The 41,911-nt window shown below is 69.4% G+C and carries 33 protein-coding genes and 9 pseudogenes; 25 read left to right on the top strand and 17 right to left on the bottom strand.

Annotated elements, in window-relative coordinates:
* Positions 1–180 precede the first annotated feature (180 nt).
* Together ACGFS9_RS31620 and ACGFS9_RS31615 are read right to left on the bottom strand one after the other, a co-directional pair.
* Positions 181–471, bottom strand: a complete 291-nt coding sequence (locus ACGFS9_RS31620) for a transposase (protein WP_393258145.1) — start codon at positions 469–471, stop codon at positions 181–183.
* Between the two features lie 189 nt (positions 472–660).
* Entirely contained in the window at positions 661–1,704 is a 1,044-nt protein-coding gene (locus ACGFS9_RS31615) for a 2-dehydropantoate 2-reductase N-terminal domain-containing protein (RefSeq protein ID WP_360616057.1), read from the bottom strand.
* Positions 1,705–2,095: 391 nt separating this feature from the next.
* On the opposite strand from ACGFS9_RS31615, the pseudogene ACGFS9_RS31610 reads away from it, so the two are divergent.
* The 3 genes and pseudogenes from ACGFS9_RS31610 to ACGFS9_RS31600 all read left to right on the top strand — a co-directional run.
* Positions 2,096–2,620: pseudogene (locus ACGFS9_RS31610) on the top strand (transposase); the annotation flags it as partial.
* A gap of 82 nt (positions 2,621–2,702) precedes the next feature.
* Positions 2,703–3,299, top strand: a complete 597-nt coding sequence (locus ACGFS9_RS31605) for a transposase family protein (protein WP_393258142.1) — start codon at positions 2,703–2,705, stop codon at positions 3,297–3,299.
* Positions 3,199–3,744 (top strand): annotated as a pseudogene (locus tag ACGFS9_RS31600) (transposase); the annotation flags it as partial. The gene ACGFS9_RS31605 and the pseudogene ACGFS9_RS31600, both read left to right, overlap by 101 nt.
* On the opposite strand, the pseudogene ACGFS9_RS31595 reads toward ACGFS9_RS31600, so the two are convergent.
* Positions 3,656–3,961 (bottom strand): annotated as a pseudogene (locus tag ACGFS9_RS31595) (transposase); the annotation flags it as partial. The pseudogenes ACGFS9_RS31600 and ACGFS9_RS31595 sit on opposite strands and share 89 nt — an antisense overlap.
* Positions 3,962–4,239: 278 nt before the next feature.
* Here ACGFS9_RS31595 and ACGFS9_RS31590 point away from each other — a divergent pair.
* The 6 genes and pseudogenes from ACGFS9_RS31590 to ACGFS9_RS31565 all read left to right on the top strand — a co-directional run bounded on the left by ACGFS9_RS31590 (position 4,240) and on the right by ACGFS9_RS31565 (position 10,152).
* The gene (locus tag ACGFS9_RS31590) at positions 4,240–5,736 is read left to right on the top strand and encodes an MFS transporter (protein ID WP_393258140.1); all 1,497 of its coding nucleotides are present in this window, start codon (positions 4,240–4,242) and stop codon (positions 5,734–5,736) included.
* A 99-nt stretch (positions 5,737–5,835) separates the two neighbouring features.
* Positions 5,836–6,276 carry an SRPBCC family protein gene (locus ACGFS9_RS31585; RefSeq protein WP_393258138.1) on the top strand — a complete coding sequence of 147 codons (441 nt, stop codon included), beginning with the start codon at positions 5,836–5,838 and terminating at the stop codon, positions 6,274–6,276.
* 70 nt (positions 6,277–6,346) lie between these two features.
* Positions 6,347–7,711, top strand: a complete 1,365-nt coding sequence (locus tag ACGFS9_RS31580) for a carotenoid oxygenase family protein (protein ID WP_393258135.1) — start codon at positions 6,347–6,349, stop codon at positions 7,709–7,711.
* A 59-nt stretch (positions 7,712–7,770) separates the two neighbouring features.
* Positions 7,771–7,959 (top strand): annotated as a pseudogene (locus ACGFS9_RS31575) (zinc-binding dehydrogenase); the annotation flags it as partial.
* Between the two features lie 73 nt (positions 7,960–8,032).
* Complete coding sequence (locus ACGFS9_RS31570) at positions 8,033–8,539, top strand: nuclear transport factor 2 family protein (protein WP_393258133.1); 507 nt, start codon at positions 8,033–8,035, stop codon at positions 8,537–8,539.
* Between the two features lie 131 nt (positions 8,540–8,670).
* Complete coding sequence (locus ACGFS9_RS31565; RefSeq protein ID WP_393258130.1) at positions 8,671–10,152, top strand: alpha/beta hydrolase; 1,482 nt, start codon at positions 8,671–8,673, stop codon at positions 10,150–10,152.
* Between the two features lie 258 nt (positions 10,153–10,410).
* Here the strand turns inward: ACGFS9_RS31565 and ACGFS9_RS31560 are convergent, their stop codons facing one another.
* Positions 10,411–10,731: a hypothetical protein gene (locus ACGFS9_RS31560; protein WP_327372513.1), complete on the bottom strand. Its 321-nt coding sequence runs from the start codon at positions 10,729–10,731 to the stop codon at positions 10,411–10,413.
* A 658-nt stretch (positions 10,732–11,389) separates the two neighbouring features.
* Here ACGFS9_RS31560 and ACGFS9_RS31555 point away from each other — a divergent pair.
* Together ACGFS9_RS31555 and ACGFS9_RS31550 are read left to right on the top strand one after the other, a co-directional pair.
* On the top strand, positions 11,390–12,250 hold the full coding sequence (locus ACGFS9_RS31555; RefSeq protein WP_393258127.1) for a DUF3152 domain-containing protein: 861 nt from the start codon (positions 11,390–11,392) through the stop codon (positions 12,248–12,250).
* Positions 12,222–12,380 (top strand): hypothetical protein, encoded by a 159-nt coding sequence (locus ACGFS9_RS31550; RefSeq protein ID WP_393258148.1) that lies wholly within the window; start codon positions 12,222–12,224, stop codon positions 12,378–12,380. The genes ACGFS9_RS31555 and ACGFS9_RS31550 overlap by 29 nt, the downstream gene beginning before the upstream one ends.
* A 661-nt stretch (positions 12,381–13,041) precedes the next feature.
* Here the strand turns inward: ACGFS9_RS31550 and ACGFS9_RS31545 are convergent.
* The 5 genes from ACGFS9_RS31545 to ACGFS9_RS31525 all read right to left on the bottom strand — a co-directional run bounded on the left by ACGFS9_RS31545 (position 13,042) and on the right by ACGFS9_RS31525 (position 19,367).
* Entirely contained in the window at positions 13,042–14,406 is a 1,365-nt protein-coding gene (locus tag ACGFS9_RS31545; protein ID WP_393258124.1) for a carotenoid oxygenase family protein, read from the bottom strand.
* Positions 14,407–14,757: 351 nt separating this feature from the next.
* Positions 14,758–15,225, bottom strand: a complete 468-nt coding sequence (locus ACGFS9_RS31540; protein ID WP_393258121.1) for an MFS transporter — start codon at positions 15,223–15,225, stop codon at positions 14,758–14,760.
* Positions 15,226–15,350: 125 nt separating this feature from the next.
* On the bottom strand, positions 15,351–17,354 hold the full coding sequence (locus tag ACGFS9_RS31535) for an ATP-binding protein (protein WP_393258118.1): 2,004 nt from the start codon (positions 17,352–17,354) through the stop codon (positions 15,351–15,353).
* A gap of 298 nt (positions 17,355–17,652) precedes the next feature.
* The gene (locus ACGFS9_RS31530; RefSeq protein ID WP_393258115.1) at positions 17,653–18,045 is read right to left on the bottom strand and encodes a nuclear transport factor 2 family protein; all 393 of its coding nucleotides are present in this window, start codon (positions 18,043–18,045) and stop codon (positions 17,653–17,655) included.
* Positions 18,046–18,131: 86 nt separating this feature from the next.
* A complete protein-coding gene (locus ACGFS9_RS31525; protein ID WP_393258112.1) occupies positions 18,132–19,367 on the bottom strand; it encodes a cytochrome P450, cyclodipeptide synthase-associated in 1,236 nt (411 codons plus the stop codon).
* 126 nt (positions 19,368–19,493) lie between these two features.
* Here ACGFS9_RS31525 and ACGFS9_RS31520 point away from each other — a divergent pair.
* Positions 19,494–20,213: pseudogene (locus ACGFS9_RS31520) on the top strand (IS630 family transposase); the annotation flags it as partial.
* A gap of 18 nt (positions 20,214–20,231) precedes the next feature.
* Here the strand turns inward: ACGFS9_RS31520 and ACGFS9_RS31515 are convergent.
* The gene (locus ACGFS9_RS31515) at positions 20,232–20,681 is read right to left on the bottom strand and encodes a DUF5707 domain-containing protein (RefSeq protein ID WP_393258110.1); all 450 of its coding nucleotides are present in this window, start codon (positions 20,679–20,681) and stop codon (positions 20,232–20,234) included.
* A gap of 343 nt (positions 20,682–21,024) precedes the next feature.
* Between ACGFS9_RS31515 and ACGFS9_RS31510 the strand changes: the two genes are divergently transcribed.
* Genes ACGFS9_RS31510 through ACGFS9_RS31500 form a run of 3 tightly spaced genes read left to right on the top strand, consistent with a single transcriptional unit; the run spans position 21,025 to position 24,532 of the window.
* A complete protein-coding gene (locus ACGFS9_RS31510) occupies positions 21,025–23,454 on the top strand; it encodes a sensor histidine kinase (RefSeq protein WP_393258107.1) in 2,430 nt (809 codons plus the stop codon).
* Positions 23,454–24,137: a response regulator gene (locus ACGFS9_RS31505; protein ID WP_393258104.1), complete on the top strand. Its 684-nt coding sequence runs from the start codon at positions 23,454–23,456 to the stop codon at positions 24,135–24,137. Before ACGFS9_RS31510 ends, ACGFS9_RS31505 begins: the two co-directional genes overlap by 1 nt.
* A 59-nt stretch (positions 24,138–24,196) precedes the next feature.
* Entirely contained in the window at positions 24,197–24,532 is a 336-nt protein-coding gene (locus ACGFS9_RS31500) for an SCO4225 family membrane protein (RefSeq protein WP_393258101.1), read from the top strand.
* Between the two features lie 221 nt (positions 24,533–24,753).
* On the opposite strand, the pseudogene ACGFS9_RS31495 reads toward ACGFS9_RS31500, so the two are convergent.
* Positions 24,754–25,476: pseudogene (locus ACGFS9_RS31495) on the bottom strand (acyl-CoA dehydrogenase family protein); the annotation flags it as partial.
* Positions 25,477–25,527: 51 nt separating this feature from the next.
* Between ACGFS9_RS31495 and ACGFS9_RS31490 the strand changes: the two are divergent.
* The 3 genes from ACGFS9_RS31490 (at position 25,528) to ACGFS9_RS31480 (ending at position 27,680) form a co-directional block, all read left to right on the top strand.
* Positions 25,528–25,893 carry an ATP-binding protein gene (locus ACGFS9_RS31490; RefSeq protein ID WP_393258098.1) on the top strand — a complete coding sequence of 122 codons (366 nt, stop codon included), beginning with the start codon at positions 25,528–25,530 and terminating at the stop codon, positions 25,891–25,893.
* Between the two features lie 94 nt (positions 25,894–25,987).
* The gene (locus ACGFS9_RS31485; protein WP_393258096.1) at positions 25,988–26,152 is read left to right on the top strand and encodes a hypothetical protein; all 165 of its coding nucleotides are present in this window, start codon (positions 25,988–25,990) and stop codon (positions 26,150–26,152) included.
* Positions 26,153–26,771: 619 nt separating this feature from the next.
* On the top strand, positions 26,772–27,680 hold the full coding sequence (locus ACGFS9_RS31480; RefSeq protein WP_393258093.1) for an endo-beta-N-acetylglucosaminidase H: 909 nt from the start codon (positions 26,772–26,774) through the stop codon (positions 27,678–27,680).
* Positions 27,681–28,309: 629 nt separating this feature from the next.
* On the opposite strand, the gene ACGFS9_RS31475 is transcribed toward ACGFS9_RS31480, so the two are convergent.
* Both ACGFS9_RS31475 and ACGFS9_RS31470 read right to left on the bottom strand, forming a co-directional pair.
* Positions 28,310–28,507, bottom strand: coding sequence for a hypothetical protein (locus ACGFS9_RS31475; RefSeq protein WP_393258091.1), 198 nt, complete (start codon positions 28,505–28,507; stop codon positions 28,310–28,312).
* Positions 28,508–29,003: 496 nt separating this feature from the next.
* On the bottom strand, positions 29,004–29,729 hold the full coding sequence (locus tag ACGFS9_RS31470) for a transposase family protein (RefSeq protein WP_393258088.1): 726 nt from the start codon (positions 29,727–29,729) through the stop codon (positions 29,004–29,006).
* A gap of 303 nt (positions 29,730–30,032) precedes the next feature.
* Between ACGFS9_RS31470 and ACGFS9_RS31465 the strand changes: the two genes are divergently transcribed.
* On the top strand, positions 30,033–30,209 hold the full coding sequence (locus ACGFS9_RS31465; RefSeq protein ID WP_393258086.1) for a hypothetical protein: 177 nt from the start codon (positions 30,033–30,035) through the stop codon (positions 30,207–30,209).
* Positions 30,210–30,800: 591 nt separating this feature from the next.
* Here the strand turns inward: ACGFS9_RS31465 and ACGFS9_RS31460 are convergent.
* A pseudogene (locus ACGFS9_RS31460) lies at positions 30,801–31,696 on the bottom strand (transposase family protein); the annotation flags it as partial.
* Between the two features lie 132 nt (positions 31,697–31,828).
* Between ACGFS9_RS31460 and ACGFS9_RS31455 the strand changes: the two are divergent.
* From ACGFS9_RS31455 to ACGFS9_RS31445, 3 genes and pseudogenes are all read left to right on the top strand, one after another.
* Positions 31,829–31,996: pseudogene (locus ACGFS9_RS31455) on the top strand (IS110 family transposase); the annotation flags it as partial.
* 364 nt (positions 31,997–32,360) lie between these two features.
* Positions 32,361–34,283, top strand: coding sequence for an alpha/beta fold hydrolase (locus ACGFS9_RS31450; RefSeq protein ID WP_393258084.1), 1,923 nt, complete (start codon positions 32,361–32,363; stop codon positions 34,281–34,283).
* Between the two features lie 4 nt (positions 34,284–34,287).
* Complete coding sequence (locus ACGFS9_RS31445) at positions 34,288–34,881, top strand: hypothetical protein (RefSeq protein WP_393258082.1); 594 nt, start codon at positions 34,288–34,290, stop codon at positions 34,879–34,881.
* A gap of 502 nt (positions 34,882–35,383) precedes the next feature.
* Here ACGFS9_RS31445 and ACGFS9_RS31440 read toward each other — a convergent pair.
* Positions 35,384–36,247 carry a hypothetical protein gene (locus ACGFS9_RS31440; protein WP_393258080.1) on the bottom strand — a complete coding sequence of 288 codons (864 nt, stop codon included), beginning with the start codon at positions 36,245–36,247 and terminating at the stop codon, positions 35,384–35,386.
* Between the two features lie 345 nt (positions 36,248–36,592).
* Here ACGFS9_RS31440 and ACGFS9_RS31435 point away from each other — a divergent pair.
* Positions 36,593–36,885, top strand: a pseudogene (locus ACGFS9_RS31435) (transposase family protein); the annotation flags it as partial.
* A gap of 644 nt (positions 36,886–37,529) precedes the next feature.
* On the opposite strand, the gene ACGFS9_RS31430 reads toward ACGFS9_RS31435, so the two are convergent.
* The gene (locus ACGFS9_RS31430) at positions 37,530–37,904 is read right to left on the bottom strand and encodes a hypothetical protein (RefSeq protein WP_393258078.1); all 375 of its coding nucleotides are present in this window, start codon (positions 37,902–37,904) and stop codon (positions 37,530–37,532) included.
* A gap of 308 nt (positions 37,905–38,212) precedes the next feature.
* On the opposite strand from ACGFS9_RS31430, the gene ACGFS9_RS31425 reads away from it, so the two are divergent.
* The gene (locus tag ACGFS9_RS31425) at positions 38,213–40,666 is read left to right on the top strand and encodes a GDSL-type esterase/lipase family protein (RefSeq protein WP_393258075.1); all 2,454 of its coding nucleotides are present in this window, start codon (positions 38,213–38,215) and stop codon (positions 40,664–40,666) included.
* A gap of 324 nt (positions 40,667–40,990) precedes the next feature.
* Here ACGFS9_RS31425 and ACGFS9_RS31420 read toward each other — a convergent pair whose 3' ends face one another.
* Entirely contained in the window at positions 40,991–41,365 is a 375-nt protein-coding gene (locus ACGFS9_RS31420; protein WP_393258073.1) for a hypothetical protein, read from the bottom strand.
* A 296-nt stretch (positions 41,366–41,661) separates the two neighbouring features.
* Between ACGFS9_RS31420 and ACGFS9_RS31415 the strand changes: the two genes are divergently transcribed.
* Positions 41,662–41,911, top strand: a 250-nt coding sequence (locus tag ACGFS9_RS31415) for a transposase family protein (protein ID WP_393258070.1), incomplete at its 3' end; no start/stop codon positions are given.

Genomic DNA, 41,911 nt, shown 5'->3' with positions numbered 1-41,911 from the left:
CACAATGATCACGAAGCCCGTGCCTGTTCTGCTATGCACCCCAACCGGTCGCTACCCGACCAGCCGCACTACCCCGGAACTTGCAACCGCCCTGGCCGAGTCGGCCGCACATGAACTCGACGCTGTATGCGTACTTCTCGGTGTCGAGCCGCATCTCGTCGATGAACTCGTACTTGCTTGCTACCGGGGATCCTTCGCGAAGTACGCTGCGGCTTTTTTCAGGAAGGTAACTTCCATCTCCAGCTCGCGGTTGCGTCGTTCGAGTTCCTTCAGGCGCGCCCGCTCGTTCACCGTCAGTTCCGCATCGTGGGCCGGTTCCTGCTGCTTCTGGTACTTCTTCACCCAGCCGCGCAGAGTCTCCGAGTTCAGCTCAAGTTCCCGGGCGACTTCGGAGATCGTCTTGCTTGACCTCAACGCGATCTGGACGGCTTCCTCGCGGAACTCCGGCGAGTACCTACTGGGTGGCGCCACTTCTTCCTCGTTTCCTTGTTCAGGACAACCCTATTGGGTGCCTGTCCGGAAACTTCGTGGCCCCTCAAGCGTTTCGGATCAATAGGAAGCAGCACAGGTCAGAGGCTTGCTGCCCCGAGGCGCCCGGGTTGCTGGCACGCGCTACCGTGTGGGAACGGTGCACCCGCTTCCTGAGGCGTGTCTCTGCGATCAGGCCGTCAGGGCCGGTTGCGTGTGCAGGTCGAGGCGCGCGCCGACAGAGCCTTCCAGACGCCTTAGCAAGTGCACGGCGTCGAGGGAACCAGGCGCGCGGCATGATCGGGCGAGCTCGTCGACGACCTGCCGGAGCAGATCGTTGGTCGGCGTCGGCACATCGTACAGCCGGCCCAGCAGCGAGATCTCGCCGTTGAGATAGTCGACTTCGGTTGTGCCCGAGTTCCGGATGAGGCTCTGCCACGTCGAACTACCGAGCCGGGTGGCCCAGGCGCCTTGGACGCCTTCGATGGTGGTTCCGCGAGCAGCCATGGTCGACGGGAGGTCGATGTGCGCGATGCCCGCTGCCCGGTAGCACGCCAGAGCTTCGTCACGGGCGAGCTTGCACAGCGTCGCCACCGGCTCCGAGTGCGTACGGCCGCAGGCGGCCTGTACTGCATTGCCGAGATTGCACAGCAGCTTCCCGTACTTCCACGGCGCCGCCTGTTGGTGTTCGAAGGCGAAGAAGCCGCCTTCGCGGAGGTCGGCGACGGTCGTCGCGCTCACCTCGTCGGTTCCACGGGGATAGCGTCCCAGGTCAAAAACGCCGAAGGTCTGGCTGGCCGCCACGTCCACGTGACCCGGCGCCGTCACGCTGGCCAGCAGCCAGGCGCACACTCCATACACACGGGAAAAATGGCGCAGTGCCGTCCGCTCGTTCTCGACGCCGTTCTGCACACAGAAGACCGGCAGGATGTCACCGGCCAGGCCGCCCCCCTGTACCGGGCGGGAGGCCCACTGCTCCAGGAGCTGCGTGGAGTCCTGGCTCTTGGTGGTGAGGAGCAACCTGTCCTCGGGGTCGAGCGTCAGATCCTGCGGGCCCGCGACCGATTGGATCCACTGATGTGATTCGGTCGTCGGCGTCGTCAGTCTGAGTCCCTTCGCCCGCAGGGTCCGCAGGTGTTCGCCTCTGGCGACGAGGACGACATCGAGGCCCGCGGAAGCGAGACACGCGCCGATGGTGCAGCCGACACTGCCGGCACCCACAATGATGTAACGCATAACTTTTCCTCACTCGCTTATGCCGTGGCGACGTTCTGATCGGCCGCGGACACGCAGCACGTCGTCCGTTCTCTGACTCTCCGCGTGGCCCTCCGCTACTCGGGACGACCACCCATCCAGGGTGGCCGTCGGCGGCTGCCGCCGGGCACCGCCGACCGTCCCCTCCGTCGGTGGAAGACCGTTCCTCCGATCGGGGGAACGGGAGGCCAAGCACGGCGCCGGTGTAGCCCAGCTCTCGGATCTCCCGCAGCAGGTGGGTGACGGGGACTGCGGGGGCGGGACTGTAAAACGTTCGGTGTAACTCCGGATCATGGAAGATGCATCGATGACCAGCAACAACGTGACCGAGGCTGAGACCGTCGAGCCGCCTGAGGCTGTGGTGCCGACGTCCATGGACGACCGGCTGATCGACGAGCTCGTGAGTCGGGCTCAGGCCGAGGGCCTGCAGTTGACCGGCGAGGGCGGGCTGCTCCAGTAGCTGACCAAGCGGCTTCTGGAGTCCGCTCTCGAGGGCGAGATCACCGACCACCTCGGCTACGACAAGCACGATCCCGCCGGGAAGAACGGCGGCAACTCGGGCAACGGCACCCGGGCCAAGACCGTGCTGACCGATGTCGGCCCGGTGGAGATATCCGTGCCCCGCGACCGCGAGGGCTCCTTCGAGCCGAAGATCGTCAAGAAGCGGCAGAAACGCCTTTCCGGCGTCGACGAGATGGTCATCTCGCTCGCCGCGAAGGGCCTGACGACCGGTGAGGTCCAGGCCCACCTGTCCGAGGTCTATGGCGCCGAGGTGTCGCGTCAGACGATCTCCACGATCACGGACAAGGTCCTCGACGGCATGGCCGAGTGGCAGAACCGGCCCCTGGACGCGGTCTATCCGGTGGTCTTCATCGACGCGATCCACGTGAAGATCCGGGTTCTGTCGACGATCTTGTGATCTGGACGATTGAGCGGGTCGTGTCGTCTGTTCGCGATCATGCATCGCGTGCTCTCGTGATGTGCTCTTGAAGCTGTTTCCGTACCTGTCCGCGCTGGTGATCGAGGAGGTTGAGCGGCGGCCGGACAAGGTGGTGCTGCGAACGCGGGTGCGGGCAGCAACCGCGGCTTGTCGGTGCGGCCGGAGCTCGGTACGGGTGCGCGGCCGGTATGTACGCAAGCTGGGCGACCTGGCCGTGGGCGGGCTCGGTGTCGTGATCGAGTTATGCATACGCCGCTTCCGCTGCGAGAACTCTGCCTGCCCGGCGGTGACGTTTGCCGAACAGGTCGCGGGACTGACGACCCCGCACAGTCGGCCGACCCCATTGCCGCGTGGGGTGTTGACGCAAATCGGGCTGGCCCTGGCCGGCCGGGCGGGAGCCCGCCTGGCCTCCGTGGTCGGCACCACCGTGGGCAAGGACATGCTGCTGCGACTGGTCAGGGCCCTGCCCGAGCCGGACGTCGGGGAGGTGGAAGTCCTCGGCGTCGACGACTTCGCCTTCCGCAAGGGCCCGCCACTACGGCACGGTGCTGATCGACATGGCCACCCACCGTCCGCTGCATCTCTACGACGGCCGCGAAGGCGAGGACCTGGCTGCCTGGCTCCGCGACCACCCTGAGGTGAAGGTGATTTGCCGGGACCGCTCCAGCGGCTACTTGGAGGGGGCACGGATCGGGGCGCCGCGGGCCGAGCAGGTCGCTGATCGCTATCACCTGTGGGCCAACCTCGGCCAGGCGGTCGAGAAGACGGTGAACGCTCATCGTTCCCGCCTGGCCGAACCGTCTGCCGGACCTGCAGGCATGCCCGACGGACCGGAGGCGGAGCCCGAGGTGGTCCAGCCACCGGGAGAGTTGAAGATCGTGACCCGACTGCGTGAACAGCACGCCGCTGCCCACGCGCTCTGGGAACAGGGGATGTCGAAGGCTGCGATCGGACGGAAACTCGGGCTGCACCAGGCCACCGTCCGCAAACTGGTACCATCTCGTCCACTCCGGACAGGCGCCGCTGCCTCTTCTTCACGATGGCCGGCTCGAACGTGCCCGCCACATCCCGGGGGATCCTGACCTCGACCGGGCCGACATCCGTCAGCACCGTCTTCGCCCGCGCTCCGTTGCGGGAGTTGCCGCTGCCCCGGCCCTCGGCGTCGTGCTTGCCGTATCCGAGGTGATCGGTGATCTCGCCTTCCAGGGCGGACTCCAGCACCCGCTTCGTCAGCTGCTGAAGCATCCCGCCCTCCCCGGTCAGCTGCAGACCCTCGCTGCGGGCCCGGTCCACGGGCATCGCGACCAACTGCTCGTCACTCGCCGGCACGGCCTCCGCCGCCTCACTGCCCGGTATCTGCTCGATGGTCGTGTCGCTCATCTGGCGTCTCCTTGATCATCGGATCCGCCGATCATTGAACACTCCCCACCGAGGAACTCCAAGATCCCCGGCAGAGTCAAGCTCAGTGAGGGGCCTGGCTCCGGCAGGGCCGGGTGGACAGGTGCGGACAGGAGTGGGCAGTGTCCGCGCCTGCCGGGCCTGGAAAGTGGGCGGCGCTCGGCACGAAGCTCTGCGTCATGAACCTCCGACGCATACAAAAGGGCCGGACGCCCCCGACACCTCGGCCGGCGGCCGTGCTCGCGGCACTCGCCGCGGCCCAGTTCACCGTCATGCTCGCCACCTCGATCGTGAACGTGGCACTGCCCCAGATTCGTGCCGGTGTGGGCCTGTCGGACGGCGGCACCACGTGGGTGGTCAACGCCTACGGCCTCGCGTTCGGTGCGCTGCTCCTGGCGGGTGGACGGACGGCCGACCTGCTCGGGCGCCGCCGGGTGCTGATGGCCGGCCTCGCGCTGTTCGCGGTGTCCTCGCTGGCGGCCGGCGTGGCCGCCTCCCCGGGCGTGCTGATCGCGGCCCGCGCCGTACAGGGCCTCGGAGCCGCCGCCATCGCCCCAGCCGCGCTCGCTCTGACGATGGACCTGTATCCGTCCGGCCCCGGGCGTGGCCGGGCCTTGGGCGTGTGGGGCGCGGTCTCCGGCGCGGGAGGGGCGGGCGGCGTCCTGCTGGGCGGTCTGCTCACCCAGGCATGGGGCTGGCCCTGGATCTTCCACGCCGTCGCGCTCGGGGCGGCGCTGATCCTGGTCGCCGTGGCGACCCTCGTGCCACGGGCGACGGCCGGCCGGAACGCCGGGCGGTTCGACCTGCTGGGGACTGCCACCGTCACACTCGCCCTGACCTGCCTGGTCTGGGGATTGACCACCGCACGTGGGGCCGGCTGGGCGGACGCCCGGGTCCTCGGGGCCCTCCTCGGTGCCGTCGCGTTGCTCGGTGCCTTCGTGGTGATCGAGCTTCGCCGACCGGACGCGCTGATGCCACCGCGGCTGTTCACCACCGGCCGGGTCGCGGCGGGCAACCTGCTCATGGCGCTGCTCGGGTCTGTTTGGATCGCCCTGTTCTTCTTCCTGCCGCTTTATCAGCAACTGGTACTCGGATCGAATCCCTTGGTCACCGGTGCAGGCCAACTCCCCCTCGCCGGAGCCAATATGCTCGGCGCCGCCCTGGCGCCTCGCATCTCCCGGCGCATCGGCGGCCCCGCGACCGTGACGACGGCCCTGCTCACCGAGGCGGCCGGGCTGCTGTGGCTGTCGCGGATCAGCGCCGACGGGAGCTACCTCGCCGACGTCCTCGGCCCGAGCATCCTGATCGGCCTCGGTCTGAGCATCGCCTTCGTGCAGCTCACCGCATTCGCCGTGGAGGGCGTTCCGCGACAGGACGCGGGGCTGGCCGGCGGGCTGGTGAACACCGCCCGCCAGGTCGGAGGCGCGATCGGCCTCGCCGCCCTCACCACCCTGGCCGGCTCCGTCACCGCCCACGCGGCCACCCGCCAACCCCATCCGGAGGCCCTCACCGCCGGCTACCGCGCGGCCTTCACCGTCGCCGCCGGGGTCCTGGCCTTGACAGCCCTTCTCGCACAGTTCCTCACCCGCCGCATCAGCCAGCGGACCACAACCACCATCACCGCCACGGCCGGTGCTTCCACACCCGGCCCTGCTTCCGGCCCGCGACCCGCCTGAACCGCCGGAAATCCGGATCAGGCTGAATCGATGGACCAGCCGCGCCATGGATCAGCCGCTTCACCGAAACGTGTCATCCAGAGAGAGGAACCCGCAGTCATGTTCACCATCGACGAGACCGCCCCCGTCCGTGTCCGTCTGAGCATCGTGATCAACGCCCCGCTCGCGACGGTGTGGGACCTGCACACCGACATCGCCGCCTGGCCCACCTGGAACACGGACATCGACCAGGCCGAACTCAACGGTCTGCTGGTGCCAGGCGACTCCTTCCGCTGGCGCACCCACGGCCTGGAGATCATCTCCACCGTGCACGAACTGGTCCCCGGCGAGCGGATCGTCTGGGGCGGTCCCGCCAACGGCATCACCGGCGTCCACGTGTGGACATTCGAACAGGTCGGCGATCACGTCATCGTCCGCACCGAGGAGTCCTGGAGCGGCGCACCGGTCGACGCCGCGACCGACCACCTCGGCAGGGCCCTTCACGACTCCCTGGAGAACTGGCTCACCCACCTCAAGACCCGTTCGGAACAACTTGCCTGACGAACATCACACCGTGCACCACACACCTCGCACGTCTCGCACCTCGCATCCACTGAGGGAGTTCTCTGCCATGGCTGCTACGAAGCCTTACCTGACCGGCCACTACACCCCCGTCACCGATGAGATCACCGCGACCAATCTGTCCGTCGAAGGCAGCCTGCCCCCGGAGCTGACCGGCCGCCTGATCCGCAACAGCCACAACCCCAAGCCCGGCGTCACCCCGACACACTGGTTCAAGGGCAGCGGCATGGTCCACGGGATCCGGCTCCGCGAGGGCCGTGCCGAGTGGTATCGCAACCGGTGGGTCCACACTCCCGCCCTGGACGGCGCCCCCTACATGACCGACAGGGGGCCCGACCTGACCGCGAGCACCGCCGGCACCCATGTCATCGAGCACGCCGGCCGCCTGTTGGCGCTCTGTGAGGCCAACCTGCCCTTCGAGCTCACCCGGAGCCTGGAGACGGTCGGCGCCCATGACTTCAACGGCCGGGTGAACACCGCCATGACCGCGCACCCCAAAGTCGATCCGGTGACCGGAGAGCTCCACTTCTTCGGCTCCTCACCGTTCCCGCCGTTCCTGACGTACTACGTCGCGGACGCCAAGGGCGAGGTCGTCCACAGCGCCGAGGTCCCAGGAGCGACCGCCTCTCTCAAGCACGACTTCGCCATCACCCGCCGCCACGTGGTCTTCATCGAAGGCAACGTCACCTTCGACCCCGCCGAGCACTCCGGCATTCCGTACGGCTGGAGCGACGAGTGGCCGCCCCGCATCGGCGTCATGCCCCGGGGAGGCGAAGGTGCCCAGCACATCCGCTGGTACTCCGTCGAACCCGGCAACATGCTGCACGCGGCCAACGCCTATGAGGACGGCCAGGGACGCATCGTCCTGGAAGGCCCCACCGTGGACCGCGAGGGGTTCCGGCTCTCGTGGAACTGGTGGGTCGGCGCGCCCGGCCGCGGCACCGAGCCCAACACCCGCTCCTACATGCGCCGCTGGGTGATCGACGCGGTGGCCGGCACGGTCGACGAGCAGATCATCGATGACCTCGCGGTGGAGTTCCCGACCCTCAACGAGGACCGTCTCGGTGTCGAGCACCGCTACCAGTACGCGGTGTCCTTTCCGGACCAGGAAGGCTTCGGCGGCTACGGCGTCGTCAAGTACGACCGCGCCACCGGCGCCCGCCGCATCCACCAGATCGGCGATGCCCGGCTGCCCAGTGAAGCGGTGTTCGTTCCCGCCGCCGGTGCCACCAACGAGGACGACGGCTATCTCCTCACCGTCGTCTCCGACCTCAAGCAGGACGCCTCACAGCTGCTGGTCCTGGACGCCGTAGGCCTCGACCGGATCGCCACCGTTCACCTGCCCCGCCGTGTGACCGCCGGCATTCACGGGTCCTGGATCCCCGACACCGCCTTGGAGGCCGCCGAGGGCTGATCGACAGCGACGACGCACCGCCGGGGCAGCTGCCCGGCCCGTGAGTCGATCTCCGCCCCGGCCGGGTGCTGGGTGGGGATCGTTTCCGGGCTCGGTCGGGCGCCGATCTCGCCGAGGTTTTCGCGGCCGTGCGCCGTGGTGAGGTCACGGCCCGTATCGCCGCCCGACTGCCGCTCGTCGAGGCTGCCGAGGCGCTGCGGCTGGCCGAGTCCGGCACCGTCTCCGGCAAGGTCGTCCTGGTCCCCTGACACGTACTCATCGAACGTTCCCCTGTCCCGACCGGCCACCTCAACCACAGGCGCCACTCGAAGGAGCCCCATCATGAAGTCCAGCCCGCGCCGTATCCTGACCGTGCTGATCAGCGCCACGGCCGTCTGCGCCGTACTCGGCACCACCGCCGCCGTCGCGTGGCCCGACCAGGAGCGCCCGCCGAAGGCCGTCACCGCGTGGGCCGCCGCCTGGAACGGCGCCGACCCCCAAGCGCTCGGCGACCTGTTCACCGCGGACAGCACCTACACCGACCAGGGCCTGGGCGTCACCTTCCACGGCCGCCAGGACGTCTCCGGCTGGAAGGCCCGCACCGACAGCCTCATCGACGACGTCCACGTCACAGTGAAGGCCACCCACCGCGACGGTGACCACATCACCGTCGAATCGGTCTACTCCGGCCACCTGAAAGGTGCGCCCAAGCCGTTCGCCGTGCCGATGGCAACCCTCCTCGACCTCGACGCCCACCACCGGATCGCCTCCGACCAGGACTACTACAGCCTCAACTCCGTCCTCTCCCAGTCCGGCCTGCCGGCCGACTGGACCCCGCCCACCCCTTGAGACGACGCTCCCGAACACTCACCGGTTCAGCTCGCCCGTGTCCTCCCCGAGCACCCGGAACAACGCCCCACAGCACCCGGAACAACGCCTTGAATCCGCACAGGACGAGGCCCCGACCAAGGAAAGTCGCCATGACAAGAACCCGTAAGACCGCAGCCTGGATCGTCGCGGTCCTCTCCGCGCTCACAGCCACCATCGCCGCACCGGCGCTCGCGACGACGGAGAACGCCGACTACCGGCAATCCGCGAGCGCTATCAGCTGGCGTCCTTGCGCGGACACTGATTTCGCGGGCATGCAGTGCGGATCGCTTCAGGTTCCGGTGGACTGGTCCCGCCCCCGCGCCGGGAGCACCACCCTTGCCATGGTCCGCCGTCCGGCGGATGACCAGGCGCACCGTCAGGGCACCCTGCTTCTCAACGACGGAGCCGGCGGTTCCTCCATCGAGCAGTTGCGACTGGCGATGCACATCCACTTCCCGTCTTTCGCCGGTGCCATGACCCAGAACTTCGACGTGGTCGCGGTGGACCCGCGTGGAGTGGGGCACAGCACGCCGATCCTCTGCGCGAAACCGCTCAAGCCCGCCTCAGTGAGCCACTTCCCGAAGGACAAGGCGGCGTTCAAGGCGCTGGTGAACCACAACCGGGCCTTCGCCGAGGACTGTGGGCGCCGGAACGGCCGGCTCACCGCCCACGTCGACCAGACCAGCACCGCACGGGACTTCGAGGCGGTGCGGATCGGGCTGGGCGAAAAGCAGCTGAACTGGTACGGCATCCACTACAGCACGCTGCTCGGGCGCACCTACGCCAAGCTGTTCCCCGGCAGGCTGCGCACCATGGTCCTCGACACCGCTCTGGACGACACCGTCTCGCCTCTCACCCGGGTCACCCAGGAGGCGGCCACCGCCGAGACGGCTTTCAACCGCTTCACCGCGTGGTGCGCCACGTCGAAGGACTGCGCGCTGCACGGCAAGGACGCCGCGGCCGAGTACGACGCCCTCGTCGCCCGTGCGGACCGCGCCCCGATCCCGACCGGGGGCAGGGCCCACCAGCCGCTGAGCGGTGAGGACATCCGTGAGGCCACCCAGGACTACCTGACCCTGTCCGGACGGACCTGGCCGGACTTCGCGAACGCCATCGTCAAGGCTCAGTCGGGTGACTCGACCGACTTCACCATCAACCCGGACGACACCCTCGACCCGGTCCAGGTACAGGTGCCCGCCTGTCTCGACACCGCCCGCCCTGTGCGCACTTTCGCCCAGCTGGCCCGTCTGGGGAAGGCTCTCGCCCGGGTATCCCCGCACCTCGGCGGTGCCGTGCGCTCCTACAAGGCCATCGCCGGCTGCCTCGGCTGGCCCACCCCGGCCCAGACCGTCACAGCGGGCGCCCCGATCCACGGCGCTCCGCCCGCACTGGTCCTCCAGTCCACCCACCAGGCCCTCGCACCGTTCCAGGCGGGTGCGGCCATGGCCGCCCAGCTGCCCGGCAGCGTCGTCCTCGCCCACGAAGGAGACGACTACAGCATGTTCCTGGCATCCGAGTGCGTCCAGAAAGCCACCAACCACTACCTGACCACCGGGGAACTCCCCGCCCCCGGCACCGTATGCACCACCTGAACCAGGCCCGCACCGCCGGTCGCCGTCACCACCTCGCCTGGAGGGAGTGACGGCGGCCGACACGGCACACCAACCGGCTCCGGCAGCTCCGCCGCTCCCTCCATCATGAGAGCTGCTTGCACAGGCCAGGGGTCACAAGCGGCGTCCTGGCCGCTCGGCAGGCAGAGGCCCTCTCCCGGGTCGAGGTACCGCTCGAACCAGCGCGGTGCGGCCCCGTCGATGGGGCCGCCCGGCCCTGGCGGACGTCACTTCGACCAGTCACAGACCGGCGACGTCCCCGGCCTTCTTGAGTGCGGAGCCGAGCGCCTCCACCACGGCGTCCTGCCGCCTCGTGCGCGCCGCCCTGTCCGCCGGTACCAGCCGCGCGGCGGCCTGTACGGCGTAGGCGTCCGGGTCGCCGAAGGCCCTCTGCGGGTGCTCTCCCGTGTCCCCGCAGTGGGCCGTGACCTCCTTGACCGCCTGGAGCACGACGGCCCGGTCCACGCCCGGCTGCATGGCCAGCCGTACCTGGAATCGCGCCATCCACTTCTCGCGGTCCCTCTCCTCCGCCGCGTCCGCCGTCAGGTTCTTCTTCGCCACGTGCCCTCCCTGGTGATCGCACTCGTCCGTCATGCAGTTGGACGCCGGGGCATCGAAACGGGTTGCGAAGGCCGACGTTCCAGCTCCTCGGGACCGGGCCGGACTGGTCGCACATCCGGCGCCGCAGTCAGCCCAAGCCCGCCGCTGCCACCACCAACGACGGGGCCACGACCCCACCTGCGGTTACGGCATCAGTACTCCAGCAGAGGCTGGGCCCGCTGCCGCGTGAGTTCACCGCGGGCGGGCTGAACACCGAGTTCGTCGGCGACATCACGTATCTGCTCGTCGGAGGGAGACCCCGCAAGGAAAGGAACGCTGGTCAGGGGTGGGTGCGGCCCGTCTCGTCGTGTTCCGGTGGTCACCCGCCACAACTCCTGACGGAGCGAAAGGCTTGGCCGCCTCAGCCCGATCGCCTTTGAACGGCGATCAGTTACGCCGGCCGGTGCCGCGTGGCGAACAGTGTCCACGCTTCCGGGGAAGGCCCCTACCTCTCAGCACCCGAATTCGAACAACAACAGCGGAGAGCACGTACGCTCACGCGCGCGGCACGAGTCCCCGTGTCCACACTCCGGGGGACGCCTCACCGAGCTGGGCTCGCCAGAAGGTCGACAGCAACACCGCCTCCCACCGGAACCGCACGACGGATAACACCCTCCACATGTACACGGAACCAGTTTCACGGGCGGCCGCGGGTACATCCCGGCGGGCTCCCGCGGAAACGGCTCCGCGGCCTTCAAGAACACGATCTTGTCCGTGGACACCCCCTTCGACATCGCCGAACGGCACCATGAACCGACGCGCTTCTCGCACCACCCGTACAGCCGCAAGGCGCCAGCGCAGACACAACAGAAGGGTTCTGCTGACCACGGTGGCCGCGCTGCTCCTCGGTGCGGGCGGTGTGGCCGTGTCGCAACGACAGGAGGACGGGGCGGCGCGGTCCGCACCGTCTGCGGAACCGCCCGGCACGACCCCCTCCCGCACCCCGCCGGTGACTCCGGGCCGGACGGTTCCGACAGTTCCGACGGCCGCACCGGAAACGACTCCGCCGGCGGAGAGCTCCGGGCCCGCGCCCTCCGTGCCCGTGCCGCGGAACGGACCGGGCACCTTCTCCGCCTCGCGCGTCGCCGGCGAACGGCAGGGGTGCGGGCGCGCCCGCACCTACCGGGTGGAGGTGGAGGACGGCGTCGCGCTCGATCCGGACGAGGCCGCCCGGACGGTTGCCGCGGTCCTCGGGGACCGGCGGGGATGGACCAGGAACCCCGCGTACGGGTTCCGGCTCGTCGCGTCCGGGCCCGTGGACTTCACCGTGCGCGTCGCCACCCCCGGCACCACCGACCGGCTCTGTCACGTGACCACGCCGAGCAGCAAGGGAAACGTCAACTGCCGTATCGATCACTCGGTGGTGGTCAACCTGAAGCTATGGGTGCGGGGTTCACCCCGGTTCGACGGCCCCATAGAGGTAATACCGGGCGTTGATCATCAACCACGAGGTGGGGCACGAGATCGGCCGGGGCCATGAGACCTGTCCCGGTCCGAACCAGCCGGCACCGGCCATGATGCAGCAGATCAGGGGATTGCGGGGCTGTCATCCCAACGCCTGGCCCTACGACGAGAGGGGGGACTACCTGCACGGACCACCGGTCCCGTAGAGAAAGAAGCAACAGCGCGGGAACGCTCGGACACGGACAACGGTCACCAGATCGAAAGAGCTGACGGCGTGTCGGTCGCGGAGCCTGCGGTCTCCCGCCGGAGTACGCGCGCCGCACCGGCGATCTGGAGAGCGACTTGCGGACCGTCCGAACCCCGTCCCTGCACTTCCGCACCGACTGGTGACCTGGCCTCACCCTGCCCTGCCTTCCGCGGCATCCGGCACCCTGCCGTCCGGCCTCCGGGTCTGCTGCCGTGTACCGGGTGGTGGGCACGCCGCCGGGTACACAGCGGCCGCGGTCTCGGCGTACCGGGAGTGCGGGCGGTGTACCGGCCGCGCTCCCCGGTGCCGCACTCCTGCTGGCCCTCGGGCCTTCCTGTTGCTGACCGGCCGACGCAAGCACGCCCGGCGCTGACGCCGGCGGCGGCCGGTCCGGCCTCGTCCCGCGCGAGGACTGGACACAGAGCCGTGCCGGTTGAGCCGCGACCGCCCACGACGGATCCCGCGCGACGGCCACCGTGGGGGTATGTCCGAGTAGACGGCTGATTCAGCCGCGGGCCCTCGGGGTGCTCTCCACGGGAGATATCTCGTGCGTCATCGGACTGTGCCCGGGGGATCGGGGCGAGTGGGGTCGTGCCGGAGGCGCTCGGACCGGCGGTGGGTCAGTTCTGATCGTCGGTCGTGCCGTCGTCGGGGATCCACGAGCCGTGGACCCCCGCGGGGACGCGGCGGGGGAGATGAACGGTGGCGATGCGATCGAGGCCGGAGGCGTCGAGGACGAGGAGTTGCGAGGCGTCCTGTTTGAGGTCGGAGACGACGGTGAGCAGATAGCCGTCGTCCTCCCGTGTGGCTCCGGCGGCGGGGACGTAGACGGCTTCGCCGGGCATGCGGGCGTCGCCGGCCTGGTGGATGCGGCGGGCGCCCGTGGTCCGGTCGTACTTCACCACGCCGTAGCCGCCGTAGCCCTCCTCGTCCGGGAAGGAGACGGCGTACTGGTAGCGGTGCTCGGAGCCCAGGCGGTTCCCGTTGAGGGTGGGGAACTCCACGGGCAGGTCGTCGATGATCTGTTCGTCCACGCTGCCGGCCACCGGGTTCACGATCCAGCGGCGGGTGTAGGAGCGGGAGGCGGGCTCGGCCCCGCGGCCGGGTGCGCCGGTCCACCAGTTCCACGAGAGCCGGAAACCCTCTCGGTCCACGGCGGGGCCTTCCAGGACGACGCGGCCCTGGCCGTCCTCGTAGGCGTTGGCGATGTGTGGCATGTTTCCCGGCTCGATGGAGAACCAGCGGACGAGCCGGGCGCCGTCGGCGCCGCGAGGCAGGATGCCGATGCGCGCCTGCTGCCGGTCGCTCCAGCGGTAGGGGATGCCGGACCGATCGGTCGGGTCGAAGGTGACGTTGCCCTCGACGAAGACCACGTGGTGCCGGGTGACGGCGAAGTCGTGCTTGAGGGCTGCGGTGGCGCCAGGCACCTCCGCGCTGTGGACGATCTCGCCCTTGGCGTCCGCGACGTGGTAGGTGAGGAACGGAGGGAATGGCGAGGAGGCGAAGAAGTGGAGTTCGCCGGTCACCGGGTCCTCTTTGGGATGAGCGGTCATCGCGGTGCGCAGCTTTCCGTGGAAGTCATAGGCGCCGACGGTGTCCAGTGTCCGGGTGAGTTCGAAGGGCAGGTTCGCTTCGCACAGGGCGAGCAGCCGTCCGGCGTGCTCGATGACGTGGGTGCCGGCCGTGCTGACGGTCAGGTCCGGCCCGTGTGGGGTCATGTAGGGGGCGCCGTCCAGGGCGGGAGTGTGGACCCACCGGTTGCGGTACCACTCGGCCCGCCCGTCACGCAGGCGGATGCCGTGGACCATGCCGCTGCCCTTGAACCAGTGCGCGGGGGTCACACCCGGCTGGGGGTTGTGGCCGTTGCGTAGCAGGCGGCCGGACAGTTCCGGCGGCAGGCTGCCGTCGACGGTCAGACCGGTGACAGTGATCTCATCGGCGACCGGAGTGTAGTGGCCGGTCAGGTACGGCTGGGAGGAGGTCATGGTGGGAACCTTTCGGTGCACGGGCGACCGCGGGGTGGCGACAGGGAGTCAGACACCCTGCTCGGCACGGGTCCTGAGCCGACCGATCCAGCTCCCCAGCGAGTAGTGGATGCCTTGCCCGGAGCGGCGGGAGCGGCGACGACCGGGGCACCGCTCCAGGACTCCTCGATGCGGACGATGGCGTGGTCGCCGGTCTGTTCGAACGGCCAGCACGTGGATGCCGGTGACGCCGCCGCTGGGACCGTCCCTCCGGCGGCCACCGGCCGGTGGTGAGCAGCCGCGGCGACACCAGGGCATCCCGCCGGTGGACCTCGATCACGGCGAAGGCCGCCAGGAGGACGGCGGCGGAGCTCACGGCGCCCAGCACTCTGCCTCCGTCCAGCCGGATTCCCGCGCGGTGGCCAGGCACCCCACCAGGCACGTCGGGGCGAGAGTGACGGTGCTGGTGCCCGTCAGATCGAACCGCCGGACCGTTCGCCCGGCAGCGCGTCCCGCTCCTCGCCCGGCCCCAGGCGGGACCGCGGCCGACACCGAGGCCAGGACGAGCACCGATCCGATGGCGACCGAGTGGAAGATCCAGGGCCACCCCCACGTCTGGGTGAGGGCCCCTCCCAGCAGGACGCCGCCCGCTCCGCCGGCCCCGGTGACCGCACCCCATATACCCAGCGCCTCGCCGCGCCCGGGTTCGGAGGGGAACCGGGCCAAGGCCGGGGCGAGCGCCGATGCGGCGAGTCCCTGGACGGCACGCGCGGCGATCAGCACGCCCGGCCGGTGACTCGCTGCGGCTGCCGAATCCCTCGGCGTGCGTCCGACGTTCATGGCACACAGACTCGGCTCGACCGCTGTCCACCTGCCAGGCCGGGAGCGGGCGGGCACTGTCCATCACTGTCCACCCCTGCTCACTCGTTCCAAGGGCGATACGACCGGCTCCCGGTTCCTCGCGGTCACCGGGACCCATGCAACTCCTGCTGCCACAGCGCCTCGCTGAGCAGGTCCAGACCCTGGCGCAGGTGGCGCCGGTAGGTGCCGTACGGCAGGCCCAGGCGGCGGGCGGCCGCCTCCTGGGTGGGCGCACCGGACAAATAGCCGGCCGTCAGAGCGTCGCGGGCACGCACCCCGCGCGGGTCGTGCGCGAGGTCGTCCACGGCCTGGCGGAGCAGGGTGCGCAGTTCCTCGGCGGGTTCGCCGAGATCGGCCGCCAGACGGGTGCGCGTCAGGGCGCAGGCGGCGAAGGCGCCCTTGTCGCGCCAGTGCGCCAGGGCCTCGCGTACGGCTTGGTCGAACATGTCGCGCGAGACGCCGGACGGCCCGGCCTGGGTGGGGATGGAGGTGTCCGCGATGAAGTGACGCAGCCAGGTCTCCACGGGCACCCGGCGCCAGTCGACGGCGAACACGCCGTACGTATGCGCGCCGACCCGAGGCCGCGCACCGGTATCGGTGAGACTGCCCCGGACGCGCGCGGACCACGTCTCGGCGTCCTGCCAGACGGCGAAGCCGTAGGCGCGTCCGACGGCGCGGGCGGATTCCGCCTGCGCGCGGGAACTGCTCAGGTCGATGACGCGTGACGGAACCTGGTAGCGCTCGGGGTAGACCGAGAAGCGGCTGATGCCGATGTGCTCGCCGGGACGCACCGGTGCGGTGGCGTCGGCGTACGACCAGGCGGCCGCCACCACGGGATCGGTGGCCAGGTCCTCGGGGTCGGCGGGAGCGGGCAGGGCGAGGCGGGCGGTGAACGCCACGATCCTGCCGGTGCTCACCAGCCGGTACACGCTGAACGCCTGTGGCTGGCGTCGTGCCCAGTAGCGCACCAGCGCGGCGGACTCCGGTCCCTCGGTCTGCTCGGCCATGCGCAGCACCACGTCCAGGTCGTCCGGGTGGAGGGGCCGGTCGTGCACCTCGTCCTCACGGGACCAGGTGCGCAGGCGCGCCACGATCTCTCCTTCACGGAAGAGGTAGAAGAGTTCGTCGGTGACGGTCCACACCCGTTCTTCGTCGGGTGCCTCGCGCAGCAGACGCAGGTACTCGTCAGCGAGTCGTTGGCGCATCGTAAGGAATGCGTGGGGGGCACGCCAGCGCAGGTCGGCGGAGAGCGTCTCGCGTGCGGCGTCGTGCGGGTGCAGCCCGCGGTGGGTGGGCTCCATGAAGGGCAGGTTCCTGAGCCAGTCGAAGAGCCGGTGGGCGTCCTCGTCGGGGAGCACCGCGGCGAGCAGCTCCTCGGAGGTCGAGTAGGACTGGGCCGCCACCTCCAGGGCACGGCGGTGGGCCGGGCTCGGTACCTCCCCGATCAGGCCTGACAGCAGGGTGCGCAGGACGTCGGCGGAGGGCGACCAGACCTCCTCCCGGTTCCAGTCCGCCGCCTTGGCGGCGGTCGCGAGGGACAGGGCCAGGGGGTTGCCCCCCGCGAACCGCCGTATCCGCTCCCGCAAGGGGGGCGGCACCTGCGCGGTGGCCAGCATGTTCCGGGCCTGCTCCGCGGAGAACGGTTCGAGTTCACGGACGTGCAGCAGCCCGGCCCAGGCCGGGTCGGCGGTCCACTGGGGCTGCGGTGCGTGGCGGCCGGCCAGGACCACCAGGGTGTCGTCGGCGGCGCGGGGCAGGAACCGCTGCCACAGCCAGCTCTCCAGCCACTGGCAGTGCTCGAAGGAGTCGATGAACAGGACGGTGCCGGGTACCGCCAGGAAAGGACGGGCGAGACGTTCGAAATCGGCGGGGTCGCGGCTCACGAAGCGGCCGTCGATCTCCAGGAGCGGCCGGTCCTCGGCACGCGTGTCGTCGGCCAGGCGGCGCAGCAGTGTCGACTTGCCGATGCCACCCGGTCCGAAGAGCCAGAAGGCGAACGGCGCCTGCGCGTCACCGGCCAAGGCCTTGGCGAAGCGGTCGAGTTCCTCCTCCCGGGCGATGAAGAACCGGACACGTGCGCTGCTCAGTCTCTTCTCGACGGACGCCATGACGGTCCTTCCTCTGTGCGGTGACGGGGCCGGGTGCGAGCCGCCTCGGCGGCCTGGCCTCGCGTCAGGCCCTCGGGCCTGGCGCGATCGCCGCGGCGTCGGTCCGCGCGGGCGGCCACCGAGGCGCGGCCTCTGACCGGGGCGCCGGGTGTACCCGGCATGCCGGCGGCCGGTGGAACCGCCGGGCGGTCGTGGACGCGGTGGGGGCCTGCACCGCGGTGTCCAGAGGCGTGGGGACCCGGACCGCCCGGAGGGGCGGACGGAGCGGCCCGATTCAGCCTGAACGTTTCTTTCGGTGTCATCTGACCGATCCCAGTTTCCTGTCCTCGGTGTTGCCGGACAGCAGGAGGGTGGTCTCCTCGACGCTCTCGAAGCGTCCGTCGGGAGCGAAGCGGCCGAAGAGGTACACCTCGGTGCGGGAGGTACGGCCGTCGCGGAGCGTGAGGGTGACGGTGTGACGGTCGGCGTAGCGTGGACCGTCGCGGAACTCGTCGTGCACCTCGACGTGTCCGCTGTGGATCAGGGACCGGAGGCGGTCGATGTGCTGGGCGAAGGCGGACCGGTCGCTCCACACGCCGTCGGTGCGCTGGCGGTAGTCGGTGCTGAAATGGCGCTCGAGGGCCGTGTCGAGATCGAGGCCCGGAGTGAACAGCAGGTCGTTGATCGCGCGGGTGATGTCGGTCGGCGTCATCGCGTGCTCCTCCCGGAGGTACGGGTGGTCGTGGCTGTGGTGGTCAAGGGCGAGGCCCGGCCCGGGGAGCCGGGTGAGGGTAGCGGTCAGGGACGGGCCGCGAGCGCTCTCGTGGAAGCGGTGAAGTCCAGCCGAAGGGCGGCGGGGCCGCGCGTGTAGATGCCTGTCTCCCGGTAGCGGAAACCCGGGCTGTAGCGGACCTGGTCGAGCAGGGGGATCAGTAACGCGGCCACCGTCTCGATCTCCGCCCGCGCGAAGGCCGTGCCGACGCACTGGTGGAGTCCGCTACCGAAGGACAGGTGCTGGGCGGCGGCGGTGAAGGAGCGGGCGGTGCCCAGGTCCGAGCGATGGATGTCGAAGGTGTCCGGGGCGCTGAACGCGTCGGGGTCACGGTTGGCGGCGCCGATCATGCAGAAGACGGTGGCGCCGGCCGGGATGGGGGTGCCGGCGAGCACGACCTCGTTCTCCGCATGCCGGGGTATGAGCTGCACCGGCGGCGTGTAGCGCAGCGTCTCAGCGATCGCGGCGGGCAGCAGGGCGGGATCCCTGCGGACCTCCGCCAGCTGACCGGGATGCTCGATCAGGTGTCGGAAGAGGAGGCCGAGGGTCTTGTCGGCGGGTTCCACGGCGGCCACCAGAACATTGGTGATCAGCGCGGTGACGTCCCGGTTGCTCATGACGACATCGTCGAACTCGACCGCGCAGAGGGCCGATATCAGATCCTCGCCGGGGCGGCGGCGACGCTCCTCGATGATCGGGACGATGTAGCCTTCCAGCGCGGAGGCGCGCTCCAGACAGTGTCGGTGCCGCTCGGCTGTGAGGGCGACACTGGTGATGAACTCGGTGACCCCGTCGAGCCACCCGGAGACCCGCCGCCAGTCCCGCTTGTCCAGGCCGAGGACCTCCAGCGTCACCTGAACGGCCAGGGGCTTGCCGAAGTCGTTGACGAGGTCCATCTCCCCGCGGGTCAGGAAGGGCGCGACGAGCTCGGCGGCGTTGGCCCGGATCGCGCGTACCTGATGCCGCAGCGCTTCCCCGGTGAAGAACCGGACGACTGCCTTCCGTTTGGCGGTGTGCTCCGCCCCGGTCATCTGGGCGAGGACCGGCCCGCGCATCACCGGCTCGGCGCGCGTCTGCAACGTCTCGGTGGTGAACGCCTCATGATCGGTCAGCACCCGCTTCACATCGCGGTAGCGGGAGAGGAAGTAGCTGTCGATCGACGGCTCGTAGTGCACCGGCGACTGCTCCCTCAGCCGGCTGAAGTACCGATCGGGTGCGGCGCCGAAGCTCTCGGACAGGATGCTGAAGGGGGACTCGGCCATGGACGCGGGTACCTCTCGGGGAGAACGGGCCGACGGGGGACGCCGCGCGAAGAAGGGGCTACGCCGACGCTCGGAGGCCGTACCCCCGTGTACGGCGTCTCCGGCCGATGAGGATACGCCGCGGCCGTCTCGCGGATCTGGCGGGCGTTCGGTCTCAAACCGCACATCGTGGAGACGTGGAAGCTGTCGACCGACCCGCAGTTCGTGACCAAGGTCCTTGATGTAGTGGGCATTTACCTGTCACCGCCGGAGAACGCCCTGGTCCTGGCGGTGGACGAGAAGTCGCAGATCCAGGCCCTGGACCGGACCCAGCCGGTGTTGCCGATGGCACCGACCACGCCGGCGAGAATGACGCACGACTACGTCCGGCACGGCACGACCAGCCTGTTCGCCGCCCTGGACATCGTCTCCGGCTCGGTCATAGCCCAGCACTACCGGCGCCACCGTCACCAGGAGTTCCTCTGCTTCCTGAAGGTCATCGACGCCGCCGTCCCCAAAGACCTGGACCTGCACCTGGTCCTGGTCCTGGTCCTGGGCAACTACGCCACCCACAAGACCGAACCGGTCAAGAAGTGGCTGCTGCGGCACCCTCGCTTCCATTTGCACTTCACCCCCACCTCGGCGTCCTGGCTCAACCTCGTCGAGCGCTGGTTTCGCCGAGCTGACCTCCCGCAAACTCCGCCGCTCGGCCCACCGCAGCGTCGTCGAACTCGAGCGCGACATCCGCGGCTGGATCAACGAGTGGAACAAGGACCCCAAGCCGTTCGTGTGGACGAAGACCGCCGACGACATCCTCGACACACCCTCGCCGGATACTGCACACGAATTAGCGACTCAGGACACTAGAGGCCTGGCGGTGGCGGGTCAGCGGGTGGGGTCGAAGGTGGCGGCGCGGGGCACGAACGTCGTGTCGCCGTCCTTGGCCGTCGCCAGCACGGAGACGCGCCAGGTGCCCTCGTCCAGCTCGGCCGCCTCCTCCTGCGTGACCTTCAGCGTGTAGGTGCAGCGGGACGTCTCGTCCGAGGTGCTGCGGCACTCGGCGCTGTCCACCGACCGCAGCTCCGCCTCGGTCGGGTCGAGCTTCGAACTCGCGGGCCACACGATGACCTTGAGGCCCCGGATGCCCGAGTTGTCACGCACGTCCGCGGTGAAGGTCAGCGAACCCGCGCCGCTGCCGGTCGGAGCGACGTACCGGACCGAGCTGTCGCTCAGGACCGGCTTCGAGGGGGACGCGGCCACGGCGAGTCCACCGGCGGTGATACCGCCGACGACGGCGACACCGATGAGCGACGAGACGAGAATGCGCTTGGACATGGGATATCCCCTTGAATTCGTATGGAAGCAGATGCGCTCTCGCACCCACGGAGAATCTGAATGGAGAGGTGATATGCGAATTACTTCTGGACTACGGCTTGTTCACACGGTGAACCGGTGGTCGGCCGCATTTCGATGTTCTCGCTGTGTTCGAGACTAGGTCCCGGCGCACTGCGTGGTCGTCGCGCTGCCGGATGATTGCCGCCTTGAACCAGAGGTGGAGAGCACCGACCGGCCGTCCACCCGCCGCCGGCCCGGTCCCGTCTCCAACCCGGGTAAGAGACGGGAATCCACCTTCAGCCGGAGCCGGGCCGCCCACCCTGGGCCGTAGCCTTGAGCCGCCATGAGACCCACCAGACCCGCCTTGAAATTCGCCGTGCACCGGGCCGACGACCGGCTGCTCCCGGTTCTGCTGATCTGCGCGCAGGCCGTGGTGTGGCCCGGTGTGGTCCTGCTTCGCGGGGCCGTACCGACCGCGTCTGCGGTTCTCGTGGCGGTCCTGGTCGCCGGATCGGTGACGGCCGCACTCGCCCTTCGCCGTACCCGCCCGGTGGTCACCCTCGTCCTGGTCGCAGCCGCCTGCGCGCTGGGCGCCGGGCCACTGCCCACCGGGGCGACGGCGGTGCTCGGGACCGCGGGTGTCGGGCTGGCCCTGTTCACCGTGGCGACCGAACGCGACACCTTCACCGCCGTGCTGTGCGGGGTGACGCTCGCCGCCTGGCAACTACTGCAGAGCCTCAGCCTGCACGGACTCAGCGAGCCCGACGGACTCGACCTCGTCCTGACCGCCCTGCTGTACGCCACGACGTGCGGTGCCGGCCTGATGGTGCGGCGCACCCGTCGTGTCCGGCGGGCGGCCGAACAACTGCTGAAGCGGGCCGAGACCGAGCGCCACCGGCTTCCGGCCGTCGAACGACGCAGGATGGAGAGGGAGCTGCACGACGTCAGCGCCCACCATCTGACAGCCGTGGTGGTCACGGCGGGAGCGGCCATCGGGCTGCGCGAACGCCGTCCCGAACTGGGCCAGGAGGCACTCGGGTTCGCGATCGAGACTGGCCGCGAGGTCACGCGGGCGCTCGGCGCCGTGCGGGCGCCCGCGCCCTCGCGCGAGGAACTGCCCTCGCCGGAGGAACGGCTGCGGGAACTGGCCGCCGGGTTCCGCCGCCTCGATCAGACCGTGGACTGCGAGATCGGCCCGCTGCCGGACGGAGCCGTCGCGGACGCGGCCTTCGGCATCGTGCGCGAGGCGCTGACCAACGTGGCCCGGCACGCACCCGGTGCCCGTACGACGGTGCGGTGCCACTACGGAGACACCCGCACGGATGTCGTGGTCACCAGCGCGGCGCCGCCCTCCGGTGCGACGGTCGCGGCGGCACACGGTGAGGGCCTGGGCGGGGGACGCGGTCAGGGGTTCCTGCGGTCCCGCGCCCAGGAGGCGGGCGGCACCCTGACCAGCGGCCCGACGGCGGAGGGCGGCTGGGAGGTGCGCGCGGTCCTGCCCGGCCAGACCGCCGCCCCGGTGGAGCGGTCCGTGCCACGGAGCTACCGGGTGGCGCAGGTGACGGCCGCCGCGGGCCTTGTCCTGCAGCCGCTGCTCCCGGTGCTGGTCATTCGGGCGGAGACCGTGACGAGTGGTGGACGGGTATCCGCGGGGCTGCTCTTCGCACTGCTGGCCGCGGCCCAGGTGGTCGCGCTGCTGTGGCTGCGCCGGTCACCTCGCGCCGCCTTGAGCGCACTGCTCGGTCTGGGCCTGCTCTGGCCGGTGGCGATGGTCGCGGGCGCGTACGGCGGGCCGGTGCTTCTGCCGCCGGCGTTGAGCCTGTTCGCGACGTGTGCGGCGCTTGCCGCGGAGGCGACCCGAACGGCTGCGTCATCCTCGTGCCGCGGCCCGGCGGGGGCTGGGCGCGCAGTTCCCCGCGCCCCCGGAAAGGGCCGCGCCGTCTTTCGCGCCCCTGCGGGGCTCGGGGTGGTGGTCCTGGGTGTGCTGGTGCATGCCCTGGGTGTCGTCGTCGTCGTTCTGGAGCGGGGTACGGGGCTTCCGGTGTGGGTGGTGGGTGCGTGTGCGACCGTCGGGGTGGGGGCCGTGGTCGGTGCGGCCCGGTGGGGGGGGACTCTGCGTGGGCGGGTTGAACGGGTTGCCCGGAGTGCGCGGGACGAACGTCTTGCCGTCTGGACGGGGGAAGCCGTTCGGGACGCGTGGGCCGAGCGTCGCCGGATCGCCGCCGGGCTGGAGACCACCGTGCTGGCGCGCACGGCCGACATGGTCGCCCAGGCGGAGGCGGGCCGCCTGGACACGACCGCCGAGCGCGCCCGCGAGGCCCTGGCCGCGATGCGCTCCCTGCTCGACACCGTCCGCGACGGCGAGACGGGACCCGAACTGCGCCCGCAGCCCACCCTCCAGGCTCTCGACCTGCTCGCCCACCAGTGCCGGGCGACCGGTCGCGACGTCGAGATACGGCTGACCGACCGGGTACCGGAACGGCTGCCCACCGCGGTGGACCTGGCCGCCTATCACGCCGCCGAGACGATCCTCGCGGCCGGCGGCGAGGAGCCCGCGATGCTCGAGCTGGACGCCGAAGAGGGTACGTTGACGCTCACGGCCACCGGGGTACCCCGCGCCGCCCGCCCTGCCGTACGGGAGCTGCTGGCGGCGCGCGCCGCCGCGCTCGGCGGCACCGTAGACACCGGCCGGCCTGGTACGGTCGGGCTCCGGTTGCCATGCGCACCGGTTCAGCGGCAGGGCGATGTTATGTCGACCGAAGAGAGGAAGTGATGAGCCTCAAGGTGCTGGTCGTCGACGATCAGGGCCTCGTGCGGGCGGGGTTCGCCATCGTGATCGACGCCGAGGAGGACATGACGGTCGTCGGTGAGGCCGCCGACGGAACCGCCGCAGTACGTCTCGCCGCGGAACTGGCCCCCGACGTGGTCGTCATGGACGTCCGGATGCCCGTGCTCGACGGCATCGCGGCCACCCGCATCATCACCGGGCGCCAGGACGCGCCCCGAGTCCTGGTGCTGACCACCTTCGACCTCGACTCGTACGTCTTGGACGCGCTGCGCGCCGGAGCCTCCGGCTTCCTGCTCAAGGACGTGCACGCCGCCGAACTGCTCCAGGGCATCCGGGTGGTGGCCACCGGGGAGAGCGTGCTCGCCCCGTCCGCGACGCGTCGGCTCATCGCCCACTACGCGTCGGGAGCGGGCTCCGGGATACGCGCCGGGAACGGTCCGAGCGCGCTGGACAGCCTCACCGCCAGCCAACGCAATGTCCTCGGCCTGGTCGCGTCCGGACTCAACAACGCGGAGATCGCCGACGAACTCGGTATCACCGTCGGCACCGTCAAGTCCCATGTGAACGCGCTGCTGCGCAAGCTCGGCCTGCGCGACCGTGTACAGGCGACGATCCTGGCGTACGACCTCGGTCTCGCCCGCCCGAATCCGCCGGGCACCCACATCTGACCCCCGACATCCGACCGACGCTGTCGGCCATTGACCGCCACGACCGAGGAGAGCACCACGTGACCGGTAGAAGCCCCAGCCGAACCGCCTGTCCTCGACGTCTGGGACACGCACTCGGGGACGTCTTCGCCCGTGTCTACCTGGTGGCCTGTGCCGTCCTGCTCGTGTGGGCGCTCTGGGTGAGCGCCGTTGACAGCTCGGACGAGTCCATGGCGGGCGTCATCCCGCTGCTCGCCACCGCCCCGTCCAGTTTCATACCGATAGCCCTGCTGCCGGACAGCGCCGCGGTGTTCGCCGTCGCCGTCGTGTTCGGGGCGCTGGTCAACGCCGCGGTCATCGGCTGGTGCGCCCGCGCGCTGCGCCGCGGCAGGAGTGGTCACGACCCGGTGTCTTGAATCCGCCTCGCCCGACCCGCCGGGCGGTGCTCGCCGATGGGTCCGCCCCCGGTCCACCGCCCACATTCCGGGCGGCGGACCGCCATCGGGGACAGGACGTTCCGGGCGTACGCCGACGCGGCCCCCGCCAGAGCCCCCAGGCCCGGACAGGGCCGCCGCAGTCGATCCGCCGGTCCCGGTATCGAGCATCCAAGCCACTTGCTCGTTGCCGACCCAGGCTCCTAGCAGACGCTTCCCGCCGGGCCGGCGGGCTCCGGCAGGTCCACGAGTGAGGCGAGCGCCGCCCGGTGGAGGCCGGCCGAACCGTACGCCAGCTCGTCCGCCTTCGCCCGCTTGAGGGCGATGTGCGCGGGGTGCTCCCAGGTCATTCCGAGCCCGCCGTGCAGCTGGACGCACTCCTCGGCCGCGTGGACGGCGACCCGGCCGCAGTACGCCTGCGCGAGGGCCACGGCGAGCGGCGCCTCAGGGCTGTCGGTGGCGAGCGCGTCGGCGGCGTTGCGGGCGGCCGCACGGGCCGACACGACCTCCAGCCACAGCTGCGCCATGCGGTGCTTGAGCGCCTGGAAGGAGCCGACGGGCCGGTTGAACTGATGGCGTTCACGGGTGTGCCGGACGGTCTCCTCCAGGCACCACTCGGCGAGACCGAGCTGCTCGGAGGCGAGGAGGCCGCGGCGGACGGCGGCCGCTGCGGTGGCCGGGTCGGCGAACCGGGTGCCTGCCTCACCGGTGACGGTGACGGCGGCGAGCGGGCGGGTCAGGTCGATCGGGATCTGCGGCTCGACCGTCACGGCGGGGTCCGTCGCCCGCACCGCGTACAGCCCGTCGCGACGCAGGACGAGCAGGACGTCGGCGCGCACGGCGTCGGCGACGGCCGTGACCGTGCCCGGGACGGTGGGCGGCGGCGCGTCCGGGGCGGTGGTCAGCGGGACGTCGAGGACGGCGACGGTGGTGCACGTCGCGCGCTTTCGAGGCGGCCTTCGAACCGGAGCCGGTGTGTGTCGGCCGCGCACGGCGGATCACTATGGCCTGCCTCGGGCTGTGGCATGTGCGCGGGCCGCTCGCCGCTGGCCGACAACATCGCGCTCGTCGTCTCCGAGTTGGTCAGTAATGGCGTCGAGCACGGAGCAGGCGATGTCGGGCTGCGCGTGCGGTACCCCGACGACGAAATCCGCATCGAGGTCACCGACGGCAACCCGGCTCCGGCCAGGATGCGCTCTGCCGGTGATGACGACGAATCGGGGCGCGGCCTGCTGCTCGTCACGGTGCTCGCGCGGAAATGGGGCGTCACCAACGACGGCCGCACCACCTGGGCCACCTTCCGCGTTCCCTCGGGGAGGCCATGGTGGCCGTCGTCGACGTGACCGCCGCTGGGCTGCCGGGCCGGCCGGTGGGCACCGAGGACGAGCGGACGCGGCACGGATCACCGACCGGTTCCGCCGGGCCACCCGCCAGCTGATGCAGGTCGTCCCGCATCGCGTCGCGGTGTATCCGACCGAGGAGCTGCGTGGCCTGCTCGCCCTGCGCGACGAACAGCCGTCCCCCGCGCAGGCGCTGTCGTACCTGCGCCGGTATGCCCTGGCGATCTTCGCCATCCTGGACTTGATGGGAGACGACGCATGATGCCTCCCCTCGCAGACGTCGGGCCGCGTTCCCTCACGGCCCGACCCGCCGCCGGGTGCTGGGAGAACACGGCTCCGTACGTCCCCCACAGGGAGCCGAAGCGCCCCAGCGCCGGGCGGGACCCTCGCCGCCTCGCCCTCGCCCTCCTCGGCAACGCCCTCCGCAACCCCGCCACCCGACCCGGCGACGGCGACGAACCGCCACTTGGTGCAGCACAAGCGAGTGACCGCCTCTCGACGCCAACGCCGCCGGTCCGCCAGCACCCAGCACCCAGCACCCAGCACCCAGCACCCAGCACCCAGCACCCAGCAGAATGATGATGCGCTCCGCCGCCCCGATCCCACGTAGTCAGGTACTCCCGGGCATCCGCCCGATGCCGAAACACCCCGATCCGCTTGAGCTCGCCGCGCTCGCCTGCCTCCAGGTGCCCGGCTGTGGCCCCCAGGACGCCGTAGGAGCCGTGCGCCAACTCATGTTTCCCGAAGGGAACTTGAGGGGATGCCTGCGTGAAGGTCGTGAAGATTTCGCGCACATTTCACCGCACTCGCTGCGGAAACTCGGGGTGACCTCTCGACGCTCCGAGCAAGTCGGATCAATAGAGACAGGAGACCGACCAACAATGTTCATTTTGGTACGGAACAGAGTGTGGGCCGGCGTGCTCGCGCTCTCGGCCGTCACGGCCCTTGCCTTCTGCGCGACCGGAGCGGCAGCGGCCTCAACTCCCGCCAAACAGGGTCCGACCTCGGTGGCCTACATCGAGGTGAACAGCAACAGCCTGCTCAACGCCGGCAAGTACACGCTCGCCGACGGTGGCGGCAACGCCTTCGACGTCGCCGTGATCTTCGCGGCGAACATCAACTACGACACGAGCTCGAAGACTGCGTATCTGCACTTCAATGAGAACGTGCAGCGCGTCCTCGACAACGCTGCCACGCAGATACGGCCGTTGCAGCAGCAGGGCATCAAGGTCGTCCTCTCGGTGCTCGGCAACCACCAGGGTGCAGGGTTCGCCAACTTCACCTCTCAGCAGGCGGCTTCCGCGTTCGCGATGCAGATGTCCGACGCCGTGGCCAAGTACGGCCTCGACGGCATCGACTTCGACGACGAATATGCCGAGTACGGCAACAACGGCACGGCCCAACCCAACGACGGCTCGTTCGTGCACCTCGTGACGGCACTTCGAGCGAGCATGCCGGACAAGATCATCAGCCTCTACAACATCGGCCCGGCCGCGTCGCGCCTGTCCTACGGCGGCGTCGACATCTCCTCCAAGTTCGACTACGCCTGGAACCCGTACTACGGCACCTGGCAGGTCCCCGGTATGGCACTGCCCAAGTCGTCGCTGTCACCGGCGGCCGTCGAGATCGGCCGCACCTCGCAGGCCACGGTCGGCAACCTCGCCCGCCGCACCGTCAGCGAAGGATACGGCGTATACCTGACATACAACCTCGACGGCACCGATCGCAGCGCCGATGTCTCCGCGTTCACCAGGGAGTTGTACGGCAGCGACACCGTCTACACGCCGTAGGGTGCCCGAGCGCCTAGCCACACGCCTGCCTCGGCGAGCCTGCCGCACGCCGTAGCAACGCGGAACCCGTACGGAGTGCACGGCAACAACGATGCCAGATACGGATCGCGCCTGTCCGCTGTCTCACAGCGGTAGCGGACAGGCTTCACCAGGGACGTCATGGATGTCCAAGTCGATCTCCGCACCAACCATCAGAGAAGAAGGCTTCGGCGGCAACACGAACGTCGTCACGTTCACCGTTGCCATTGGGCCCGCCGGGTGAGTCGGTCGTGAGTAGGGAGGGCGACGCCAACAGCCACTCCGGTAGCTGCTGCACGCTGACGCCGTCCGGCTTCCCAGACGCCTTCCATGGCCTCCGCCCTCCAGAGACCGGCTCGACACCTCCTTGGCCGCCCTCGGGCGGGATCAAGTCACAATGCTGCAAGCTTCGCTTCATGCTGCGGACCGGTCGACCGCACGCCCCGGAAGAGCGCTTGTCACTCCGCTTCGACGCAAGCCACTCCATCGGCGCGGGAACCGGCTGTCGGGAACCCTAGCGTCTCCGCAAACCCGGACGTGCACCGGCCGGCTGCCCTGAGCGTATCGTTCGATTACCTTCCCTTCCGCGCCACCCTTGGTTCGGCCGTCACTCATCCTGCTGCGGTCACCTGGACGGTGGCGTAGCCGGCTGCCGCTCCCGCCACCACCAATGCGGCATAGAACGGGACACACGCCACCAGCGTGGTGCCCTCGATGACGGTTCCGGGCGTGTCCTCGTCCAGGGGGCCCAGGTGATCGATGGTCCAGTCGTTGATCATGCGCTCCATCATGTGCTGTCTACCCTTCATGAGTTACTGTGCTTGGCTGCCACCATTGTTGGCAGGTCCACCCGCTGTGGGCGTCCACCGAGCGGGCCTGAGTGTGGAGGACGTTCCTTCCCCCGACCGGGGGACTCGCCGCTCCTCCCCCAGGGACCCTCGCGGGGCCCCCGGGCGCCTGAAGGCAGCGGGCTCGGAGGCCGATCGCCCCCGAATATGGGGACCCGCCTCGACTCACGGATGCGCGCACCTGCCCACGTGAGGCGTCCGGTTGGTGGCCCTCATCCCGCTGTCACTCCGGCCGCAGGGCCAGGGCCCAGGCGACCCGCGCCGACGCCGCCTTCGGACGCGCGAGACGTCCCGGCGCCGGCTCCGCGCCCTGGATCACCACGCAACCGGCTCGACCTCACTCACCGGTCAGGCCCACGTTTGCTCACTGTTGCCGTGCGGGAGAGCGTGCCCCGGAGGTCGAGGCGATCTCCGATCGTCTGGTGGGACGCCGTGCGGAAGGAGTCAGTGAGCTTCTTCAGCGTTGCCGCTCTAGGGTGAGAATGGCTTTGGCGATTGACGTCATGCGGTTGGGGCTGCAGCGTGACCTGCGGAAGATCCGCCAGGACTTCAGGCAGGCCACGCCGCGCTCAACCGGTGCCCGTGCCGCGGCCAGAGCCCGGTTGACGGTCTTCTCGGTAGGGGTGAGTTCCCAGGTCAGCCAGGGGCCACCGCCCTGGTAGGCGAGATCGGCCAGGATGGGGACGCCCTGGCGCTCGCAGATGCGGATGATCCGGTGGGTGCGGGCGGCGGTCAGGTCGTGGGAGCGGCCCGGCAGCGCGGGCGAGAGCCACAGCAGTCGGCCGGCCCGATCGGTGACTACCTGCACGTTCACCCCGTGTCGGCGGTGTTTGTGGGAGTAGTCGGCCCGTCCGTCGCCGACCCGGTCACACTCGGCGAGCGTGCCGTCCAGGAGGACGAAGTCCGGATCCTGCTCGCGTAGGACCTTCAGCAGGCCCGGTGCACGGTCGGCGAGGAGGTCGATGACCGCACTGGTATAGGCGTGGGCGGTGGACTCGCTGATCCCGAACCCGGCAGCGACCTTCGCCAGGGTGGTGTGCTCGCGCAGGTACACCAGTGCCACTATCGCGCGCTGGGACGGACGGAGCTTGCAGCGGCGGTCACCCTCACGGGTGACGATGAGCATGGTGACCCACTCCACGAGCGCATGTGGCAGGTCGAGTGCGGCAGGATAGATGACCAACGAGGCCCCTGAGCGGCGTGGTTGAGACGTCAGACATCTCGATCAACTGCCCAGGGGCCTCGCTCGTTGCGCTTCACGGACCGTCACCCGATCGTGGCCCGCTCGAAGAAGCTCAGTGAGCCACCAACGGCCGCTGGATCGGGGATAGGAGTACAACAGCAGGCCTCCCCTGATTGGAGGAGTCCTCGTCATCGGGGCTGTCAACCGGCCCGCTGACACGGAATCCCCGGCCAGAACCCTAGTGTCAACAGGGAGAGGCACCACCGAGAGGTGGGAAGGAAGCCGAGACCGAAAGGATCGAACATGACTGACTTCGAAACGACCATGCGCAACGCGAATCTGGGCGAACTCCACGAGGACCACCCCGGGCTGGCTCCAGAATCGGGGCCGACGATCACCTCGCTCGCGGAAGCCCAAGTGATGTGGAATGCCGGACAGGCTCTCGTCGGAACCGGCCTCACCGCGGCGCTCATCGGCTGAGAAGGCGACCGGAATCAGCCTGGGGCCCGTACGCGACCGGGACCACCGCGCCCCTCCGTGTTGCGGCGGGTGGCACCACCGGACCCACAGGGTGCGACCGGAGACGTTGACGAGTGCCTGACCGCTTCCGTCTGCCCAGCGGCCGGAGCGGGATCCGCCGAACGAGCGGCGTCACATCGCCGTCGAGACGCTGTTGGTGATCTTGAGAGAATCGGACAGCGGCAGAATCGCTTGGATTGCCTGACCGGACCGGACGGCACGGTGGCGACGTGTCCGGTGTCGGCGTACGCGCGACGAGTCCGTACGCCGACGTCCGGCCGCTGATGACGGTTGATTGTCGTGCCAGCGGCTATGAGGACATACCGTGCACGGGCACCGGCCATGGCCAGTGGCGGCAGAGCGCAGTCGCTGGGCATGAACGTTTCTCGGCGACAGTGGCCCCGCAGCAGGCCCGATCGCGGCGTACCCCAACCACCCGACGGTGTCTTGTTCGCGTCGGACCCACATCCGCATCTCCTGCAGGGGAACCCGCCCCCCGAGGCTGCTATGTCGTGTCAAGCAGCTTGGGTGAGTTCCTCGATGCTTACGATCTTGGTTTTGGCGGCCGCGGCCGCGGGCGTCGTCACGGTGGATGACGGGGATCTCCTTCCAGGGCAGGGCGTGGAGTTGACGGGCTTGGTTGCGCTGGTTGTTCTTGATGGTCAGCAGGTAGTGGGCGCCGCGTTCGTGCAGGTAGGCGGCGTGGTCGCGTTGGGCGTGGAGGGCGTCGGCGGTGACGACGGCCCCCTTGAGATCGGCGTCGTCGAGCTGGTCGAGCAGGGGTTGGAACTCGGGGATTTCGTTGGTCTTCGCGCCGATCTCGCGGGAGGCGAGGGTGATGCCGTCGCCGTGCCGGACGGCGGAGAACACGAAGACCCGGCTGCCGTCCGGGCGCTTCGCACTGCGCAGGCACTTGCCGTACACCGCGATGGCCCGGCGCCGGGAGCGCACCGGTTCGGCGCGGGCGGCCGCCCGGTGGGCGCGGCGCTGTTCGCGTTCGATGCCGCCGTCGGGCATGAGCGGCTCGGGAGAGTGGGACACCGTGGACAGCAGGGGCCGCAGGTGGTCGTAGCCGGCCGCGCTGACCTCACCGGGATCGAGCCGCCCCAGAACGGTGCGCAACGTCTTCTCGCTCGGGATCCGGTACCGGCCGCGCAACGGATGGTAGGGCAGACCGAAAGCGGCCAGTTCCTCCGGCATCGCACGTCGGCACCACTCCGCCGCCGCAGTGATGGAGTCATGGCCCGCCGGGGTCATCGCACAGACCACCAGGGCCAGCAGCGAGGAGACCCGGTAGCGCACCCCGCACGCCCCGCGAGGATCGGTGACCGACTCGAACTCGGCAACCAAGCCGCGGACTTGGCCTCGCGCAGCATCCGAGCCGAGGGCCTCCAGAGGGGCGGAGAAGAGACGGGAACGACGGCAGGGGATGATGGAGGAACCAACACGGCACCTTCGTGGATCTTGAAGCATAGAGAACTCCATGATCCACAGGTGCCGTGTTCATCTGCCTCCGGGACCCGCCAGCATGATCAACCGACCCAAGCGGGGGCGATCCGGGCAAACGCCGGGGCCCTGCCGATCCGGCCTCCCGCGCCTACTACGACAAGCAACGAGCCCGCGGCAAAACCCACACCCAAGCCCTCCTCCGCCTCGCCCGCCAACGCATCAGCGTCCTGGTCGCCATGCTCCGCGACGGCACCTTCTACGAATCCCGGACACCGAAGGACGTCGAGCTCGCCGCATAAGCCCAGCACCCCTGAACCACCCCAAACCTGACAGGGGTGCCTTGACGAAGGACACAGAGGCACCCCCCACCCCTGCATACGGTGCGTGAGGCACTCCCAGATCAAATGGGCAGGACGGCTTCGAAAACGGTGGGAGCAGCTGCCCCCGGCGGCGACGCCGCCCCTCTTCCGGTCCGGTTTGTTCGGATCGAGGGCCCGCTCCGGGCCGAGGACATTCCTGCGGGCGAAGGACCGACCGGAAGGCCACCGTCAAATATCGCCCTCTTGGTGATGCCTTCATAAAATATCCCTAAGCACATTTCACCGCATCGTCAGGATCACGGTCCTTCCGGCTTCGGGCGGTGCCCTGCGTCGGGAGGGGCCGATGTCCAAGGCCCGTGACCTTTCCGCGAAGGTGCTGTCCACCGTCCTGGGACCGATACCTGTCCCACGGGGGCGGGCGATGGCCCTGTCCGAACGTCTCGCCAGCCTGACGACCCTCGTCGCCAGCCTGGAGTACCTGCGGCGGAAGGAAGACCGCGAGCCCGGCGGACTCAACGACTGGAGAATCGCGCGAGACGCACTCGTGGTGGACTCGCCCCTCAAGCGCCGGATCATGGACGCCATAGGTGACGAAAAGGTCACGAACGCTCTGTTCGGTGCGCAGGCAGTCGCGGGTGCCGCTCTACTCATGCCCGGCCGGGGCCGCTGGCGGGGAGGGGCAAGCCTGTACATGGGCCTGAGCAACATCGCGCTCTATCCCCGTCGACACTTCGGCACGGACGGGTCGGACCAGGTGGCGATACTCGTCCAGACCGCCATGGGGGCAGCACGGCTCTCTCGGACACCTCAGGTCCAGGACGCCCTCCTGTGGTACGTGGCCCTCCAGTCGAACCTCTCGTACGCCATCTCCGGCTGGGTCAAGCTGCTGGGCCAGGACTGGCGCGAGGGGACGGCGCTTCCGGGCATCATGCGGACCCGAACCTACGGCCACGAAGGCATGTGGCGCTGGTCCAGCCGGCATCCGCAGTCCGCGCGGTGGCTGGCGCACGGCGTCCTGACCCTGGAATGCCTGTTCCCCCTGGTCTACCTTCCCGGTGGCCTGCTGGTGCGGCCGATGCTCGCCAGTGCGGCGGCCTTCCACGCCGCTAACGGATACTTCATGGGCCTGGGCCGGTTCATCACCTCGTTCGTATCCATGCATCCGGCTGTCGCCTACACCACGACACCCAGGTGGCGGCCGGAGGCGGCCCACCGAGACGACACCGTGGTGCAGGCAGCCGCCCTCACCCTGGCCGGCGCGGCTGCACTCAGCCTGCTGCGGGCCGCCGACCGTCGACAGTGGGTCCGCGACGGTTGGCCAGGCAGCCAAAGCGTGGCAACCCGTCACGGCAACAAGATCAGCTACCACCGGATGGAAGGTTCCGCCAAAGGCGTCAAACCCGTCGTCGTCATGTGCTGCGGACTGGCCGCGTCCCCGGAGATGTTCGGATGGCTCCTGCAGACGATGCGAGATGAAGGCAGCTGCGACGTGGTCACGTACAGCCGGGCCGGGACCGGCCCGAGTTCCTACGCGGGAGATCAACCGTTCACCCTGCAGGAGTCTGTCGACGATCTCCTCGACCTCGTAGCCGAGGTCGCCTCCGACGACCAGCCACTGATCCTGGTCGGCCACTCCTTGGGCGGAGAGATCGCCCGCCGGGCAGCAGTCGAGCTCGGCGACCGGGTATCCGCCGTCGTGTACCTGGACAGCGCCCATCCCGAGGAATTGCAGCGATCGGAGAAGCAGAGCAAGACGGCAGCGCGCCTGGACGGTTCACTCGGCATGATCGCCACGAGTCTACGCAGTGGCATGGGCGTGCTGATGCCTCGTCCGGAATGGGTCGGACACCTGCCCGCAGCGGTGCGAAACCGCGCCTTCGCCCAGCACGCCGACAGTCGCATCTGGCGAGCCGGACGCCGGGAGTGGCAGGCCACGGAAGCAGACTTCCGCGCCTTCACGGGACCGCTACCGCCCCTCGCCTGTCACGCCCTCGTGATATCCGCGGAGAAGACCGTGACACAAGACCCCGCCCAAAAAGAGATGCACGAGGACCTGGCCCATGCCCACCGGGGCGATGGGCGTGTGGTGCGGTCCGCCACCATAGACCGCGCCGGCCATGAGTCTCTGCTCGTCAATCCTCGCTTCGGCGAGCAGACCACACGGCAGATCCTCGACTTCCTGCGGGACATCGGCGCCGTCGGACCCGCCGACGACCAGACCACACCCCCTGCACGTCATGGACCACCGAGCACACGAAAGGAGTGACCCCATGGCTCCAACCACCGCAGTGAGCCGCCTCTTCACCGGGCCCGGCGGCCTGACAAGGGCAGCATGCAGTGGCATGCTCCTGGGGACCCTGGCAACACAGCATCCGAGCACCGAACTCTTCGGCCGCGTGCAACGCATCGACAGAACAGCCGTCATGTTCCCGAACTGGAGGTTCTTCGCCCCCACTCCTGCTCGCCACGACTACCAGTTCCTCTACCGCACCCTCAGCTACGACCGAGAAACCTCGAAATGGCGAACGGTCCAAGCAATAGCCGAACGCCGGCTGTCACAGATCGTGTGGTTCCCCGGGCGGCGCACGGAGAAAGCCATCTTCGATGCCTGCCAGCAAGTCATCAACGTACTCGACGACGGGTTCACCGTGGCCGAGCACAACCCCGCCTACCGCATGCTGCGTGAGTTCATCCGCAACCGGATCGACAGATCGGAAACAACAGGAATCAAGGGCTTCCAGTTCGCACTCGCCCGAGCAGCGGGATACGACACCGCGGAAGAACCCCAAATCGTCTTCGTCTCCCCCTACATCCCCCTCCAGCCCCAGCCTCCACCCGCTCCCACATCACCCCACCCGACATGAGCCACCGCTGGACATCCTCCGCAAGGTCCGGGGTCGCCGCTCCCGAGGTCGAGGAGATACCGGAGAGGGGCTGACGCGTCACGCGCACGGCTCCGCCCGCCGCCGGAAGGACAGCCCGGTGCGCCGTGCGCCCGTCGACCGGCCCCCGGGCGGGTCGGAGGCACCGCTCGGAACGCAATCGGCCGAGCCCGTGCCGACTTCCGGCGCCGAAATCCGGAAGGTCATCTGCAGCACGAACGCAATAGCGAGTGTCAATGCCCGCATGTGCAAGGACATGCGGGGCGGGTGCCATTCTGTCCGCGGGCGCCGCGTTGACGTGCACCTATACCGCGCCGCTGAGCCTGATGCGTCCGGCAAGGGAGCGACTCCGGTGAACGGTGCGCTGCAAGGCGCCCCTGAAATCGGGCCAGATCGCCTTCGAAAGGAGGCTCACCTCCACCGGCCACCGACCGCCAACACTCGAGATCAGCCGTTGACGGCACACTCCCGGACGGGCGGACAGTCACGGCGACCGAGCACCACGAACTGCACGCGGCGGTGCAGCGTGCCGTCCCTGCAGACCGCCCTCGCCTCTTCGCTTCCGCATGGACGACCGGCCACTGGACCACCCGTGGACCGCGAGGTCGGCCTCTGTCCCACCGACACTCGAAGCCGTCGCGCGCGGCAAGGGAACAGCCGCGACACGGGCAACGTTCCGTCGACCGGATCGGGACGAAGCGTTGCACATCCGGACCAGCACGGTGGTGAACAGTCCTGCTGAAAGAGCCGCGGCGGCCATGGTCGTGGCCAGAACCACGGCCCCGCTCGTGGTCGTGAAGAATTCCCAGTCGTCGATCACCAGCAGGGCGACGAAGACGAGCCCCGCGACCATGGCGATGACGAGCGCGCACAACGCTCCAGGCCGGCCCCGGTGACCCCGAGGGGCCCGGGCCGCCCGTTTCAGTGCGACCGTCCAGAGCGAGGCAGTCGCCGCGCACATCAGCGTGAGGAATACCGCGTGATAGACCCCGGCGGCGTTGAAGTGATGAGGTTCCGGGTGTGCCCAGGTGAGTTCGTGGTCTTCGTCGACCCAGCGGACCAATTGGGTCAGGGCTCCGGTCGCGCCGCCTGCCGTGGCCACGGCTGCAACCTGCCTGGCCTCCCGCACTGCCGAGGGGAGAGCCGTGACGGCGAAGACCAAGGCGCCCGTCATGACCGGCAGTGCCAGGGCGTCGCCCCAGGTCTCGCACAGGTCGGTGAACATGCCCGGCAAGCGTGGGTCCCTATCCATGGTCAGGTGGAAGACGAAGAGCGTGCCGAAGCCGGCCATGAACACGGCCAGCCCGGCGGCAACGGCCCTCCGGGCCGGCGTAGCGATCTCGTTCATCGGTCGACAGGTCCTCACATCATTTGAGCGATGGGGCACGCACAGGGCAGGTGGCCCGGTGTGGGAGATCTCCCCGGAGACGTGGAATGCCGGTGGACGGCGCACCGCAGGAACGTAACCGGGTCTGGCGGCTCAGACCGCTCGTCGAAGTCGGCATGATGCCCTTGAGTTCTTGGTGCTGCTCGGGCGCCCGGAGGAGCCGCATCCCCACGATGGCCCAGCACGCGCCCGTGGTGCCACGGTCGATCGGGGGGCGGGCCGACGGACGCTTCGTCCTCCCGTCGGGGGACCCGGCGCCGACGGCCGCGCTCAGAGCCGGGGCCGACCGGCGGTCCGTGTACTGAGCTGCGGCGCCACCGCCGCGCGATCGGCTCCCGGTGGCGGCGCCTGAGCGCCGGCCGCCAGGCCCTGCTCACCCTGGCTCACCTGCGGATGGGTCACACCTACGCCCAGCTCGCTGCCGGATTCGGCATCGGCACCACGACGGCCTACCGCTACGTCACCGAGGCTGTCGACCTCCTGGCCGCTCTCGCGCCGAGCCTGACCGCGAGGCAGTGCGGACCGCGTCGGCGAAGGCGTACCTGATCCTGGACGGCACCCTCCTGCCCATCGACCGCATCGCAGCGGACCGGCCGTTCCAGGTGTCCCGCAACGCGGGTGATGTCGTCCCACCGGTGCACTGCGCCGGGCGCGATCCACAAGTCTGCCGGGCCGCGACACGCTCACGCATCGGTGCGCGGCAGGGCAGTAGCCCGCCCAGCAGGCTGTCGAGGCTGTCGTTGCTCTCCAGGTGGAGCCTGAGGCCGTGCGGGGTCGGCTGCACGTAGCGGATGCCTAAGGGGTACTCGAAGAAGTGCCTCTGCGAGTTGAGGACCCAGTAGAACACCTCGGATTCGAGGAGCAAATGCGCCTGCTGAGCCGGAACCGGGAGGAGGGGCGCGCCGGGCTGCAAGGCGGTGACGGCGTCGCAGGCGGCTTGGCGGGGGGCGCCGGTGTAGAGGGCGTAGGTCCGGGCCCGGCTGCTGATCTGGGTGGCCGACATGGCTTCAGGCGCCTTTCGCTCAGCTCCGTCGGCCCGCGGAGCGTGAGGAACAGGCACTGATGTGCGGTACGGCGGTCAGTGGGGTGCAGCTGATCGAAGCCGCGCTTCTTCGCCTCCGCCTTGAACCCGCGGGGCCGAGGTTCGCGTGAGGAGCAGCAGACCGATGCCGCACGGCGCGAGTGTAGTCCTCGGGCCCGGCTCGAAGGGGGCGCCACGCCGTTCGCCGGTGCGGGGCGCGGCTTACAGGCGAGACGCGGCTGGCTGGGGGTCGTTGTGCTCGGCAAGTTGGTCGCGGGCGACGGCTTCGTGTCGGAGCGCGGTCCTGAGGTGCCACAACGAGATCGCGGGCAGGAGACCGCCGAGCCTGGCCACCGCCCTCATCGCCTCGGCCGCCTGGGCCAGGAGCTTGGCGGTCGATCGCGCCTGCTTGGTGCTCCGATCCCCAGTCAGGCGTTCTACGATCTCGTCCAGTAGTTGTGCCAGCTCACCGGCTCCGGGGTCCTCCGGTGCTTCGGCTCCCTCGAAGCCCTCGTACGCAACCGGCTCAAGCGCCTTCAGTACCGGCCGGACACACTCGACGGCTTGGGCATTGCGCCTGAACACCCCGTCCTGCACGTTGGGTTCATTCCTTTCGACGGGACAAGCCTCGAGGCCGTCATCCCAGGTGACCGGCCGGTGTGCCGGAGCCTCTGGCGGCGCTTCGCCGGGCACCCGCCGGGTCGGTTGGCACATCCGCCGGTGATCCATCTCACCGTGCCCGAACGCGTCCTGGAGCCCGGCTTAGCGGTCTATAGCGTAAGAAGGGGCGTCCAACACGCCGCTTCACACTTGTGGTTGACGCTCACTCACCCCACTCCCAGGAAGTAGGACGCTCCATGGCCTCTTTCAACACCTCCTACAGACCCCGGAGTCCGGGAAGGGCCGTGCAGGCACTGACCGTTCCCCTGCTCGTCCTCGCCCTGCTGGCCTCCCTGCTGGCACTGGCGCCGCGGGCCGAGGCCGCGGACATCCCGACCCGGGAGGAGGTGAGCCGGGCCCTGGAGAGCACCCCGAGCACCAACTACTTCTGGACTGGTCGGACAGGCAAGTGTGCGAGCGAGGAGGACAGCGTCAAGGGCCTGGCCGAGCAGATCGCTCGCGAGCGCGGCGGCAAGACCCTGGAGATGCGGCTGCGCGAGGCGGGCGTCAGCATGCCCTCCTTCGACGCCCCCGACCCGGCCAAGGACATCTGGCGGTTCGCGTCGCGGGAATACGCAAAAAAGACCAGCTACCAGGCCTGGGTCATCAAGGGCACGTGCGTCCGGGACGGCAACACCTGGGAGGACAAGGAGTTTCCCAACCTCAAGGCCGGCGGACAGGTGCACTGCGTCTGGGAGATCGACGCCGAGCACCCGCTGACCGAGAAGCTGATCTGGTACCAGTGGTTCTGGGGCGGCACCTGCCAGAAGGAGGTGCACCTGAAGAACAAGGCCAGGACCGCCTGCTACCACTACGACCACATCGGGCCCCGGTGGGAGCACGGCAGCGGGATGAGGGGCGACTACTTCCACGGCAACTGGTTCGTCCGTGGCACGCAGTGGAACAGCCGCAAGAAGGACAAGAAGGTGGACCCGAACGCCGTCGGGTACATGTACTCCATCGAACCGACCGATTCATGGCCGACGGAACCGGCCGAATACCTCGTCCACAACGACGGGTTGATCGGCTGGTTCCGCAGCGGTGACGTCCGGCCGTACCGGCTCGAGATCCTCGACTCCTCAGCCCCCTTCTACCACCGCGAGTGGTCGGAGCCGTACGACACCATCTGCGGGACCGGTGCCGGTGCCACGGACGCACCGCGCGGCATGAGCGAGCTGAGCAAGCGGGCCGTCACGGTCATGCCGCTGGGCGACTCCATCACCGCCGGTGTCGGCAGCTCCACCGGGGCCGGCTACCGGGCACCGCTCTACGACGACCTCAAGCGGGCCGCGAAGTCGGTGGACTTCGTCGGTTCGCAGCACTCGGGCACGATGGCCGACACCGACAACGAAGGCCATCCCGGCTGGCGGATCGACCAGATCGCGAAGGCCGCGGACTGTTCGGTGCCCGCCCAACGCCCCAACGTGGTCACCCTGCACGCGGGCACCAACGACCTCAACCAGAAGCACGACGTCGCCGGGGCGCCGGCGAGGCTCGGGGGGTTGATCGAGCAGGTGCTCGACGACGCGCCCGAGACGACCGTGCTGGTGGCCGGTCTCGTCCCGGCCACCAAGCCTGGCCTGCAACCGCTGATCGACGCCTACAACTCCCGGCTCCCGGAACTCGTGAACGACTTCCAGGAGCGCGGCAAGCACGTGGCGCTGCTGGACATGAGCGCCGTGACCACCGACGACCTCGCCCAGCCCGCCCATCCGAACGACGCCGGATACCGCAAGATGGCTGACGTCTTCCTGGACGGCATCGCCGACGCCGCGGCCGACGGCTGGCTGGCGGATCCCCGCAGCGGGACCGCCACCGGCTGCGGGTCGGGCGGGGACGGCGCCAGCGCGGCCGGTCCCGGCTGGGAGGCCATCGGCGTCATCGCCCCCGGCATGAACAAGTGCAGCGGGCGCACCGACCTGGTCGAGCTCAACGGCGACGGCCGGGCCGACTACGTCAAGATCGGCGACGACGGCTCGGTGTGCGGCGCCCTGAACACCCCCGGCGCGGACCTGCTGCACCCGCACTGGGCCGATCCCACGCCTGGGCGCCCGCTCTTCCCGCCGATGGGTCAGGCTGGATTCGGCGCCGGCGTCCGGTTCGCGGACGTCACCGGTGACGGCCGCGACGAGTACCTCTACGTCAGCCCGGATGGTGCGGTGACGGCCTGGCTCAACGACGGCCGGCAGGGCGACGACGACCTGATCCCGTACTTCGGCCGCAACCTGGGCGTCATCGCCCCCGGCGTCGCAGGGGTCACCCGCGAGCAGATCCGCTTCGCGGACGTCAACGGCGACCGGCGCGCCGACTTCCTGCGCGTGACGGAGTCCGGGGCCGTGGACGCGTACGTCAACACGCCCGACAGCGCCGGGACCATCCATTGGAAGCCGTGGCCGAACTGGGCCGGCGGTGTCCAGGGCGGCTCCCGCGACAAGCTGCGGCTCGCCGACGTCGACGGCGACCGCAAGGACGACTACCTCATCGTCGGCAGCACGGGCGCCGTCCACGCGTACATCAACAACGGTGGCGGCGGTGCGGGCAGCTTCATCAAGCAGTTGTACTTCGTGAACGAGACCGGCTACCCGGGCGACAAGACCACGTTCCGGGACGTCGACGGCGACGGCAAGGCCGACTACGTCGTCATCTACGAAGGCGGCGCGATCCGCGCCTGGCACAACCGCGGCGGCAACACCGGATAGCCGGGGCCGTGACGCGTCCCGATCCGGGATCGTGACGCGTCCCTGTCAGGGATGCCCCCCGTCTCGGCCCATGTCCCGGGAGGCATCGAACTCCCAGGTCAGCGCGTTTCGCGACGGCTTCGGGACATCCCGCTCGTCCCGGCGTGCCGGGAACGCCACGACGGGTTCGTACGGTTCACTTTCTACGAGGTGCAGCGAACAAGCGGGGCGTCTTCACGAGAGTGAGGACGCCCCGCTTGCATTTCCCTGAAGGCACCGCGGGAATTCCCGTGGTGGCTTTCTCACTCGAGTTTGTAGCGAATCGCGATCTTGGTGTGGGTCTCTCTATGCGGCGGCTGCTTCCCAGGCGCGGATGACCGCCGTGATTTCTTCGGGACTGGGTTGACCTGCAGGGTTGCGAATATGGCGGGCGGCGATGATCGTCCGGCGGAGCTTGACGACCATGTCGCTGAACGCCGGGGTCGCCTTCGTGGTGTACCAGGGCTGCTGTGCGCGCCGGTCGGTGATGTCTGCGGGGTGGTGGCCGTGGGCGGCGTACCAGAGCGCGACGATGGCGTGGACGGCCAGGCCGAACGGGACGGTGCGCTCGACCGCGCGTCGGGTGCGGTTGCGGGCCTGGCCGACACCGAGGTCCTGACGCATGTGCTCGAAGACCGACTCGATCGGTGAGGGGCCTGTCGCTTTCCGGACAGCGACCAAGCACTTGAAATCTACGCCGCGAGTCGCATGTTGCGATGCTCGAGGAATACCTCATGGGGCGTCAAATATCGGACTGCCGAATGAAGTCGCTTGCGATTGTACCAAAATTCGATGTACCTCGTGATGTCTCTCCTGGCCTCAATGGCCATGACTGAACGCTTCTCATCCTGTGGCTCGGGGGCGATGACGGCTGGCGGTCGGGGGCCGTGACGCGGCAGGGCTCCTGGTCGTTGCGGCTGGTGATCTCACTCGCCAACGCCTCGACACAGGAGCCCTGTTGGTCCCGCTATCGTGCCATGCTCGACGTCCCTCACGAGGTCGTTGAGCACGTTTCCTGGCTCATCTACGCCCGAAGGTGTGAGCTGAACTCCCGCTGGCGCAGGCTGGGCTGCTTCCGGCAGGCTCTGCTGGTCCTGGTGCACCTGCGCAAGAACGAGACCCTGACTCAGGACGCTGCGGGATTCGGCGTCTCCACCGCCACCGCCGGCCGGTACGTGAGCGAAACGGTCGACATCCTCGCCGAACGCGCCCCGAGTCTGCACGACG

The organism is Streptomyces sp. NPDC048566 (assembly GCF_043199735.1).
GTDB lineage: Bacteria > Actinomycetota > Actinomycetes > Streptomycetales > Streptomycetaceae > Streptomyces.
The sequence above is the reverse complement of the archived record's forward strand: the minus strand, read 5'-3'. Positions and strand labels throughout refer to the sequence as shown.

Coding starts and splice junctions, on each gene's coding strand:
- ACGFS9_RS31615 (WP_360616057.1), bottom strand. CDS start 1,704: ATGCGTTACATCATTGTGGGTGCCGGCAGTGTCGGCTGCACCATCGGC.
- ACGFS9_RS31590 (WP_393258140.1), top strand. CDS start 4,240: ATGAACCTCCGACGCATACAAAAGGGCCGGACGCCCCCGACACCTCGG.
- ACGFS9_RS31585 (WP_393258138.1), top strand. CDS start 5,836: ATGTTCACCATCGACGAGACCGCCCCCGTCCGTGTCCGTCTGAGCATC.
- ACGFS9_RS31580 (WP_393258135.1), top strand. CDS start 6,347: ATGGCTGCTACGAAGCCTTACCTGACCGGCCACTACACCCCCGTCACC.
- ACGFS9_RS31570 (WP_393258133.1), top strand. CDS start 8,033: ATGAAGTCCAGCCCGCGCCGTATCCTGACCGTGCTGATCAGCGCCACG.
- ACGFS9_RS31565 (WP_393258130.1), top strand. CDS start 8,671: ATGACAAGAACCCGTAAGACCGCAGCCTGGATCGTCGCGGTCCTCTCC.
- ACGFS9_RS31555 (WP_393258127.1), top strand. CDS start 11,390: ATGTACACGGAACCAGTTTCACGGGCGGCCGCGGGTACATCCCGGCGG.
- ACGFS9_RS31545 (WP_393258124.1), bottom strand. CDS start 14,406: ATGACCTCCTCCCAGCCGTACCTGACCGGCCACTACACTCCGGTCGCC.
- ACGFS9_RS31540 (WP_393258121.1), bottom strand. CDS start 15,225: ATGAACGTCGGACGCACGCCGAGGGATTCGGCAGCCGCAGCGAGTCAC.
- ACGFS9_RS31535 (WP_393258118.1), bottom strand. CDS start 17,354: ATGGCGTCCGTCGAGAAGAGACTGAGCAGCGCACGTGTCCGGTTCTTC.
- ACGFS9_RS31530 (WP_393258115.1), bottom strand. CDS start 18,045: ATGACGCCGACCGACATCACCCGCGCGATCAACGACCTGCTGTTCACT.
- ACGFS9_RS31525 (WP_393258112.1), bottom strand. CDS start 19,367: ATGGCCGAGTCCCCCTTCAGCATCCTGTCCGAGAGCTTCGGCGCCGCA.
- ACGFS9_RS31515 (WP_393258110.1), bottom strand. CDS start 20,681: ATGTCCAAGCGCATTCTCGTCTCGTCGCTCATCGGTGTCGCCGTCGTC.
- ACGFS9_RS31510 (WP_393258107.1), top strand. CDS start 21,025: ATGAGACCCACCAGACCCGCCTTGAAATTCGCCGTGCACCGGGCCGAC.
- ACGFS9_RS31505 (WP_393258104.1), top strand. CDS start 23,454: ATGAGCCTCAAGGTGCTGGTCGTCGACGATCAGGGCCTCGTGCGGGCG.
- ACGFS9_RS31485 (WP_393258096.1), top strand. CDS start 25,988: ATGCAGGTCGTCCCGCATCGCGTCGCGGTGTATCCGACCGAGGAGCTG.
- ACGFS9_RS31480 (WP_393258093.1), top strand. CDS start 26,772: ATGTTCATTTTGGTACGGAACAGAGTGTGGGCCGGCGTGCTCGCGCTC.
- ACGFS9_RS31475 (WP_393258091.1), bottom strand. CDS start 28,507: ATGAAGGGTAGACAGCACATGATGGAGCGCATGATCAACGACTGGACC.
- ACGFS9_RS31465 (WP_393258086.1), top strand. CDS start 30,033: ATGACTGACTTCGAAACGACCATGCGCAACGCGAATCTGGGCGAACTC.
- ACGFS9_RS31450 (WP_393258084.1), top strand. CDS start 32,361: ATGTCCAAGGCCCGTGACCTTTCCGCGAAGGTGCTGTCCACCGTCCTG.
- ACGFS9_RS31445 (WP_393258082.1), top strand. CDS start 34,288: ATGGCTCCAACCACCGCAGTGAGCCGCCTCTTCACCGGGCCCGGCGGC.
- ACGFS9_RS31440 (WP_393258080.1), bottom strand. CDS start 36,247: ATGAACGAGATCGCTACGCCGGCCCGGAGGGCCGTTGCCGCCGGGCTG.